Origin of the sequence: Sandaracinus amylolyticus, assembly GCF_000737325.1 — a bacterium.
Classification (GTDB): domain Bacteria; phylum Myxococcota_A; class Polyangia; order Polyangiales; family Sandaracinaceae; genus Sandaracinus; species Sandaracinus amylolyticus.
In genome coordinates this window covers 6,661,425-6,716,630 of sequence record NZ_CP011125.1, presented here as the reverse complement: position 1 = coordinate 6,716,630, position 55,206 = coordinate 6,661,425, and the positions used below count along the sequence as shown (strand labels likewise).

At 72.2% G+C, this 55,206-nt stretch carries 56 protein-coding genes and 1 tRNA gene (2 of these 57 running past the window's edge); 32 read left to right on the top strand and 25 right to left on the bottom strand.

The window, feature by feature from the left end; all coding sequences use genetic code 11:
- The 4 genes in view from DB32_RS28360 to mbhE are tightly spaced (each overlapping or abutting the next) and all read right to left on the bottom strand, a layout consistent with a single transcriptional unit that may run on beyond the window.
- A protein-coding gene (locus DB32_RS28360) for a proton-conducting transporter transmembrane domain-containing protein (RefSeq protein WP_053235768.1) crosses the window boundary here: on the bottom strand, positions 1-693 show its beginning. The gene continues 816 nt to the left of window position 1, outside the view; only the first 693 of its 1,509 coding nucleotides appear in the window; it begins with the start codon at positions 691-693; its stop codon lies beyond the left edge, outside the window.
- Positions 690-1,037 (bottom strand): Na+/H+ antiporter subunit C, encoded by a 348-nt coding sequence (locus DB32_RS28355; protein WP_053235767.1) that lies wholly within the window; start codon positions 1,035-1,037, stop codon positions 690-692. The genes DB32_RS28360 and DB32_RS28355 overlap by 4 nt, the downstream gene beginning before the upstream one ends.
- Positions 1,037-1,456, bottom strand: a complete 420-nt coding sequence (locus DB32_RS28350) for a Na+/H+ antiporter subunit B (protein WP_053235766.1) — start codon at positions 1,454-1,456, stop codon at positions 1,037-1,039. Before DB32_RS28350 ends, DB32_RS28355 begins: the two co-directional genes overlap by 1 nt.
- Positions 1,453-3,912 (bottom strand): hydrogen gas-evolving membrane-bound hydrogenase subunit E, encoded by a 2,460-nt coding sequence (gene mbhE, locus DB32_RS28345; RefSeq protein WP_169791589.1) that lies wholly within the window; start codon positions 3,910-3,912, stop codon positions 1,453-1,455. The genes DB32_RS28350 and mbhE overlap by 4 nt, the downstream gene beginning before the upstream one ends.
- Before the next feature lie 65 nt (positions 3,913-3,977).
- Between mbhE and DB32_RS28340 the strand changes: the two genes are divergently transcribed.
- From DB32_RS28340 to DB32_RS28320, 6 genes are all read left to right on the top strand, one after another.
- Entirely contained in the window at positions 3,978-4,463 is a 486-nt protein-coding gene (locus DB32_RS28340) for a hypothetical protein (protein WP_053235764.1), read from the top strand.
- A 215-nt stretch (positions 4,464-4,678) separates the two neighbouring features.
- Positions 4,679-5,650 (top strand): calcium/sodium antiporter, encoded by a 972-nt coding sequence (locus tag DB32_RS28335; RefSeq protein ID WP_053235763.1) that lies wholly within the window; start codon positions 4,679-4,681, stop codon positions 5,648-5,650.
- A gap of 11 nt (positions 5,651-5,661) precedes the next feature.
- Positions 5,662-5,793 (top strand): hypothetical protein, encoded by a 132-nt coding sequence (locus DB32_RS50040; RefSeq protein ID WP_275935496.1) that lies wholly within the window; start codon positions 5,662-5,664, stop codon positions 5,791-5,793.
- A 489-nt stretch (positions 5,794-6,282) separates the two neighbouring features.
- A complete protein-coding gene (locus DB32_RS28330; protein WP_338054960.1) occupies positions 6,283-7,353 on the top strand; it encodes a PAS domain-containing protein in 1,071 nt (356 codons plus the stop codon).
- Positions 7,241-7,570 (top strand): sensor histidine kinase, encoded by a 330-nt coding sequence (locus DB32_RS28325; protein WP_075097652.1) that lies wholly within the window; start codon positions 7,241-7,243, stop codon positions 7,568-7,570. Before DB32_RS28330 ends, DB32_RS28325 begins: the two co-directional genes overlap by 113 nt.
- Positions 7,571-7,965: 395 nt before the next feature.
- Entirely contained in the window at positions 7,966-9,675 is a 1,710-nt protein-coding gene (locus DB32_RS28320) for a putative metal-binding motif-containing protein (RefSeq protein ID WP_053235760.1), read from the top strand.
- Between the two features lie 45 nt (positions 9,676-9,720).
- On the opposite strand, the gene DB32_RS28315 is transcribed toward DB32_RS28320, so the two are convergent.
- The 6 genes from DB32_RS28315 to DB32_RS28280 form a co-directional block, all read right to left on the bottom strand.
- A complete protein-coding gene (locus tag DB32_RS28315; protein WP_053235759.1) occupies positions 9,721-10,899 on the bottom strand; it encodes a chromate transporter in 1,179 nt (392 codons plus the stop codon).
- Positions 10,899-11,867 carry a chromate resistance protein ChrB domain-containing protein gene (locus DB32_RS28310; RefSeq protein WP_205627085.1) on the bottom strand — a complete coding sequence of 323 codons (969 nt, stop codon included), beginning with the start codon at positions 11,865-11,867 and terminating at the stop codon, positions 10,899-10,901. The genes DB32_RS28315 and DB32_RS28310 overlap by 1 nt, the downstream gene beginning before the upstream one ends.
- Before the next feature lie 751 nt (positions 11,868-12,618).
- Positions 12,619-12,876: a hypothetical protein gene (locus DB32_RS28300; protein WP_053235757.1), complete on the bottom strand. Its 258-nt coding sequence runs from the start codon at positions 12,874-12,876 to the stop codon at positions 12,619-12,621.
- A gap of 40 nt (positions 12,877-12,916) precedes the next feature.
- Positions 12,917-13,195: a hypothetical protein gene (locus DB32_RS28295; RefSeq protein WP_157069485.1), complete on the bottom strand. Its 279-nt coding sequence runs from the start codon at positions 13,193-13,195 to the stop codon at positions 12,917-12,919.
- 226 nt (positions 13,196-13,421) lie between these two features.
- Entirely contained in the window at positions 13,422-13,691 is a 270-nt protein-coding gene (locus DB32_RS28285) for a hypothetical protein (RefSeq protein ID WP_157069484.1), read from the bottom strand.
- An 89-nt stretch (positions 13,692-13,780) separates the two neighbouring features.
- Positions 13,781-15,016, bottom strand: coding sequence for a hypothetical protein (locus tag DB32_RS28280; protein WP_157069483.1), 1,236 nt, complete (start codon positions 15,014-15,016; stop codon positions 13,781-13,783).
- Between the two features lie 122 nt (positions 15,017-15,138).
- On the opposite strand from DB32_RS28280, the gene DB32_RS28275 reads away from it, so the two are divergent.
- The 4 genes from DB32_RS28275 (at position 15,139) to DB32_RS28260 (ending at position 20,790) form a co-directional block, all read left to right on the top strand.
- Positions 15,139-16,332 (top strand): hypothetical protein, encoded by a 1,194-nt coding sequence (locus tag DB32_RS28275; RefSeq protein ID WP_053235752.1) that lies wholly within the window; start codon positions 15,139-15,141, stop codon positions 16,330-16,332.
- A gap of 66 nt (positions 16,333-16,398) precedes the next feature.
- Positions 16,399-17,961, top strand: a complete 1,563-nt coding sequence (locus DB32_RS28270; RefSeq protein WP_053235751.1) for a PepSY-associated TM helix domain-containing protein — start codon at positions 16,399-16,401, stop codon at positions 17,959-17,961.
- Entirely contained in the window at positions 17,954-18,271 is a 318-nt protein-coding gene (locus tag DB32_RS28265; protein WP_053235750.1) for a hypothetical protein, read from the top strand. The genes DB32_RS28270 and DB32_RS28265 overlap by 8 nt, the downstream gene beginning before the upstream one ends.
- Positions 18,268-20,790: a TonB-dependent receptor domain-containing protein gene (locus tag DB32_RS28260; RefSeq protein ID WP_169791588.1), complete on the top strand. Its 2,523-nt coding sequence runs from the start codon at positions 18,268-18,270 to the stop codon at positions 20,788-20,790. Before DB32_RS28265 ends, DB32_RS28260 begins: the two co-directional genes overlap by 4 nt.
- Positions 20,791-20,800: 10 nt before the next feature.
- Here the strand turns inward: DB32_RS28260 and DB32_RS47210 are convergent, their stop codons facing one another.
- On the bottom strand, positions 20,801-20,971 hold the full coding sequence (locus DB32_RS47210; protein WP_157069481.1) for a hypothetical protein: 171 nt from the start codon (positions 20,969-20,971) through the stop codon (positions 20,801-20,803).
- Between the two features lie 208 nt (positions 20,972-21,179).
- Between DB32_RS47210 and DB32_RS28255 the strand changes: the two genes are divergently transcribed.
- Positions 21,180-21,650, top strand: a complete 471-nt coding sequence (locus DB32_RS28255) for a hypothetical protein (RefSeq protein WP_053235748.1) — start codon at positions 21,180-21,182, stop codon at positions 21,648-21,650.
- A 6-nt stretch (positions 21,651-21,656) separates the two neighbouring features.
- Here the strand turns inward: DB32_RS28255 and DB32_RS28250 are convergent, their stop codons facing one another.
- Complete coding sequence (locus tag DB32_RS28250; RefSeq protein WP_169791587.1) at positions 21,657-25,370, bottom strand: PAS domain-containing protein; 3,714 nt, start codon at positions 25,368-25,370, stop codon at positions 21,657-21,659.
- A 390-nt stretch (positions 25,371-25,760) separates the two neighbouring features.
- A complete protein-coding gene (locus tag DB32_RS48615; RefSeq protein ID WP_169791586.1) occupies positions 25,761-26,342 on the bottom strand; it encodes a response regulator in 582 nt (193 codons plus the stop codon).
- Between the two features lie 34 nt (positions 26,343-26,376).
- Here DB32_RS48615 and DB32_RS48610 point away from each other — a divergent pair, with 34 nt between their 5' ends.
- Positions 26,377-26,766 (top strand): response regulator, encoded by a 390-nt coding sequence (locus tag DB32_RS48610; protein WP_053235745.1) that lies wholly within the window; start codon positions 26,377-26,379, stop codon positions 26,764-26,766.
- Positions 26,767-26,774: 8 nt separating this feature from the next.
- On the opposite strand, the gene DB32_RS28235 is transcribed toward DB32_RS48610, so the two are convergent.
- A complete protein-coding gene (locus tag DB32_RS28235) occupies positions 26,775-27,083 on the bottom strand; it encodes a hypothetical protein (protein ID WP_053235744.1) in 309 nt (102 codons plus the stop codon).
- Positions 27,084-27,494: 411 nt separating this feature from the next.
- Between DB32_RS28235 and DB32_RS28230 the strand changes: the two genes are divergently transcribed.
- Positions 27,495-27,944 (top strand): hypothetical protein, encoded by a 450-nt coding sequence (locus tag DB32_RS28230; RefSeq protein WP_053235743.1) that lies wholly within the window; start codon positions 27,495-27,497, stop codon positions 27,942-27,944.
- A 6-nt stretch (positions 27,945-27,950) separates the two neighbouring features.
- On the opposite strand, the gene DB32_RS28225 is transcribed toward DB32_RS28230, so the two are convergent.
- The 3 genes from DB32_RS28225 to DB32_RS28215 are packed head-to-tail and all read right to left on the bottom strand — an operon-like array spanning position 27,951 to position 30,806.
- Positions 27,951-28,808 (bottom strand): fructosamine kinase family protein, encoded by an 858-nt coding sequence (locus DB32_RS28225; protein ID WP_053235742.1) that lies wholly within the window; start codon positions 28,806-28,808, stop codon positions 27,951-27,953.
- A 1-nt stretch (position 28,809) separates the two neighbouring features.
- Entirely contained in the window at positions 28,810-29,298 is a 489-nt protein-coding gene (locus DB32_RS28220) for a low molecular weight protein-tyrosine-phosphatase (RefSeq protein ID WP_053238987.1), read from the bottom strand.
- A gap of 5 nt (positions 29,299-29,303) precedes the next feature.
- Positions 29,304-30,806, bottom strand: coding sequence for a L,D-transpeptidase (locus tag DB32_RS28215; RefSeq protein WP_053235741.1), 1,503 nt, complete (start codon positions 30,804-30,806; stop codon positions 29,304-29,306).
- A 109-nt stretch (positions 30,807-30,915) separates the two neighbouring features.
- Here DB32_RS28215 and DB32_RS28210 point away from each other — a divergent pair, with 109 nt between their 5' ends.
- The 4 genes from DB32_RS28210 (at position 30,916) to DB32_RS28195 (ending at position 32,978) form a co-directional block, all read left to right on the top strand.
- Entirely contained in the window at positions 30,916-31,350 is a 435-nt protein-coding gene (locus DB32_RS28210) for a hypothetical protein (protein ID WP_053235740.1), read from the top strand.
- Positions 31,351-31,365: 15 nt separating this feature from the next.
- Entirely contained in the window at positions 31,366-31,590 is a 225-nt protein-coding gene (locus DB32_RS28205; RefSeq protein WP_053235739.1) for a hypothetical protein, read from the top strand.
- Between the two features lie 78 nt (positions 31,591-31,668).
- On the top strand, positions 31,669-32,487 hold the full coding sequence (locus DB32_RS28200; protein WP_083457867.1) for an N-formylglutamate amidohydrolase: 819 nt from the start codon (positions 31,669-31,671) through the stop codon (positions 32,485-32,487).
- Positions 32,488-32,525: 38 nt separating this feature from the next.
- Positions 32,526-32,978, top strand: a complete 453-nt coding sequence (locus DB32_RS28195) for a hypothetical protein (RefSeq protein WP_053235738.1) — start codon at positions 32,526-32,528, stop codon at positions 32,976-32,978.
- Between the two features lies 1 nt (position 32,979).
- Here DB32_RS28195 and DB32_RS28190 read toward each other — a convergent pair whose 3' ends face one another.
- Positions 32,980-33,237 carry a hypothetical protein gene (locus tag DB32_RS28190; RefSeq protein ID WP_053235737.1) on the bottom strand — a complete coding sequence of 86 codons (258 nt, stop codon included), beginning with the start codon at positions 33,235-33,237 and terminating at the stop codon, positions 32,980-32,982.
- Between the two features lie 100 nt (positions 33,238-33,337).
- Between DB32_RS28190 and DB32_RS28185 the strand changes: the two genes are divergently transcribed.
- Positions 33,338-33,922 (top strand): thymidine kinase, encoded by a 585-nt coding sequence (locus DB32_RS28185; protein ID WP_053235736.1) that lies wholly within the window; start codon positions 33,338-33,340, stop codon positions 33,920-33,922.
- Between the two features lie 6 nt (positions 33,923-33,928).
- Here the strand turns inward: DB32_RS28185 and DB32_RS47205 are convergent, their stop codons facing one another.
- On the bottom strand, positions 33,929-34,678 hold the full coding sequence (locus DB32_RS47205; RefSeq protein WP_157069479.1) for a hypothetical protein: 750 nt from the start codon (positions 34,676-34,678) through the stop codon (positions 33,929-33,931).
- A 111-nt stretch (positions 34,679-34,789) separates the two neighbouring features.
- Here DB32_RS47205 and DB32_RS28175 point away from each other — a divergent pair, with 111 nt between their 5' ends.
- Complete coding sequence (locus DB32_RS28175; protein ID WP_053235734.1) at positions 34,790-35,623, top strand: MBL fold metallo-hydrolase; 834 nt, start codon at positions 34,790-34,792, stop codon at positions 35,621-35,623.
- 287 nt (positions 35,624-35,910) lie between these two features.
- Positions 35,911-36,726: a sigma-70 family RNA polymerase sigma factor gene (locus DB32_RS28170; RefSeq protein ID WP_053235733.1), complete on the top strand. Its 816-nt coding sequence runs from the start codon at positions 35,911-35,913 to the stop codon at positions 36,724-36,726.
- Here the strand turns inward: DB32_RS28170 and DB32_RS28165 are convergent, their stop codons facing one another.
- Both DB32_RS28165 and DB32_RS28160 read right to left on the bottom strand, forming a co-directional pair.
- Complete coding sequence (locus DB32_RS28165) at positions 36,727-37,977, bottom strand: hypothetical protein (RefSeq protein WP_053235732.1); 1,251 nt, start codon at positions 37,975-37,977, stop codon at positions 36,727-36,729. It lies immediately after the preceding gene.
- Between the two features lie 30 nt (positions 37,978-38,007).
- A complete protein-coding gene (locus DB32_RS28160) occupies positions 38,008-38,535 on the bottom strand; it encodes a hypothetical protein (protein WP_053235731.1) in 528 nt (175 codons plus the stop codon).
- An 87-nt stretch (positions 38,536-38,622) separates the two neighbouring features.
- Here DB32_RS28160 and ligD point away from each other — a divergent pair, with 87 nt between their 5' ends.
- The 3 genes from ligD (at position 38,623) to DB32_RS28140 (ending at position 41,921) form a co-directional block, all read left to right on the top strand.
- The gene (ligD, locus tag DB32_RS28155; RefSeq protein WP_053235730.1) at positions 38,623-40,347 is read left to right on the top strand and encodes a non-homologous end-joining DNA ligase; all 1,725 of its coding nucleotides are present in this window, start codon (positions 38,623-38,625) and stop codon (positions 40,345-40,347) included.
- Positions 40,348-40,515: 168 nt separating this feature from the next.
- The gene (locus DB32_RS28150; RefSeq protein ID WP_157069477.1) at positions 40,516-40,713 is read left to right on the top strand and encodes a hypothetical protein; all 198 of its coding nucleotides are present in this window, start codon (positions 40,516-40,518) and stop codon (positions 40,711-40,713) included.
- A 662-nt stretch (positions 40,714-41,375) separates the two neighbouring features.
- On the top strand, positions 41,376-41,921 hold the full coding sequence (locus DB32_RS28140) for a lipid-binding SYLF domain-containing protein (protein WP_075098047.1): 546 nt from the start codon (positions 41,376-41,378) through the stop codon (positions 41,919-41,921).
- Positions 41,922-42,005: 84 nt separating this feature from the next.
- On the opposite strand, the gene DB32_RS28135 is transcribed toward DB32_RS28140, so the two are convergent.
- A tRNA-Thr gene (locus tag DB32_RS28135) sits at positions 42,006-42,077 on the bottom strand.
- 103 nt (positions 42,078-42,180) lie between these two features.
- Between DB32_RS28135 and ltaE the strand changes: the two genes are divergently transcribed.
- Together ltaE and DB32_RS28125 are read left to right on the top strand one after the other, a co-directional pair.
- A complete protein-coding gene (ltaE, locus tag DB32_RS28130) occupies positions 42,181-43,215 on the top strand; it encodes a low-specificity L-threonine aldolase (protein WP_053235726.1) in 1,035 nt (344 codons plus the stop codon).
- On the top strand, positions 43,199-44,239 hold the full coding sequence (locus DB32_RS28125) for a tetratricopeptide repeat protein (protein ID WP_053235725.1): 1,041 nt from the start codon (positions 43,199-43,201) through the stop codon (positions 44,237-44,239). Before ltaE ends, DB32_RS28125 begins: the two co-directional genes overlap by 17 nt.
- Positions 44,240-44,318: 79 nt before the next feature.
- Here DB32_RS28125 and DB32_RS28120 read toward each other — a convergent pair whose 3' ends face one another.
- Positions 44,319-44,705 carry a hypothetical protein gene (locus DB32_RS28120; RefSeq protein ID WP_053235724.1) on the bottom strand — a complete coding sequence of 129 codons (387 nt, stop codon included), beginning with the start codon at positions 44,703-44,705 and terminating at the stop codon, positions 44,319-44,321.
- Positions 44,706-44,821: 116 nt separating this feature from the next.
- On the opposite strand from DB32_RS28120, the gene DB32_RS28115 reads away from it, so the two are divergent.
- The 5 genes from DB32_RS28115 to DB32_RS28095 all read left to right on the top strand — a co-directional run bounded on the left by DB32_RS28115 (position 44,822) and on the right by DB32_RS28095 (position 50,815).
- Positions 44,822-45,514 carry a hypothetical protein gene (locus DB32_RS28115; RefSeq protein WP_053235723.1) on the top strand — a complete coding sequence of 231 codons (693 nt, stop codon included), beginning with the start codon at positions 44,822-44,824 and terminating at the stop codon, positions 45,512-45,514.
- An 88-nt stretch (positions 45,515-45,602) separates the two neighbouring features.
- Positions 45,603-47,090, top strand: coding sequence for an FHA domain-containing protein (locus tag DB32_RS28110; protein ID WP_075097651.1), 1,488 nt, complete (start codon positions 45,603-45,605; stop codon positions 47,088-47,090).
- A complete protein-coding gene (locus DB32_RS28105) occupies positions 47,087-49,297 on the top strand; it encodes a Stp1/IreP family PP2C-type Ser/Thr phosphatase (protein WP_053235721.1) in 2,211 nt (736 codons plus the stop codon). The genes DB32_RS28110 and DB32_RS28105 overlap by 4 nt, the downstream gene beginning before the upstream one ends.
- Positions 49,298-49,316: 19 nt before the next feature.
- Positions 49,317-50,156 carry an FHA domain-containing protein gene (locus tag DB32_RS49175; RefSeq protein WP_053235720.1) on the top strand — a complete coding sequence of 280 codons (840 nt, stop codon included), beginning with the start codon at positions 49,317-49,319 and terminating at the stop codon, positions 50,154-50,156.
- Between the two features lie 56 nt (positions 50,157-50,212).
- Positions 50,213-50,815, top strand: coding sequence for a hypothetical protein (locus tag DB32_RS28095; RefSeq protein ID WP_053235719.1), 603 nt, complete (start codon positions 50,213-50,215; stop codon positions 50,813-50,815).
- Positions 50,816-50,844: 29 nt separating this feature from the next.
- Here DB32_RS28095 and DB32_RS28090 read toward each other — a convergent pair whose 3' ends face one another.
- On the bottom strand, positions 50,845-51,759 hold the full coding sequence (locus DB32_RS28090; protein ID WP_053235718.1) for a hypothetical protein: 915 nt from the start codon (positions 51,757-51,759) through the stop codon (positions 50,845-50,847).
- Between the two features lie 23 nt (positions 51,760-51,782).
- Positions 51,783-53,537: a phospho-sugar mutase gene (locus DB32_RS28085; RefSeq protein WP_053235717.1), complete on the bottom strand. Its 1,755-nt coding sequence runs from the start codon at positions 53,535-53,537 to the stop codon at positions 51,783-51,785.
- Positions 53,538-53,710: 173 nt separating this feature from the next.
- Here DB32_RS28085 and DB32_RS28080 point away from each other — a divergent pair, with 173 nt between their 5' ends.
- Positions 53,711-54,796 carry a tetratricopeptide repeat protein gene (locus DB32_RS28080; protein WP_053235716.1) on the top strand — a complete coding sequence of 362 codons (1,086 nt, stop codon included), beginning with the start codon at positions 53,711-53,713 and terminating at the stop codon, positions 54,794-54,796.
- Positions 54,796-55,206 carry the beginning of a serine/threonine-protein kinase gene (locus tag DB32_RS28075; protein WP_053235715.1) on the top strand. Its footprint extends 1,215 nt past the window's final position, so 411 of the gene's 1,626 nt are visible here — the first part of the coding sequence; the start codon lies at positions 54,796-54,798; its stop codon lies off the right edge, out of view. The genes DB32_RS28080 and DB32_RS28075 overlap by 1 nt, the downstream gene beginning before the upstream one ends.

Sequence of the window (55,206 nt, the reverse complement as noted above, 5' to 3'; positions counted from 1 at the left end):
GGCCGGCAGCCAGAAGAAGAACGGGAAGATCGCGGCCTTGATCCCGAACGCCGCGAAGAGCAGCAGGGCGGCGGCGCCGATCGCGCCGCTCGGGCTCGCGCGCTCGAGGCGCACCGCCATGTCCGCGAAATTCAGCGTGCCGCAGAGCCCGTAGAGGAGCCCGATCGCGGCGAGCATCAGCGCGGACGAGACGAGGTTCAGCGTCACGTACTTGATGGCGCCCTCGAGCTGCGCGCGCTCTCCGCCGAGCGCGAGCAGGACGAACGACGCGATCAGCTGGACCTCGATCCACACGAACAGGTTGAACAGATCGCCGGTGAGGAAGGCGCCGCACACGCCAGCGAGCACGAGCTGCAGCAGCGGGTGGAATCCGAACGCGCGACGACGGCGCGAGACCCCGTCGATCGAGTAGATCGCGACGGCGAGGCCGAGCACGGACGTGATGCACACCATCGTGGCGGAGAGCCGATCCGCGACGAGCGACACGCCGTACGGCGCGGGCCACGAGCCGACCTGCGTGACGAGGAGCCCTTCGGCGCGAACGTGCGCGAGCAGCACGAACGACGTGACGACGAGCGCGACCGAGGCGGTGATCGAGATCACCTCCTGCGCCCTCGGCGTGCGGAACGCGAGGAACGCGCCGACCGCGGCGCAGAGCGGCCACACGAGCGGCAGCGCGACGATCGCGCTCATCGGTCGGTGCTCCGCAGCCGATCGGGATCGTCGGTGCCGAGCGTCTGGTGTGCGCGGTGGACCAGCGCGATCGCGAACGCGACGACGCCGAAGCCGATCACGATCGCCGTGAGCACGAGCGCCTGCGGCAGCGGATCGGCGACGCCCGCGGGCGGCGCGTCCGCGCCCTGCGGGACGATCGGCGGTGGACCGTGCTGCGGGCTCGCGGCGGTGAAGAGCAGGAGGTTCGCGGCATGACCGAGCAGCGAGAGCCCGATCAGGAGCTTCACCATGCTGCGGCGGAGCATCATGTAGATGCCCGCTGCGTAGAGCGCTCCGACGACGACCGCGAGCAGTACGTGCATCACTCACGCCCCAGCGAGAAGACGATGGTCAGCGCGCTGCCGTACACGACGAGATAGACCCCGGCGTCGAAGAAGAGCGGTGTGCCGAGCGAGATCTCGCCGAGCTCGCCGAGCGGCACCGTCGCCCATTCGGCGCGAAGCAGCGGATCGCCGAAGACGAGCGGCGCGAACGCCGCGATGATCACGATCGCGAGCCCCAGCGCGGCGATCGCGCGCGTGTCGATGCGAAGGGCGCGACGTGCCGAGTCGTAGCCGTACGCGATGGCGTGCAGGACGAGGCCCGCCGCGGCCGCGAGGCCTCCGACGAAGCCGCCGCCCGGTTCGTCGTGCCCGCGCACGAGCACCACGAGCGAGAAGAAGAGGATCACCGGCTGCAGCACGCGCGTCGATGCCTGCAAGATGATCGACCGCGTGATCATCGTGCCCCTCCCGAGCGCGCGCGGAGGCGCAGGAGCGCGAAGACGCCGAAGCCCGCGGTCGCGACGACGATGGTCTCGCCCAGCGTGTCGACGCTCCGGAAGTCGGTGAGGATGACGTTCACCACGTTGTGCCCGTGCGCCGCGGGGAGGCTCTGCTCGAGGAACCACGCGGACACGCTCGGATCGGGGTTCGTCCTCGCCGCTGCGAGCGCGAGCGCCGAGACGACGGTGCCGAAGCCGACGGCGACGACGGCGTCGCGAGCGCGGGTCGCGCGGCTCGAGAGCAGCGGCAGTCGCGGCAGCTTGCGGAACGCGAGCACGAACACGACGACGCTGAGGGCCTCCACGACGAACTGCGTCATCGCGAGGTCGGGCGCGCCGAGATCGAGGAACAACGCGCCGACGCCGAAGCCGACCGCGCCGAGCGCGGCGACGGCGGCGAAGCGCTCCGGCGCGATCACCGCGAACAGCGCCGCGGCGATGATGAACGCGCCCAGCCCGAGCTGGCGCGGCTGCAGATCGTCGAGCGCGCCCGCGAGATCGGGCGGCGGCGCGTGCGCGATGCCCGTCGCGACCACCACGGCGATGACGACGAGGGTCACGAGCGTGTAGCGCCGCAGAATCCCGTTCTGGAGGACGCGCGTCTGCGCCTTCGCGACGCGCGCGAGCGCGCGCATCGCCGCCTCGTAGCCGCTCGCGGGTCGGAGGTGCAGCGCGCGCGACAGCGCGGCGCCCGCCCGGCGGAGCGGCGCGCGCGCGGCGAACACCGCGGCGCCGACCACGAGCGTGACCGCGCTCAGCGCGAGCTCGATGCCGACGCCGTGGAACGCCAGCGCCGACGCGGGCACCGCGCGCGCCGCGACGAGCGAGGCCGCAGCGGCGACCAGCGGGGCGACGAGCGCCGGCGCGATCCCCGCGACGAGACCGAGCGCGGCGAGCAGCAGCGGCGGGCCCCAGAGCCACGCGCGCGGCCGGCCGACGTCGTCGGAGATCCCGCGGCGCGCGCCGAGCAGCGGCCGGGCCGCGACGACCATCGCCACCGCGACGAAGAGCGCGCTCGCGACGAACGCGCTGACGAGCGCGATCACGCGGTACCCGCCATCTCCCGGGAGCAGCGCCGCGTACGCGAGATCCTTCGCGAGGAACCCGAGCGTCGCAGGCACGCCTGCCATCGACGCGCCCGCGAGCAGCGCGGCGACCGCGCCGTGCGGGAGCACGCGCGCCAGTCCGCCGACCGCCTCGGCGTCCTTCGCGTGCGCCTGGTGCTGCACCACGCCGGCGTAGAGGAAGAGCGCGCCCTTGTAGAGCGCGTGCGCGACGACGTAGAGCATCGCGGCGGCGATCGCGTACGTCGTTCCGATGCCGAGCAGGAGCGTCACGAGCCCGAGCGCGGCGACCGTCGAGTAGGCGAGGGCGGGCTTGAAGCGCGTCTCGCCGATCGCGCGCGCCGCACCGACGAGCGCGGTGATCCCGCCGATGGTCGCGACGAGCGACGTCCACTCCGCCGTGCCCCCCAGCGCCGGCGCGAAGCGCGCGAGCAGGAACACACCGGCCTTCACCATCGTCGCGGCGTGCAGGTACGCGCTCGCCGGCGTCGGCGCTTCCATCGCTCGGGGCAGCCACGAATGGAACGGGACCTGCGCGGACTTCGTGAACGCTGCGACGGCGATCGTGAAGAACGCCGGCCGGTAGAGCTCGTGCGCGCGCACGACGTCACCGCGCGCGACGATCTCCGAGATGCGCGTGGTCCCGGCCGCGCTCGCGAGCATCACGAGCCCTGCGAGCAGCGCGAGGCCACCCGCGACCGTCACGAGCAGCGCATGCCGCGCCGCGTCGCGCGCCTCCGCGCGCTCGTGCTCGAAGCCGATCAGGAAGAACGACGCGACGCTCGTGAGCTCCCACGCGAAGTAGAGGAAGAACACGTCGTCCGCGAGCACGAGCGCGAGCATCGCGAGCGTGAACAGCGCGAGCAGCCGATCGAAGCGCCGCAGCGCACGCGCGTCGTCGAAGTACGCGCCCGCGTAGCCCGCGACGAGCGCGCCGATCGCGCAGACGATCAGCGCGAAGAGACCCGAGAGCGCGTCGAGCCGCAGCGCCGTCTCGAGCCCGGCCGAGGGCGCCCATGGCACCACCCACGCGAACGTGCGCCCCGCGATCAGCGCGGGCGCGGCGAGCGCCAGCGCGACCGCGAGCGCTGCGGGCACGAGCACGAGCAGAACGCGAGCGATGCGTGCGCGCGACATCGGATCGAGCGCGCGAGCGCCCCTTCGCTGTGTAGGTCCGCCGAGCAGCGCCCAAAGTGCCAGGACACGAAGCGCATACCCCGGCGCGCGAGATGATTGCGGGGAGCGAGCGTTCTCGGTATCAAGAGTCTCCGTCCACAGTCTCTCGGGTGCGGTGCCTCTGCACCGCAGGTCTCCCCGGTTGGTCGGGCCGCCAGCCGCTCCGAGCGCCACGCGCTCGAGGAGCGGCGCATGCGGATCGAGAGCCGAGCCACCCTGACCGTCCTCGTCGCGGCGCGATGATGGGCACGATCGCCGGCAGCAAGCGACGTGTCCTGGTCCTCGCGCGCGACCGCGCGGGATCGGTGATGGCCGCGCTCGCGCGACGCTACGACGTGGAGCTCGCATCGAGCGCGCTCGCGAGCGCCGACGTGGTGTGGGCCGACGCGTCGCTGCTCGACGACGTGGTCTCGTTGCGCGCGCTGCGCGCGGCGGCGCGGCCCTTCGTGGTGAGCGGACCGCTCGCGATCACCGAGCGCGCCGTGCGCGTCGGCGCGGCCTGCGTGGTCGCGACGCCGCACGACACCGCGTCGCTCCTCGCGGGTCTCGACCTCGCCGCGCGCGGAGGCCGCGTCGCCGAGCTCGTTCGGTGGGCTGCGTCGAGCGCCCCCGAGGCGCTGCGCGCCGAGGTCGCGCGCACACTGCTCTTGCAGCTCGCGGCCGACCCGACGCTGCTCGCGATCGCGCTCGACGACGGCGAGTCGCCCGGGGCGCTCGGCTGCTGAGCGAGGCGCGTGCTCGAAATGATTGCGACCGCCGACCGTTCTCGGTATCGACCCTCGTCGTCCACACTCCGTCGGGTGCGGTGCGCAGCACCGCAGGTCTCCCGGCTGGTCGGGCCGCCAGCCGCTCCGAGCGCCACGCGCTCGCGGAGCGTCATGTCCCGACTCGTTCCCGATCCGCGCTTCGACTCGCCCGACGCCCACCTCGAGGGCGCGGCATGACGGCGCTGCTCGTCGTCGACGTGCTCCGCATCGTCGCGGGCCTCGCGCTGCTCTACTTCGGCGCCGAGTGGTTGGTCGCGGGCGCGGCGCGCCTCGGTCGCTCGCTCGGGATCAGCAGCGTGCTCGTCGGGCTCACCGTCGTCGCGTACGGCACGTCGGCGCCCGAGGTCGTCGTCGGCGTTCAGGCGGCGCTCACCGGGCTACCCGCGATCGCGCTCGGGAACGTCATCGGCTCGAACATCGCGAACCTCGGGCTGATCCTCGGCGCGACCGCGCTCGTGTCGCCGCCTCGCGTCGCCGGTGCGCTCCCGAGGCGCGAGGTCCGCGTCCTCGTGGTGAGCGCGCTCGCGCTGCCGCTCCTCTTGCTCGACGGCGAGGTGTCGCGATGGGAAGGCGCGGCGCTTCTCGCGGCGGCGCTCGGCTACACCGTCTGGATGATCCGCACCTCGCGCGCCGACGGGCACGAGGCGAGCGACGCGGCGCAGGTCACGGCGGACGCGGCAGAAGCGGTGAGCGGCGCCGCGCGCGCGAAGCTCGGCGCGCTGGTGCTCGTCGGGCTCGTCGCGCTCGTGGTCGGCGGCAGCGTGTTCGTCGACGGCGCTGCGAGCCTCGCGCGGACGATCGGCATGAGCGAGCGGATGGTCGGCCTGACGATCGTCGCGGTCGGCACGTCGCTGCCCGAGCTCGCGACGTCGCTGATGGCGGCGCGCAAGGGCCACTCGGATATCGCGGTCGGCAACGTGATCGGATCGAACGTGTTCAACGTGCTCCTCTGCCTCGGCGCAGCCGCGGTTGTGGGGCGCGTCGGAGCGCCGTTCGCGTCGGTGCGCGCCGACCTCCTCGTGCTCGCGGCGGTGACCGCGATCACCGCGGTGATGATGCGCACCGCGCGGACGATCAGCCGCGGCGAAGGCGCCGTGCTGCTCGCGGCGTACGCCGCGTACCTCGTGTGGTTGGGGCTCGGATGAGAGGAAAGAACGTGACGAAGAAGAACGACGCGCGTGGATCGAATGGTGCGCCGCCGAGCGCGCCGGGAGGCGCTGGTTGGTTCCTGGTGATCATCGGCGCGCTGTTCGTGTGCGCGATCCTGTTGGGGCTGCTCACGCGCTGAGCGCCGCGGTCGCGAGCCGCGATCAGGCGTGTCGCGCGAGCGCCCGCGAGCCATCGAAGCTGCTGAAGTGCACGTGGCAGCCACGAGCGATCGCGCGACGCGGCGAAGGTCGGCGTGCACGCCACCGCGGTCCGCGAGAGCGTCGGCGTGCTCGCGATGCCGCTCCTCCGCTGGGCGCGTATACACGCAACGGCTCGACGGCCGCCGTCGACCCCGATCGCACGTGGGACCGGAAGGCAAGCGGACGCGGGCGGCCGATCGCGGAAGCGTGGGCGGCAGCGCGCGGTGTCGCCTACGGGCACGCGGTCCCCGTCGCGGCGTCACGTTCCGCGGGGTCGTCGGCGAATGCGCTCTGCTGCGTGCTTCGCCGCCACCGCCGCCTGCTCCGCGACCTGCGCGAGCAGCAGCGCCGCTGCCGTGGGGCGCGTCTGGGCGCGCCACCTCCGTCCCCGAGGGAAACCACTGCGCGCTCGATGAACGACGCGAGCTCTGCGCGCTCCTCAGCCGAACATCTCCGACTACTCGATCGAGAAGCGGTACGTCCGGAAGGACGGCTCGATCGTGTGGGGCAATCTGCACGTCGGGCTCGTTCTGGATGCGCACGGATCGCCCAACTACTTCGTCTCGACGATCGAAGACATCTCCGCGCGACGGGATGCCGAAGCGGCGCGTGATCGCCTTCTGGTGAAGGAGCAAACCACCCGAGCTCTCCTCGACACGTTCCTGGCGGCTGCCCCCGTGGGTTTCGCGCTCATCGATCGCGAGCTTCGGTACGTGCTCGTGAACGACGCGCTTGCGTCGATGAACGCGATCCCGCGGAGCGAGCACATCGGACGTTCGACCCGGGAGCTGCTCCCCGAGATCGCCGATCGTGCGGAGGAGCTGATCCGGCCCGTCATCGACTCGGACGCTCCCGCCCTCGGCGTCGAGTCCACGGCGGAAGCACGGGTGTGGCTCGGAAACTACTATCCCGTTCACGATGCGAATGGATCGCTCCTCGGCGTCGGAGCGGTCATCATCGACATCACGGAGGGCAAGCGAGCCGAGGCGGCGCTGCGGTCTGCCGGTGAAGAGAACGCCCGCCTGCTGGACGCTGAACGCGTCGCGAGGCTCTCGGCCGAGCAGGAAGCGCAGCTTCGGGAACAGGTCCTCGCGATCGTCTCGCACGATCTCCGGAATCCGCTCCAGAGCATCAAGGGATGGGCGCGGGCGCTGACGGCCGCCGAGGGCGACCTGCCCGCCGCTGCCGAGAGGCGTGTCGAGATGATCCGTCGCGCCACGGATCGAATGGAGCATCTCATTCGCGAGCTGCTCGATCTCGCATCGATCCAGGGCGGTCGGCTCCGCATCTCGCCCGATTCGATCAAGGCGGTCGAGCGCGGCGTGCAGATGCGTGCGAACCTCGCGCTCACCCTCACGCGACGTCTGTGCGGATCGAGAGCGCCTCGTGCAGGCCCTCTCGAACCTGATCGGCAATGCGATCAAGTTCACGCCGCCGGGCGGCCACATCGAGGTGCGCGCGGTGGACGATGCGTCGGAGCTCACGATCGAGGTGAGTGACACCGGCCCGGGGATCGGCCCCGAGGACCAGGTCTCCATCTTCGACCCGTATTGGACGTCGGCCGACTCGACGCGTCGCGGGACTGGACTGGGTCTGGCGATCGCGCGTGGCATCGTGGAGGCGCACGGAGGCGCCATTTCGGTGTCGTCGACTCTCGGGCGGGGGACGACCTTCGTCATCACGCTGCCGCGCGCGGCGCACACGCCCGCGTCGTAGGTTGGCGGCGGGGCGACCTGAGCTCGCCGAGGCGGCACGCACCTCGATGGCGAGGCGGAGCGGAATGCAGGGCTTCAGTCACGTGCTCGACGCAATCGTGGTGGTCGATCGCACGGACACGCTCGCGTGCTGCAGGGCTCGTCGATGACGGCGCGCACCGCCACGGCCGGGGCTGGTACGTGCGATCTGGCCCGGCCGAGATCGTGAGGGAGAAGGTGCACGACGCGCCCCGCGACTGATGCGGCTCACCTCGGTCGCTCGAAGGACGCCTCCGCGCGCGCGTGCGTCGAGCGTCGTGTCGCCGCGCCTGCGGGCGTCGGCGACGTGCTGCAGGACGGCGTCGTGCACCGCGCGACGCTGGACGCCGGTGCCTGGATCGGCGTCTACTCGCGACGATGACTCTCTCGCGCCGCACACTCCCATTCGCGCTCGTGCTCTTGGCCTCCTGTCAGAACGCGGAGCCCGGCGACCGCGGCGATGGCGGCGCGAGCGATGCCGGCGCGGCCGACGCGTTCGTGGTCGGATCCGAAGACTCGGGATCGGACGCGTCGGCGCCGCCACTCGACGCGTGGGCTCCGCCGACGGACGCATGCACGGCGCGGATGGTCTACGCCGACGGCGACGGCGATGGCTGGGGCGATGGCGCGAGCGGCGTGAGCACGTGCGCGCCGCTCGCGGCCGGGCAGGTGACGCGTGGGGGCGACTGCGACGACGCATGCGCGAGCTGCCACCCGGGAGGTGCGGAGGTCTGCCACGACGATCTCGACCAGAACTGCGCGGGCGGTCCCGACGAGGGCTGCCCGACCGGTCCCACGCCACTGTGGGCGGCGCGCATCGGTGCGGGGCCCGCGGCGGACTTCGCGTACGCAGTCGCGATCGGCGACGACTCGTCCGTGGTGGCCGTCGGGCGCTTCAACAACACGCTCGTCGTCGGTGCGCACACGATCGCGAGCGCGGGGTACGAGGACGCCTTCGTCGCTCGCTTCGATGCCGCGGGCACTCCCACCTCGGTTCGCTCGTTCGGGAGCGCGGGGTCCGATTCGGCGGGTTACGTGACGCTCGACGGGAGCGGGAACGCCTACGTCGGAGCCGACGTCCGCGGCGGCATCGCCTTCGGCGACGGCGTCGCGTTCGACGCGCAGGGCACGAGCGAGTCGGCGGTCGTCGCGTCGTACGCGCCCGACGGTCGCGCCCGCTGGGCCGTCGGTGTGGTGTCCGACGGCTACGCCGACCTGCGCGGTCTGGCGTTCGGCAGCGCGGGCGTCCACGCGCTCGTGCACTTCGACGGCACCGCGCGGATCGCCGGCCAGGAGCTGACGTCGGACCTGGGCGGCGGACACGCGGTGCTCGTGCTCGGTCCCGAGGACGGTCAGGTCCGTGGCTTCTGGCGCCTCGAGGTCCCCCTGGGCGTCGTCTTGGACAGCATGACCCTGGCCGCCGGCGGTCCGTGCTTCGGCGGGCGCTTCCAGGGATCGGCCACGTTCGGCACGACGAGCCTTCACAGCGCCGGCAGCTACGACGGGCTCATCGCCTGCTACGCCCACGACCTGTCGATACGGTGGGCGCACCGGGTCGGCGGAACGGCGTCGGACATCGTGACGAGCATCGCGAGCTCGAGCGGCGGGATCGCGATCGGCGGTTGGTTCAGCGGGACCACCACCGGTGATGTCGCGCTCACGAGCGGAGGCGTGATGGACGGGTACGTGGCGCTCTTCTCGACCGCGGGCGCGCTCCAGTGGGCGCGAGGCGTCGGCGGATCGCAGTCCGACGCCGTGTACGCGGTGGCGATGGCCGGTCCGGACGTGCTCGTGGCGGGTCGCGTTCGCGAGCCGGGCGCGCAGATCGGCGTCGGGACCTACGTATCGCTCTTCTCGACCGCGTCGGAAGCGTTTGCCGCTCGCTTCGATGCAGCCGGCGCGACCGAGTGGGTGCAGACGTTCGGCGGCATGCGCGATGACGAGGCGCTCGCGATCGGGGTGAGCTCGGGCGAGCGCGTGGCCGTCGCGGGCTCGTTCTCCGGAACGGCGACCTTCGGGACGATCTCGTTCTCGACGACGTCCAGCACCGACGCCGACGCGTTCGTTCACGTCCTGCAATCGCACTGAGCGCCGGTTCTTCGTCGACGCAGCGAGTCCGACTCGGACGCCTGATCACGCCGGCCAGAGCGCGCGCAGAGCGATCCCGAGCACGCCGGTCGCGACGATCACCATCGGCTCGTTCACCTTCTTGAACCGCGTGATCACGGCGAGCGTCGCGAGCGCGATCACGATCGTCCAGGGGTCGCCGATCGCGCGTCGGCCGAGCACGAACGTCGCGCCCGCGATCGCGCCCGTCGCGGCAGCGGTCACGCCGAGCACGAACGCGCGCAGCGTCGTGTTCCTCGCGAAGCGCTGGTAGTGCGGCGCGGGCAGCACGGTGAAGAACCAGCACGGCAGGAACGTGGCGAGCGCCGCGACGACCGCGCCGCCGAGCCCGGCGACGAGGAAGCCGATGAACGCGACCGTGATCACGACCGGCCCCGGCGTGATCATCGCGACCGCGACCGCGTCGAGGAACTGCTGATCGTCCAGCCAGCCGAAGCGCTCGACGACGCCGGTGCGGAGGAACGGCACGATCGCGAGGCCGCTGCCGAAGACGAACGCACCCGCCTCGGTGAAGTACCACGCGAGGTTCCACAACGTGCTGCCGCTCGCCGGGCCCGCGAGGCCCGCGAGGAGCCAGTCCGGAGCCCACACGAGCATCGCGGCGGCCGGCGGCGCGCGGTCACGCACGCGCTGCGCGATCATCGCGATCGCGCCGCCCGCGACGAACACCGCGAGCATCTCGGACTCCGTCCACGCGGTGACGAGCGCGCTCACGCCCGCGATCCCCCAGAGCACGCGATCCTTCGCGAGGCTCAGCTTCGCGAGCTTGTGCACGCTGCGCACCATCAGCGCGATCACCGCGGCGCCGATGCCGTAGAACGCGCCGCGCATCCACGTGAGGCCCTCGAAGCGCACGTAGAGCGCGGCGAGCACGAGCACCATCAGGAACGACGGCAGCACGAACGCGAGCCCGACGACCGTCGCGCCCCACGCGCCACCGCGCGCCCACCCGAAGTAGATCGCGAGCTGCGCGGCGAGCGGACCGGGCGCGAGCTGCGCCAGCGCGAGCCCGTCGAGGTACTCCTGCTTCGAGAACCAGCGGCGCTCCTCGACGAGGTCGCGCTGCATGTAGCCCGCGAGCGCGACGGGACCGCCGAACCCGGTCGCACCGAGGCGCAGGAAGTACATCGCGACGTCGCGTGTGGTGCACGGCACGAGCGGACGCTCGGAGCTCTCGTCGGTCATCACGTTCTCTCCCGCGCGCGGCGCGCGAACGCGGCCAGGAGCGCTTCGAAGAGCGCGCCGCCGATCGCGATGCGCTGCTCGTCCTCGCGATGCAGGAGCGCGATTCCGGCGATCGCAGCCGCCACGCCCGCGGTCTCGGGCCGCGCGTGCTTCGCGTCCTTCAGATCGATGTCGTGGACGATCTCGGCGATCGCGCGGAGCCCGGGCGCGTCGAGCGCGAAGCGACGGCAGAGCACCTCGAACGTGCAGAGGTCGCCCTCGTGCGTGTACTCCGCGGCGTCCATGTCGAAGCGGAGCTCGCCCGGCAGCGGGACGTAGCCCTTGGGCGGCACGAGCTTGAAGGTTGCCTCGGGGTCGATGAAGCGCCGCACGAGCCACGCGCTCGCGATGCGATCGACGTGGACGCCCGCGCGCGTGACCCAGGTGCGACCGCGCGGGGGCGTCGCCGCGGGCGCGACGGCGTCGTCGCGGACCGGCGCGTCCGCGCGGGCACGGAGCGCGGCGACGAGCCCACGCACTGCCTCGCGCGAAGGCGCGTCGAAGAAGTCGATGCGCGCGAGCTCCTCGAGCTGGTGCTCGAGCCGCGCGACGTCGCTTGCGAGCGCGTGGCGCTTCTCGTCGGAGAGCGCTCTGCGCGGGAGCGCTCTCGCGATCGCGCGCGCCTCGGCGGCGATCGCGCCGTAGTCCGGCTCGCGCGCGGTGCGGAAGAGATCCTCGACCTGCGCATCCGAGAGCCCGGCGGCGAGCGACGCGTCGATCACCATCGCCTCGCCGCCCCCCGCCTCGATCTCGCGGCGGATCCAGTCGAAGTCCTCGCGCGCCTGCTCGGAGCGCGGGAGCGCGTAGACGGTCCGCTTCAGCGCGACGGCGCCGATGCGCTGGAGACGGCGGCCGATCTTCACGCGCAGATAGTCGGGCTTCGCCGGGATCTGGTGGACCAGCAGGATCCAGCGCGGCTCGTCCGCCATTCCGGCGATCCGTCGCACGACGTCACAACTGAATCAAGCGTCTCGAATCGATGATTAGGTATGCGCTATCCCGGCCCCCGCGCGGCGTCGCGCGGGCTCCGCGCTCAGCCGCGTGATCGCGACTGGACGCTTCGCGGCTCGTCGAGGCGCGATCGAAATTCCGCACGCGGCGGATGTTCGAGCGCTGGGCTCGTGACGCCGCGCTCCAACAGCTCCGCGGCGATGCGCGCGCGCTCGGCCGCTCGCTCCGCGACGTCCGCGTACAACAGCGCAGCGAACCCGGAGGACCGCTGGCGCGCGTCGGCGAGCGCCAGCGCCGCACGGTCGATCCACGGCCTCAGCTCGCGTTGCTCGTCCTCGGTGCACGCGTCGCAGAGCTCGTCCGCCAGCGCGAGCGCGACGGCCGCGCGTTCCAGCGCGAGGCGCACGATCAGCTCGGTATCCAAGGTACGCTAGACCTTAGACGCCAGCGCAGCGCTCACCAGCGGCGGTCGTCGCTCGCTCCGTTCGGGGAGCGAAGCGGCGGCGCGCGCAGACGTCCGGACCCCCGACTGCTGCGCGCGCCGCCGGCGATTCAGCCCACCCCACCGCGGCCGAACCGTCGCTCTGTCCGTAGCTACGCGCGACGGTCGGCCTCGCAATCGGTGAGTCGCGTCCGCGGAGGAGCCCCGTGACGGCCATCACCGCGCGCAGGGCTCGCGGTGAAGGAGCTCCACGTCTCCGGCCATGCGCCGCGTCGTCGCTGCGCGGCCTACGTCGCCGATCGCCGCACGAAGCGCGCGAGCGCTTGGACGATGTGCTCCGCTTCGCGCGCTTGTCGGAGCACGCGCTCGGAGTCGGTGCTGCTCGCCGCTGCGCGCCGTGCGTCACCGATCGCCAGCAGCGCGCTGTCGAAGAGCGGCGCGAGCTGCTCTCGGATCTCGGGCGACGCCTCGACCAGGGCGTGCGTCTCGCTCAGCAGCTCGACGGCCCGCGCGAGCGTCGCGCGTGTCTCCTCTTCGCGCGTCACGAGCGCAGATCGTAGGACGGCGATGAGCGAACTGCACGAGTCAACCCTCGCGCAGCTCGTCGCGCGCCGCGTTCTCCCGCGCCTCGACGCCGAGCGTGATGCATCGCGCGAGCGCGACCTGGAGCGCGCGGCGCCGTCGCGGCTCGTGCTCGTCGGCGACGGCATCGGCGAGCGCGCGCGACACGAGCTGCACCGCGTCGACGCGCTCTCGCCACGTCGCCGGCGCCTCGCGCGGCGCGGGCGCGTCGTCCTCGACGAACGCGCCCTCCACGAACGAGCGCAGGTATCGATACGCCGATGCCCAGCGGTCTCGTTCCACGCCCATCGATGTCCGCGCGCGTCGTCTTCCATCAGCGCCGCGAGCCTGCGCCGCGTCGCGCAGTGGTCGCCCCCGAGCGCACCGAGCCCGTCGGTCCCCTCACCCTCGATGCGCTCGGGAGCCGATCACTCGTACGCGCCCGCGATGCGTTCACCAGCCTGTGCGCGCGGCTCGCCGGATCGGCGCGTGGTGCGATGCCGCGAGGCGCGACGTGGCTCGCGTCGGATCACGGTCGATCGAGCGGATGACGGATGAGCCAGCCGCCCGCGTCCGCGCGTCGACCCGCCTCGACGGCGAGCCCGAAGGCGCGGGCGTACGCGCGCGCGACCGGCTTCCGCAGCTCGGCGTCCGTCGTCGCGTCGAGGCGTGCCGCGAGCGTCCGCGCGACGTGCGTCGCGCGCGCGGCTCTCGATTCCCAGCTCGCCGGCAGCTGCGCGTCGATGCCGGCGGCCTCCGCGGTGGCGCGGAACGCTTCGACCCACTCGTCGTCGGTCATGACGCGCGAGAAGTAAGCGCGCGCGCGTGTCGCGAGCAGCCTCACGCCGATGGCGCACGCATGGAGACGTGCGCCATCGGAGACGGGCACTACTGCAGGCGGACGATCGAGTACGGCACGCCCGCGACGTCGAGGCCCGCGCGCAGGCTCCCGTCCGCCTGCGGCACGAGCAGCGTCGTCCGTCCTTCGTCGTACCGGATCTGCGTGACGAGCTGCAGGTCGCCCGCGTGCAGCGCCCAGCCCGCGCCACTCGCGACCGGCGTGCTCTCGAGCTGCGTGCCGGGCGTCGTCGCGCCGAGCTCGATGCCCCACCAGCGCCACGCCGACGCCTCCCACGGCGCGTAGAGCTCGGTCTCGTCGCTCAGCGGCGCCTCGAGCAGCTCGGTGTGGAGCGCGAGCACGTACGCGTTGCCGTCGACGCCCGCGACGAGCCGACCCGCGGGGCGATCGCCGACGAGCGAAGGGATCGACACGTAGAAGTCGGGATCGAACTCCGTCTCTCCGGGCTCGATGCGGAGCACGCACGGCGCGGGATAACCGGCGGGCCGCTGCAGCGCGTAGAACGTCGCGCCGAGCGTGCCGCTGCCGAAGTAGAGCGTGCCGTCGCTCGCCTCGACGACGTGCACGGTGTCGCCGCAGCGATCGTCCTCGACGACGCCGACGAACGAGTCCGTCGCGTGCTCGAACACCAGCGCGGCCGCGATGCCCGCGTCCGACTCCTCGACCGTGCGGTAACGAACCGGCACGAAGAGGTGCTCACCGCGCACCACCGCGCGCTCGCCGACCTCGATCACCAGGCCCTCGCGATCGGCCGACGCGAACGAGATCGCTCCGTCGAGCGTCATCTCGGTCGGGTTCCACACCAGCACCTGCTTCGTGACGTCGTCGATGAAGTACGCCTTCGTCGGCGACACGAACGGCACGAGCCCGGGCCGGCGGAACGCGGACGCGACGCCCGAGCCGCCGCCCGCGAGCGAGAGCTCGCCGTCCTCCTCGAGCCGACCGTCCGACGTCACCACGTGACGCGTGATGACGGGCGACTCCGAGCTCCCGAGCGCGAACATGCGCTGCCCGTCGAAGCCGAAGAGCGCCGCGGCGCCTCCGACCTCGAGCGCGTCGTCGGCGTTCACGACGGCGGGCGTCCCCGGGTCCTCGATCACGCGCACGAACGACGACGCGCTGTCGGGGGTGAAGACCGTGCTCGAGAGCACGAAGTCGCCGTCCCAGGTCAGGGGCGGCGACGAGGATGGCTCTCCGCATCCGGAGAGCGCGGCCGCGATGGCGAGCGTGACGACGGGACGACGAACCCCACGGACCCGAACCATCGAGAACATCCAAAACCTCGGCTTTCTGAGCTTGGCGCGACATTGACAATCGTTATCATTCGCGTCAAGGAGCTGGCCGTTCGGACCACGGCAGTCCGGGTCCGCGGACGAGGGAGAAGCAGATGAATCGCTGGACCAGGAGCGCGGCGCTCTTCGGCGTCGCCACGATGATCGCGAGCTGCGGCGGCGACGACGCGTCCCCAACCCCGACGCGGGGCGGGTACCTGGTCGCGACGCGCGTGTGGGACGACACGTCGATCACGTCGTACTTCCACGTCGTCGACTCGCTCGACGCCGACACGCAGATCGATCCGAGCCAGGCGCTCGAGGTGGCGGGGTCGGCGCGCCTCTACTCGTACGCGGGCGGGTGGTTCGCGATCGGCTCCGGGGAAGCGCCGACGATCACGCGCTATCGCTTCGGCGAGGACGGCTCGCTCGTCGAGGACGCGGCGATCAGCCTCCAGCCGTACGGCGTCAGCGACCTCTGGGACACCGTCTACTTCGTCTCGCCGACGAAGGCGTACTACCCGGACCGCGACGGCTCGCAGCTGGTCGTGTGGAACCCGACCGCGATGGAGGTCACCGGCACCATCGCGCTGCCGCAGACCGTTCGCGAGGGATACCTCTCGCACTACTCGTATCGCGCGCTGATGCGCGGCGACGCGCTCGTCTTCTCGGTCGGCTGGTTCGACTGGACGAACGATCGCGTGCTGCCCGAGACGGGGCTCGTCGTGCTCGACACCACGACGGACACGGTCTCGCGCGTGGACGTCGACACGCGCTGCGGCGGCATCACGACGCCGATCGTGACCGAGTCGGGCGATGCGTACTTCGTCACCGCCGCGCTCGCTGCGGCGGCGTACGAGCTCGAGCGCATCACCACCCCGCCGTGCGCGCTGCGCGTCGCCGCCGACGCCGACGAGCTCGACGCCGACTACCACACGCTGCTCGCCGATCTCGTCGACGGCGCGATCGCCGGCGAGCCGGTGCGCGGCGGCGGGCAGGACATCTTCCTCCGCGTCCTCGACGCCGACCTCGCGGAGATCGATCCCGTCGGTGCGTCGTGGGATGTCACCGGGCAGCTCGCGTGGCGCTGGGTCCGCTGGAACGTCGAGACGAACGCGGTCACGCCGGTGACGACGCTCGAGCCCTCGACGGCCGACGTCGTGTGGTTCGACGTCGACGGGCGCGTCTTCGGGACGGAGACGACGGCGGACTACGCCGAGACGACGCTGATCGAGCTCACCGCCGAGGGTGGGCCGCGCCGGATGCTCACCGCGCCCGGCTTCCTCCACGCGCTCGCGAGCGTGGAGTGAAACGAGGACGGCGGCGCCGCGCGCGCCGCCGTTCCGACCCGACGTCGACCTCGTCCGGACGCGATCGTGAAGCTGCATCCACACGCGTACACGAGCTGGTGGGATCTCCACGCCTGGGCCGGTGCGATCACCAGCATCGTCCTGAACGTGATGTTCTTCGCCGGAGCCTTCGCGCTCTTCTACGAGGAGATCGCGATCTGGCAGGACCCGCGCTCGCATCGCGTGGTCGACGACGCTCGCTGTGAAGGCGTGCCGCTCGAGCCGCTGGTGCGCAGCGCGATCGCGCGCTTCGGCGCGAGGCCGACGACGATCACCGCGGCGGTGCCGAGCGACGCGTGCGCGCCGATCTGGATCGACGTCGGGGGCGAGAGCGAACGTCGCACGACCGTCCTCGCCGATCCGACCACCGGCGCGCTGCTCGACGAGCGCTCGGTGGTCGCGACGTTCCTGCTCGACCTCCACTTCCTCTACGACGAGAGCACGATCGGCGAGTGGGGCATGTACACGGCGGGCGCGCTCGCGATCGTCATGCTCCTCACGCTCGTCACCGGCGTGCTCGTCCACCTGAAGGACCTCGTGCGCCAGCTGCACCAGCTGCGGCTTCGCGAGCGCATCCGGTTCGTGTGGTCGGACCTGCACAAGGTGCTCGGCGTGATGGGGCTGCCGTTCCAGATCGGGATGGCGTTCTCGGGCGCGCTCCTGTCGCTCGCGCTGCCGATGATGTGGGCGTGGCAGGGCCCGGTGTTCGGCGGCGACACGACCCTCGCGGAGCGCGAGCTGCTCGGCTACGAGGCACCTCCCGCGACGACGGGAGCGCCCGGATCGCGGCTCACGATCGACGAGCTCGTCGCGCACGCCCGCAGGGCTCGCAGCGACCTCCGCGCCGAGCACGTGCGCGTGCACGGCTACGGCGACGCGGGATCGACCGTGGACGTCTCGGGGCGGCTCGAGGAGACACGCATCGCGACCGGGCGCGTCCGACTGCGCGCGACCGATGGGTCGGTCGTCGGCGTCGCGATGCCCGAGACGAGCGGCGCGGCGACGCGCGTGATGAATTGGATCTTCGGGCTGCACTACGCGCGGCTCGGCGGCGACGTCGCGAAGCTGCTCTACGCGCTGCTCGCGATGCTCGCGTGCGCGACGATCCTGAGCGGGAATTGGATCTGGCTCGCGCGGCGCGATCCGGCGCGCCGTCACGCGGGACATCGAGCGCTCGCGCGGCTGACGATCGCGGGCGGGCTCGGGGTCGCGCCCGCGGTCGGCGCGATGTTCCTCGCGAACCGCATCGCGCCGATCGACGCGAGCTGGCACGCGGACGCGGAGGTGATCGCGTTCGTGCTCGCGTGGGCGCTCACCGCGGTGGTCGGGTTCGTGGTGCGCAGCGAGCTCGACGCCGCGATCGTCGCGCTGATCGCGGGCGCGCTCGCGTTCGCGGCGACGCCCGTCGCGAGCGTCGCGGTCACGCCGCTCCACATCGGGCGCGCGCTGATGGACGGGCACTGGGCGGTCGCGTCGGTCGACGTCGGGCTCCTCGCGATGGCGGCGATGCTCGTGTCGGCGGCGCTGCTCGCGCGTCGCATCGCCGACGCGAAGGCACGCACCGAGCGGCTCGGAGGCGCACGTGGCTGAGCTCGCAGGCGCGGCGCTCGCGTGGCTCTCGGCGACGTGCGTCGCGTCGCCGCGCGTCGTGCTCGCGAGCGACGGCGCGTGGGTGCGCCCCGCGCTGCGCGCCGCGTCCTTCGCGCTCTTCGCGGCGGCGGTCGGCGTCGTCGCGAACGGCGCCGATCTCGTCACGGGAGCCGTCGTCGCGCTTCTCGCGTGGACGAGCGCCGCGAGCGTCACCCCGCTGCTCGCCGCGACCAGCTCGCTCGCATGGGGTTCTTCGATCGGCTTCGCGATCGCGCTCGCGAGCCTCGCCGTCTTGAGGATGCAGTGGTGACCCATCGTCTCGTCGTCGCCGCGCGCGCTACGGTCGCGCTCGTCGGTACTCTCCCGCTCGCGACGCTCGCCGGCATCGCCCTCGCGCTCTTCGCGCCGGCGCCGGAGGACGTCCGCATCGCGCTCGGCATCGTGATGACGATCCCGCTCTGGGTCGTCGCGATGTGCCTCGCGTACCTCGACGACCGCGCGTGGCGCGCGGCGCTCGCGCTCGGCGCCGCGACGGCGGTGCTCGCGGGCTCGGTCGCGGCGTTCGCGCAGGACGCGGCGCCCACGGAGGAAGTCGTCGCCGACGACGAAGCGCCCCCCGCGGACGATCGAGCGCCCGTCGAGGACGACGCCGCGCCGGTCGAGGACGACGCCGCGCCGGTCGAGGACGACGCCGCGCCGGTCGAGGACGACGCCGCGCCGGTCGAGGACGACGCCGCGCCGGTCGAGGACGACGCCGCGCCGGTCGAGGACGACGAAGCATGGGGCGACGACCTCCTCACCGACGACGTCGTCGTCAGCGCGACGAGCGAGGCCGACGAGCTCGCGCAGTCCGCCGACTCCGTGCGCATCGTGGCGATCGACGAGGTGCGCGCGCAGAGCGCCGACATGGGCGAGGTGCTCGCGCGCAGCGAGGGCGTGTCGGTTCGTCGCTCGGGCGGGCTCGGCTCGACCGCGCGGCTGTGCATCCACGGCATCTGCGACTCCGGCATCCGCTACTTCCTCGACGGAGTCCCGCTCGAGCTCGCGGGGTTCGGGCTCGGCGTCTCGAACGTGCCGGTGAACATGGTCGAGCGCGTCGAGATCTATCGCGGCGCGGTCCCGGTCCGCCTCGGCACCGACGCGCTCGGCGGCGTGATCAACCTCGTGCGTCCGTCGCGCTACTACGGGCTGCACGCCGGCGGATACGTGCAGACGGGCTCGTGGGGCACCTACCGGCTCTTCACGGAAGCGGGCACGCGCCACGACGAGAGCGGGCTCTATGCGAGCGCGAGCGCGTTCTACGACCGCGCCGACAACGACTATCCGATCGACGTGGAGGTCGCCGACTCGCGCGGGCGTCTCTCGGACGCGCGCGTGCGCCGATTCCACGATCGCTACGAGGCGTACGGCATCGCCGTCGAAGCAGGGCTCGCGGGCGTCTCGTTCGCGGATCGCCTCAGCATCCGTGGGTTCCTCAGCGAGTACGACCGCGACCTCCAGAACAACGTCGTGATGACGGTGCCCTACGGCGAGGCCGTCTACGGCGAGGTGAGCTGGGGCGGCCTCCTCCGCTACCAGCACGAGATCGTGCCGGGCCTGTCGATCGACACCTTCGTCGGCTACACGCGCCGCGACATCTCGTTCACCGATGCGTCGCCGTGGGTCTACGACTGGTACGGCAACCGAGTGCGCGCGCGGCGCACGGTCGGCGAGATCGGGACTCGCCCGACGGATCAGTCGGTGTGGGAGGACGCAGTGCCCGCGCGGCTCAACCTGAGCTGGCAGATCGCGCCCGAGCACCGCGTGCACCTGAACGTCACGCCGACGTACACGACGCGCTCGGGCGACGAGCGCATCGAGTCGAACCCCGGAGGACGCGATCCGCTCACCGCGCGTCGCGATCTCTTCACGATGGTCTCGGGCCTCGAGTACCACCTCTCGTTGCTCGAGCGCGTGCTCGAGAACCAGATCTTCGTGAAGGACTACGTCTACATCGCGTCGAGCGAGGAGGTCCTGCCCGGGTTCACGTTCGTCGAGCGCCGTCGAGAGAGCCACGACATCGGCATCGGCGACGGGCTGCGATGGCGCATCCTCCCCGAGCTCTTCGTGCGCGGCACGTACGAGCTCGCGACGCGCCTGCCCGCGCCCTACGAAGTGTTCGGCGACGGCGTGCTCGTCGGTCCCAACCTCGACCTCTCGCCCGAGCGCAGCCACAACGGCACGCTCGAGGTCGCGCTGGACGTCCGCGACACGCCGATCGGCGCGATCGAGGCCGAGGCCGCGGGCTTCGTGCGATGGCGCCAGAACATGATCGTGCTGCTCGGCAACGACCGCGTGCTGACGTACCAGAACGTCTACGAGGCGCTCGCGATCGGCGCCGAGGCGAGCCTCGCGTGGACGAGCCCCGGCGACTGGGTTCGGCTCGCGGGGAACGCGACGTACCTCGAGGATCGCAACTCGAGCGAGGAGGGCACGTTCGGTGACTTCGCCGGCGACCGCATCCCGAACCGTCCGTTCTTCTTCGCGAATTTCTCGGCCGACCTCCGCGCGCACGACCTGTTCGGCAACGACGAGCTCACGCTCTCGTGGCGCGGCCGCTACGTGCACGAGTTCTTCCGCGGCTGGGAGTCGCAGGGCCGCCGCGAGTACAAGCAGACCGTGCCGTCGCAGCTCGCGCAGGATCTCGCGCTCACGTACACGGTGCTCGGGCCGCCGCGCGTCTCCGCGACGATCGAGATGACGAACATCACCGACGAGCGGCTGTTCGACTTCTTCGGCGCGCAGCGCCCGGGCCGCGCGGGCTTCGTGAAGCTGTCGATCGACTACTGAGGGCGGCGCATCACTCGCGCGCGCGGGCGCGCTCGCGCGCCTCGACGCCGAGCGTGATCACGCGCGCGAGCGCGGCCTGGAGCGCGCGTCGTCTCGCGCCCGTCGCGACGGCGACTTCGTCCGCGAGCCGCTCCGCGAGCGCGCGGATCGCGTCCGCGCGCTCCAGCCAGCAATCGGTCACGTGTGGGGGCGGTCCGCGCTCGCCATCGACGAGAGACCGCACGGCGCGGTAGGACGCGGCCCATGCGTCGGGATCCATTCACGTCGTGAATGGCCGAAGACGCGCTCCGCTTCAGTCGCGCCGCGCGCACCGCGTCGTGCGACAACGTGCCGCATCGACGCGACCCTCGCGCGCACACAGGCTCGCGCGCGCGTCTCCCGGAGGTCCCGTGCGTCAGTCCGTTCTCCTCGCGTTCTCGCTCCTCTCGCTCGCCGCGTGCGGCGACGACGATGCTCCGGTGCACCACGAAGAAGGTGCTTGTGGAGACATCGTCGACGTCTGCCACGACGTCGACACCGGCACCGGCGCGATCGCCGAGTGCCACGACCTGGGTCACGCGGGCGACGTCGCGGCGTGCGAGCCGCGTCGCGACGAGTGCGTCGCCCTGTGCACGGCCGCGCGGACCGACGCCGGCTCCTCCGAGGAGGTCGACGCCGGCTCGCACCACGAGGACGTCGATGGCGGCCCTCCCGATCTGTGCGACGAGCTGGGCTCGCTCTGCCACGCGTACGACACGGGCTCCGGTCCCGCGCACGAGTGTCACGAGGTCGGGCACGCGGGAGACCTCGCCGCGTGCCAGGCCGTCGAGACGATGTGCCGCGCGACGTGCTCGGGAGACGCCGGCGCGCACGATCACTGATCGCGATCAGCCGCTGCGGCCGCAGAGCTCGGAGACGATCGCGACGAGCGTCGCGCCGTCGATCGGCTTCGCGACGTGACGCGAGAAGCCCGCGTCGCGCGCGCGCCACTCGTCCTCCGGACGCGCGAACGCGGTGACCGCCACCGCCGGGATCGAGCTGGCGCGATCCGTCCGCTGCCGCAGCGCGCGAAGGAGCGCGTACCCGTCGAGGTGCGGCATCGCGATGTCGCTAATCACGACGTCGGGCATCTCGACGTCGAAGAGCTCCAGCGCCACGCGCCCGTCCTCCGCGACGATGACCGACGCGCCACGATCCACGAGCGACGCGCGCAACGCCTCGCGGGCGTCCGCGTCGTCCTCCGCGACGAGCACGCGGATTCCGTCGAGCCGCGCGTCGGAGCGCAGCGGCGGCGGCGGCTCGCTCGGGGGGAGCGCCTCGACGTCGTCCACCGTCTTCTCGGGCGCGCCTCCGGTCGGGATGCGCACCTCGAAGAGCGCGCCGCGACCGAGCCCGTCGCTCGACGCGCGCACGCGCCCTCCGTGCAGCTCGACGAGGTGCCGCACGATCGACAGCCCGAGCCCGAGCCCGCCCTTGCCCGTGCCCGGCGTCGCGTGCGCCTGGCGGAAGCGCTCGAAGAGGTGCGGCGCGAACGACGGCTCGAACCCGATGCCCTCGTCGCGCACGCGGAGCACGAGCTCGCCCTGCTCGCGCGTGAGCGAGACCTCGACGGTCGAGCGCTCCGGCGCGAACTTCACCGCGTTCGAGACGAGGTTCCAGGTCACCTGCTGGAGCCGCGCCGCGTCGCCCACGACGTCGCCGGCGTCGTCCGCGACGATCACCTGGAGCGCGATCCGGCGCGCGTCGGCGGCCGCCGCGAGCACGTCGATCGCCGCGCGCACCGGCTCCTCGGCGCGGATGCGTCGCCGCTCGAGGCGCAGCTTGCCCGTGATCATCCGGGACACGTCGAGCAGATCGTCGACGAGCTTCGCCTGCAGCATCGCGTTGCGATGGATCGTCGTGAGCGCGCGCCCGAGGAACGGCGCGTCCGTGGCCTTGTCGCGCGCGAGCTGCGTCCAGCCGACGAGCGCGTTGAGCGGCGTGCGCAGCTCGTGCGAGACCGTCGCGAGGAACTCGTCGCGCAGGCGCGTCGCGTCCTGTGCGGTGCGATAGAGGCGCGCGTTCTCGATCACGTACGCCGCGCGATCCGCGATCTCCTCGAGCAGCGCGAGATCGTCGGGATCGTACGGGCGAGGGCGCTCGCGCGAGACGCCGAGCGTGCCGAGCACCACGCCGCGCAGACGCAGCGGCACGATCAGGATGTCGTTCGTCCCGACGCGCTCGACGTAGCGACGACCGGCATCGCTGAGCGCTCTCTCGCCTGCGCGCTCGCGCGTGTCGAGGCGCAGCGGCTCGCCGGAGCGGACGACGCTGCCCGCGAGCGAGCCGTCGATCGGGAACACCTTCGCGAACGCGGCGAACGCCAGCGCGTGGTGCTGCGGATCGACGTGGTGCTCGGCGACGATCTCGAGCGACGTGCCGTCCGGCGTGACGAGGCAGAGGATCGCGCCGTCACCGAGCTGCTCGGCGACGATGCGCGCGATTGCGCGCGTCGCGAGCTCCGGGTCGAGCCCCGCCTCCGCGAACGTGCGCGACACCTCGGCGATCACCGAGAGCCGCCGCGCGCTCGACGCGAGCGCCGCGTCGATGCGCTTGCGATCGCCGACGTCGGCGACCTTCACGAGCACCTGCGCGGCGGATGCGCCCTCGACGGGCGCGGCCCACACGAGCGCGTCGAACGAGCCGTCGCGCCGCCGTGCGCGCATCTCGTGCTCGCGGAGCGTCGCGCCGGCCGCGACGCGGCAGAGCTGCTCGCGGAAGGCCTCGAGCTCGTGCGGATCGATCGCGGGGAGCACGCGCCCGAGCACCTCGTCCTCGCTCCAGCCGAAGATGCGCTCGGCGGAGCGGTTCCACATCCGCACGCAGCCATCGAGGTCGAGGAGCATCACGGCGAGCGGCGACGCACGGACGACCGCGTCGAGCGTGCCGAGCGCGCGCTGCGCTCTCGCGGCGGACTCGCGCGTCGCGCGGTAGAGCTGCGCGTGATCGAGCGCCACGGCGGCGCGCGCCGCGAGCTCGCCCGCGAGCTCTCGGTGCCACGGCTCGAAGCGCCGGCCGGAGCTCGACATCGCGAGTCGCAGTGACCCGAGCGCGCGGCCCGCACGCGCGAGCGGCAGCACGAGCTCCGCGTCGGAGCTCGTCTCGGGCGCGTCGTCGAGCTCGCGGACCGTGCACACGTCGGCGAGCAGCGGCACGGCGAGCGCGGTGGTGCGCTCGATCGTCTCCGACGGGTCGAGCGACTCGGCGAGCAGGCGCGTCGCTTCGGCCAGGAACCGGTCGCGCTCGCGCGCGGCACGGAGCGCCTGCTGATCGCGCGCGTGAGCGACCGCCGCGCCGGCGCGCCGCCCGAGCTCCTCGGCGAGCGCGACGTCGGCCGGCTCGTAGTCGCGCGGGGACGCGGTGAGGCCGATGCCGATCGCGCCGAGCACCTCGCCCTGCGCGACGAGCGGCACGGAGATCGCCGAGCGCGCCGCGAGCCCGCGCAGCAGCGCGAGGTGCTCCTCGTCGCGCGCGATGCGCTCGAGCAGCGCGTCGTCGATCACGGGCAGGAACACGGTCTCGCCCGTCTCGATCGTGCGCGCCGTGGGGCTCGGTCCGCCCGCGAGCGCGCCCTTGTCACGCATCGCGCGGAGCGCCGCCTCGCGCTCCGGAATGGTCGAGCGCTCCGCGACCTGTCGGATCGTTCCGTCCTCGCCGAGCACGCGGACGACCACGTCGTCGCCGAGCTGGGGGACGATCAGCGCCGCGAGCCGCTCCAGCGCGGTCGTGACGTCGAGCGTCCCCGAGAGCATCCGGCTCCACTCGACGAGCAGCGCCTGGCGCGCGTCGGCGCGCTCCTTCTCCGTGATGTCGACGGCGAACGAGATGACGCCCTCGATCGATCCGTCGGGGGCGCGCCGCGGCTGGAGGCGGACGTCGAACGTGCGCTCGTCGGACCGCGCGCCGTGCTCACCGGGGATCACGTACCGGATGCGCTGCACGACGGTGTCGCCGGTGCGGAAGACGTGGTCGTAGCGCGCGATCGCGTCGGACGAGCGCGCGCCGAGCGCGTCGAGCGCGTCCTGCACGGTGCAGCCCGCCTGCGCGAAGCGACCGAACACCGCTGCGCCCGTCGGGCTCACGAGCTCGTAGCGATGCTCCGGGCCGCGCGTCACCGACACGATCGCGGGCAGCTGCGCGAGCAGGTCGTGCATCCGCGCGTTCGACGACTCGAGCTGCGCGACGAGCGAGCGCTCGCGCTCGAGCATCGCGGCGTGCGCGGCCTCCTGCGCCTTGCGCTCCGCGACGTCCTGCGCGAGCGCGACGAACCCGAGCACGCGACCGCTCGCGTCGACGTCCGGCGTGTACACGACGTCGACCCAGCGCTTGCCGGCCCGGCGGAACGGGATCTCCGCCTGGTACGACACGATGCGCCCGGAGAGCGCAGCGCGGACGAGGTGGTCGAGCGCTGCGTACGCCGCGTCCCCGAGCACCTCGCGGACCGACTGGCCCAGCACCTCGGCGCGCGAGCACCCCAAGAACGTCTCGTACGCGCGATTCACGAACCGATAGCGCTCGTCGGCGTCGACGTAGGCGACCAGCGTCGGGACCGCGTCGATCACGGACCGGAGATCCGGCGCGGTGCTGGACGGAGCGCCCCACGGCGCGACCAGGGCTCGCAGGTGATCCGCCGCCGCCCCGGTGAGCTCGGTCTGCTCACGAGCCCAGGCGATCGCGCGGTGCAACCCCTCGTCGGGGAAAGGAGAGGCCAAAACGGGCTGCACATGGTCCCCGCGCGGCGGCGCGACAACCTGCCCCGTCACACATCGGGTGCGACGCGGCGACGCGCGCAGAGCGCGTAAGCCCCCGCCCCGGGCTCCGCGCGCGTCGCCGCACACGACCCGGGCCCCCATGTGCAGCCCCCTGGGTCGTCGCGTGCTCGTCGTACCGCGGCGACCACGACGGGCGATAGCGCCCGTGGAGGACGAAACGACAATCGGCGATGCGCGAAATCACGCGCGCTCGCGGCGCGCCACGGTTCGCGACGAGCGCGCGTCCCGCACGAGCCGACGAACGATCGTCGCGGTGTCGAGCACGTCGATCGGCTTCGTGAGCATCTCGTCGAAAAGCGGGTTGCCCGGCGTCAGTGGGCAACACGAGATCGCGATGATCGCGACCGCCTCCATGCTCCGGCTGCGTCGTATGCGGTACGCGAGCTCGAGCGCGTCGAGGCTGTGCGCGCCGATCGTGACCACCACGAGATCGGGCGGCTCGTCGAGCATCGCGAGCCATGCCGCGTCGGGTCTGCGGAACCCTCGCGCGCGCCAGCCCGTCGCGCGGAACGCGTCGCACATCATGTCGACGGTGTCCGCGTGCGCATCGACGATCACCACATCGATCGTCCGGCTCGTGCTCGACAAGACGTCCTCCTTCCGCGCGCCGCGGCGCCACGCTCTGGTGCTCCTAGGAGCGCGCGGGCGGCCCGCAATTCGCCGTACGGGCACGCCGCCCCGGCGTGTCGTCGTCGACGCGCGCACGGGCGCGGAGCGAGGCGCGACGAGCGACCGGGCCGAGGTCGCGAACCGGGCGTCCATTGTTGCGAGCGTGCTCGGGCCTATCCTCGATCGAATGCCCCCAATCGACGGCGCGTCACTCCGCGTCCTGCTGGTCGACGACAACGTCCTGCTCGCTTCGCTCCTCCGGCGCGTGCTGGAGGAGATGGCGTGCGAGGTCGTGACTGCGCCCACCGCCGACGTCGCGCGACCTGCGATCGAGACCGGCGACTTCGACGTGATCGTGTGCGACGGATCGCTCACCGCGCTCGACGACGGGTTCGCCGTGCTCGCGCACGCGCGCGAGCATTCACCGCGATCACTCCGCGTGCTCTTGTCCGGGCGACCACCCGACGCGTTGCCGGACGACGCGACGGTCGAGCGCTTCGCGATGAAGCCGATGCTCTCGGACGATCTGCGCGAGCTGCTCGGGTGGGCGCGGACGAACGCCCGTCGCGCGTCGTAGTCGCGCGCTCACGCGCTCCGGCGCGAGCTCGTGGTGTCGTGCGCGGCCGCGCGGGTCAGGTCCTCGACGATCGCGTGCTTCCGCGCCTCGACGGAGAGCACGACGGACTTGATCTGCAGCGCGGCGAGCTCGGCGCGGCGCTCGGGATCGCGGCTGAGCTCGAGCTCCTCGGCGATGACGCCGACGAGGATCCGCGCCGCCGCCGAGCGATCCGACCACGACGCCGGTGGCGGCAGCACGATCGCGGCGTCCGGCACCGCAGCGGCCAGCTGCTCGTACCGTTGCGACCACAGAGTGCGTCGTTCGTCCTCGTCCATGTGCGACCCGAGTCGAGCGACACCTGAGCACGACGAGAGCCCTGGCAACCACCTCGCGCCGAATCGGCGCTCGCGTGCGCACGCGAGCACGCGCCCTCACGAGCCGCGGGACCCGTGAGGGACCTGCGCGAGGGGAACTGCGGACCCCGGGCGAGCCGGCGAATTCGGGGGGGCTGCTCGACTCGCCCGGGGCCACGTGCACACGGCGCGCTCGGGGGGTCGCGCGCACCGGGCCTCGCGGCCGCTCATCTATCCCCCCGCGCCGCGACCACAACTCCGATTCGTGCGTGCTGTCGCGCGTTTCAGTGTCGCCGCGCGATCGCGACCAGGTCGGCCGAGGCCGCGCCATACGCCACCGTATGGAGCGCCACGCGCTTGGATCCCTCGGCCACGGGGCCGATGCGAAGCGACATGGCGCGTCGCGAGACGATCGAGGAACGACAGCGTGTGATCTTCGAGCGCGAGGACGACGGCACGTGGACTGCGCGTCCCGCATCGGCGCGCGCGCCGACCGCGCGTGGCGGCAGCATCGCCCAGGCGCGCAAGCGCGTGCGCGAGATCCTGCGCGGCGACGATCGTCTGCGTCGGACGCGCGAGCTCGACGTCGTCGACGAGATCCGTCTTCCGTCGCCCGGCATCGTCGCGGTGGAGCGACTCGCGCGCGCGCGGGAGGCGCTCGACGGGGCGGAGCGCGAGGCGGTCACGATGCTCGTGCGTCGGCTCGGGCTCGGCGTGCGCGAGGCGAGCCAGGCGCTCGGCCTCACGATGCGCCGCGTGGTGCACCTCGCGGGCGAGGTCGCGGACGTCGAGGCCGAGGAGAAGGCGGCGCGACGCTCGCGTCGTGCGCGCGTCGTGCGCTGATTCCGATCAGCCGGCGAGCGCGCGTCGCGCGGCGTCCTCGGCGGACGCGGCGTAGCTACGCCCGAAGAGCACCGCGTGCGCGAGCAGCGGGAGCAGCTGGTAGAGCGGCACGCGCGCTTCGTGCCCCGGCGCGCGCGGGAACGCCTCGTCGTACGCATCGAAGACGCGCTCCGAGAAGCCGCCGAAGAGCTGCATCATCGCGAGATCGATCTCGCGATGCCCGCCGTAGACCGCGGGATCGAAGAGCACCGGCGCGCCCTGCTCGTCGTGCATGCGGTTGCCGCTCCAGAGATCGCCGTGGAGCCGCGACGGAAGCTCCGCCGGGCCACAGAGCCGCGTCAGCTCCGCGATGACGCGCTCGACGGCGCGCACCATCGACGGCGAGCTCGCGCCGCGCGCGATCGCGGCCCGCACGAGCGGCTCGAGCCGACGTCGCCCGTAGAACGTCGGCCAGTCGTCCTCGCGCGCGTTGTCCTGTCGGATCGTCGCGAGGAAGTTGTCGTGATCGAGCCCGAAGCCCGACGCCCCGAGCCGATGCAACGCCGCGAGGCCACGACCGAGCGCCTCGTCGGCGTCGCGCGCCGGACGTCCCCGCTCGATCCACTCGAGCGCGAGGAAACGCGGCTCCACGGCGAGCACGCGCGGGACCCGCAGCGGTCCCTCGCCGAGCCACGCGAGCCCGCGCGCCTCGCACGGGAACGTCTCGGGATCGCCCGCGCCGCGCGCGCTCTTCACGAACACGCGACGCCCGTCTGCGAGCTCGACGCGCCACGCGTCGTGGATGTCACCGCCGGACACGCGGCTCGCATCGACCACGCGCGCCCCGAGCGCGCGCTCGAGCGCGCCGGCGATCGCGCGGTCCACGTCAGATCCCGTGCTTCGCCCGCAGGTGCGCGAGCAGACCGGCCGACGCGCGCTCGCAGATCTCGAGCACCAGATCGAACTGCCCGCTGTAGTACGGGTCCGGCACTTCCGCGTGCAGCGGCGCGTCCGACTCCCACGCGCGGAACATGTGGATCTTCGCTCGCGCGCCGTCGTCCGGAGCGAGATCGCGGAGCGCCTGCACGTTCCCGCGATCCATCGCGACGATCCAGTCGAAGCGCGCGAAGTCCGCGCTCGTGAAGCGCTGCGCGCGATGCGTGATCGCGATGCCGTGCTGCTCCGCCGTCGCGCGCGTGCGCGGATGCGCGAGCTCGCCGACGTGCCAGTCACCCGTTCCCGCGCTGTCGATCTCGAAGCGATGCGCGATCCCCGCCGCCTCGACGTCGCGACGGAACACGGCCTCCGCCGTGGGCGAGCGACAGATGTTGCCGAGGCACACGAAGCACACCCGCACCACGCCGCTCTTCGCCATCGTCGTCACTCCGTCACGATCACGCGACTGCCGCGTACGCCCGTGCCCTCGGTGGACACGCCGTGCCAACCGTCGGGCACCTCGGGCCACGTGTGCTGGAACACCCACTGCGCGTCACGCGGCGCGAGGTTCACGCATCCGTGCGAGCGCGTGATACCGAATTGCCCGTGCCAGAACGCCGCGTGCAGCGCGATCGAGCCGTCGAAGTACTGCGTCCACGGCACGTCCTCGATGCGATAACGATCGTCGCCCGCTTCGGGCCCGAGGTCCGCCATCGTGTCGGTCACGAACTTGCGCCGGATCGTGAACTCGCCGATCGGCGTGACGTGCCCCTCGACCCCGCTCGACACGAGCGTCGCGTAGATCGGCGTCGGACCGCGATACACGACCAGCGTCTGCGCCGAGAGATCGACGTGCACCCAGGGCTCGTGCGCCGCGACGCCCGCCGGCGGGTCGCGCCGCTCCGCGACCGCGACGAACCAGTCGCGCAGATACCGCACCTCGCCGTTCGGTCCGTCGACCACGTGATAGATGCGATCCCCGATCCGCTCGCGTCGCTGCCACGGCACGACCTCGAGCCGCTCGATCGCTTCTTCGCCCTCGACCTCGATCAGGCGCGTGGTGCCGTCCTCGCGATCACGCCGCGCGAGCGGTCGCGCCGCGCGCACCGTCCACGCGATCGGCAGCGTGCGCGTCTCGTCGAGCTCGACGCCGTGGAACTGCGAGCCCGTGCGCTCCTCGAGCTGCGCTTCCTTGACGTAGCTGCCGCGCACCGTGCGCACGAAGCGACGCTGCGAGCGCACCTCGGTCGCGTTCGACGCGATCCAGAACCCGTGATCGAGCCAGCGCGCGACCTCGCGCGGCGCGCCGGGCTCGTTCGCGAGCTCGCCCGCGCGCAGCCGCGCCGCGCGTCGCTCGTCGTCGCGCAGGAATTCGAGATAACGCGTCGCGTGCGCGATCGCGGCGCGCTGATCGTCGCGCGATGGGAGCTGGTGCCACTCCGGCACCTGCGGCTCCTTCACGAAGTAGTAGTGGTACGGCAGCGCGCTCTCGAGATCGGGCGCGACCTCGCGGCCGTGCTCGGGCGCCGTCTCCGTGACGTCGACGCCGAGCCCCGCGCACGCGAACCCACGCGGCCAGAGCTCGTACCAGCCGCTCGCGCACGTCGGCGTCCGCGTGCTCTCGCGCTTGAGGCGGAGGTGCGAGCCGACGCGCAGCCATCCTTCGATGTTCGCCTCGGGCTCCGGCCGCGCGCGCACCACGAGCTGCGTCTTCGTCACCAGACCGTGCAGCGGGTAGTCGCGATCGAGCATCGCTTGGTGCTCGCGCTCGCGTGCGGCGCGCTCTTCTTCGGACGTGGGCTCGGGCAGCGGCTCGTCGGGCGCGCGCGCGATCTCGGTCGTCGCCGATGCGCCGCTCGGGCCGTGCCCCGCGATCGCCGACAGGCCCGCGGTCGCGAGCCCGACGATCGCGACGATGCCCACCAGGATCGTCAGATTGCGACGCATCGCGGGGCCGACGTGAAAGCACGTCCGAGCCGCTGGGTCAACGCCCGAGAAAAAGCCGCTGCGACCGCCGCGCGCGCGTTTATCATCTCGGCCTCTGACGGAGGTGTGCGTGGACAGCCTTCTGGGTCCGGATCTGTTCGTGAACGCCTCGGTGGCGGCAGGCACACCCCCCGAGCACGTCGTGCGTCGTGTGCTCGGCAAGCCGGGGAAGAAGCCGAAGACCACCGACTGGGTGCTCGATCGCGTGCAGGCGATGCTCGCCGCGGTGCCTGGCTTCAAGCAGGAGGCCGTCGAGCCGCAGATGAAGTTGATCCGCGACCTCGTGGAGATCGTCCCGCTGAAGAGCCAGCCCGCCGCCGACGCGTGGGAGAAGGGCCTCGTCGCGAGCGCGAAGGCGACCGGTCTCAAGCGCGTGATCACCGATCACCCCGATCTCGCCGACAAGACCGAGTCGGACGGCGTGCTCTTCATCTCGTCCGAGGCGTGGCTCGTGGAGCAGACGACCCCGCCGCCGCCCCCCCCGATGGCGAAGAAGAAGTCCTGATCCCAGAACACGCGCGTGACCTCGTCTTCCGCCAGCACCTCGTCTCCCGCGACGCCCCGGCCGCCCGCGCGCCGCTTCGACGGCCGCATCGTCGCGGTCGCGTTCGTCGCGTTCATCCTGATCGTCGCGTCGGTCGCGTGGGTCATCCACCTGCAGAACATCCGCGCGCGGTCGCAGGCGCGAGACGCTGCGGAGGCGGCCGAGGCTGCGGAGCGGGACGGGGCCGCGCCGAGCGAGTAGCGTGATCGCGCGCGGGCCCCTCGTCGTTCGAGCGGCCCGTGCGCACGATCACCTCGTGCTACATCCCTCGGACGCTCGATGACGTTCTACTCGCTCCATGCGCCCGACCGCGCCGAGACACCGGTCGTGGTCGAGGTCCCGCACGCGGGCCTGGCGATCCCCGAGCGTGTCGCGTCCTCGCTGATCGTCCCGCGCGAGGCGGTGCTGCGCGACTCCGATCTCTACGTCGATCGCATCTGGGACGAGGCGCCCGCGCACGGCGCGACGCTGCTCGTCGCGAAGGTCTCGCGCTACGTCATCGATCTCAACCGCGCGCCCGACGACGTCGATCGCGACACCGTGCCCGATCATCCCGCGCCGCGTCCCACGCAGGCGCGCGGCGTCGTGTGGCGCGTGACGACCGATGGACGCCCCGCGCTCCGGAGCCCGCTGCGCTACGCGGATCTGCGCGATCGCCTCGACGCGTTCCACGATCCCTACCACCGCGCGCTGCGCGAGACGCTCGAGCGCAAGCGCGAGCGCTTCGGCTACGCGATCCTCGTCGCCGCGCACTCGATGCCGTCGACCTCGCGCGATGGTGCCACCCGCCGCGCCGACGTGGTGCCCGGGACGCGCGGCCGCACGAGCGCGGACCCGCGCGTGATCGACGTGGTCGAGCGTCACTTCCGCGCGGCCGGCCTCAGCGTGCGCCACGACGATCCGTATCGCGGCGGCTGGACGACCGGGCACTACGGGCGCCCCGACGAGGGCGTGCACGCGATCCAGATCGAGCTCAACCGCGCGCTCTACGTCGACGAGCCGAGCAGCCGCCCGAAGGACGCGGAGCTCGCGTGGCTGCGCGATCTCGCGGGCACGCTGCTCGACCGTCTCGCGCACCTCGACCTCGCGCCACGCTGACGGGAACCGTCGCGAACGCCAGCGGTCGGAGCACGTCGATGGACCCCGAGATCGCCGCGCTCCGACCATCGCCGCCGAGCTGGTGGAAGGGCGTCGTGCTCGCCGAGCTCGCGCTCGCGCTGCTCGCGCTCGAGGTGAGCGTCGTCGCGCGCGTGCTCGACGTGCCGGGGATCGAGCTGTCGTACCTGCTGACGCGCGGCGCCGTGCTGGTCGTGCCGTTCGGCGCGCTGATGGGCGCGATCGCGCCGCTCGTGCGTCGTCATCGCGCGCCGGTGCTGTGGACGCTGACGCTGCTCCTCGTGGCGATCGCGGGCTTCGCGACGGTGCGCGTGTCCTACCGCGTGTCGCTCGGGCGCGCGCTCGAGGACGTCGCGCTCGGGATCGCGCTGTTGGCCGCGCCGGTCGCGGTCAGCGCGACGCTGTTCGTGCGGTGGACGCCGAAGCCCGCGACGCGGACGGACGTTGACGCGCTCGTTCGCACGTTCGAGTGACTCAGCGAGCGACCGGCGCTTCCATCGCCGCGCTCTCGCCCGAGCGGATCTCGAGGCGATAGCGGCTGTTCGCCGTCTGGATGTAGTAGATCTCGCGGCCGCAGATGCGGAGGACGCGCTTCACCGGAGTGGTCACGTACTCGTGCAAGCCGTCGGGAAACTCGATGACCAGGACGCTGCCCTTGCGCGGCGGTCGCAACAGCCGACCGATGACGGCCCGGCCGGGCTTGCGTCCTACCTTGCGCAAGACGACGTCCACGATTCGCAAGCTAGCACGAGACGCTGGTCGGGCAAAAGCCCCTCGTGCAGCGTTCCAGTGAGGTTGCGCGGTTCCGGGGCCAGGGCTAGAGGGGCGCGCCATGCACGTGATGCACGGCGAGATCGGCTGGATCGAGCTGATCTGCGGGCCGATGTTCAGCGGGAAGTCCGAGGAGCTCATCCGCCGGCTCAAGCGCGCCGCGATCGCGCGTCAACCGCTGCAGATCTTCAAGCCGAGGATCGACGATCGCTACCACGAGACGAAGATCGTCTCGCACTCGGAGCACTCGATCGAAGCGGTCGCGGTGGGGAGCTCGGACGAGATCGCGCGCGCCGTGCACTCGGAGACGCGCGTCGTCGGCATCGACGAGGTGCAGTTCTTCGACGCGGGGATCGTCCAGGTCGCGGAGCGGCTCGCCGATGCGGGCGTGCGCGTGATCTGCGCGGGGCTCGATCAGGACTACACGGGCAAGCCGTTCGAGCCGGTGCCGGCGCTGCTGTGCATCGCGGAGTACGTGACGAAGACGCTCGCGATCTGCAGCCGCTGCGGCCAGCCCGCGGGGCGCTCGCAGCGGATGATCGCGAGCGGTGATCGCGTGCTCGTCGGCGCGAAGGACGCATACGAGCCGCGCTGTCGGCGCTGTCACTCGCCGCGCGCCGAGCCGAGCACCGAGCGGCTCTTCTGATCGCGTTCAGCGCGCGCGCAGCGCGAAGCGGAACGACACGACGAGGCGCGACGCGCCCATCGTCTGCGGCACCGCGCCGAGCGCGGGTGCGACGCACGCCGCGACGCGCGCTCCGTCGAGCCGCACGACGTCGGTCGCGAACCGATCGCGCGCGCTGATCTCGGTCTCGCCTCCGTCGAAGTCGATCACGATGTCGGCCTCGCCTTCGGCGGCCGGCAGCTCCGCGCACGACGTGACGGTCGCGATGGCGTTCCACGCCGCTGCCTCGAGCGCTTCGTCGCGAGGGCAGGGCACCGGCCCGCGACGCTGCGGGACACCATCGCAGCGCAGGTACGCGACGCGCCCGCGCACGAGCTGCAGCGCGGACGCCGGGCTCGGGCGCGCCGGCGTGGTGGGCGAGGGCGGTGTGCTCGGGGGCTCGGGAGGCGGAGCGACCGCTTCGGCCTCCGACGGCGCGACGACGTCGGGCGCTTCAGTGGGCTCGAGCAGAGCGGTCGGTTCGGTCGGCTCGGTCTCGGCGGTCTCGGTCGTCGGCGCGGAGGCCGCAGTGTCGGTCGCGAGCTCGGGCTCGGGCTCGGGCTCGGTCGCGGGCGCGACTGCAGTCTCGGTCTCGGTCCCGTCGCTCCCGTGGCGACCGTAGGTTCCCCACCTCGCGAGGCCGAGCCCCGTCGCGAGCGCGATCACCGCCACTGCTGCGAGCAGCGCGGGACGCGGCTGGTCCTCTCGCGGGCTCGGGACTCGCACCGGGATCGACACGGCCGCGCCGTGATGACACGCGCGGTTCCGGCGTTCCAGCCCGCCATCAGCGTGATTGATCTCCGCCCGGCGACCGGCCTATCCTCGCGCTCTCGAGGGGGGAAGGCGCGGATGTTCCGGCTCAGGTTCTGGGGAGTCCGCGGAAGCATCCCGGTGCCGGGCCCCGACACCGCGGAGATCGGCGGCAACACGAGCTGCGTCGAGGTCCGGTGCGGCACCGCCCGCATCATCTTCGACGGCGGCACCGGCCTGCGCCTCCTCGGCAACTCGTGGCTGCGCGACATGCCGCTCACCGCGCATCTCTTCTTCAGCCACGTCCACTGGGATCACATCCAGGGCTTCCCGTTCTTCGCGCCCGCGTTCGTGCCCGGCAACACGATCCACATGTACGGCGCCGCGAACGTGACGGGCACCGTCGAGACCGCGCTCGCCGGTCAGATGGAGACGCCGAACTTCCCGGTGCACCTCACGACGCTGCCCGCGTCGCTGCAGTTCCACGATCTGCGCGAGGGCGAGACGGTCACGATCGACGACGACGTGCGCGTGACGAGCGCGGCCGGCAATCACCCCGGCGGCGTCTTCGCGTACCGCGTCGACTACAAGGGCCGCTCGGTCGTGTACGCGACCGACACCGAGCACTACTCGATCCCCGATCCGAAGCTCGTCGCGCTCGCGCGCGATGCCGACGTGCTCGTGTTCGACACGATGTACACGCCGGAGGAGTACTCGGGCGAGCGCGGTGGCATCCCGAAGACGGGCTGGGGTCACTCGCACTTCGAGGCCGGTGTCGCGCTGGTGAAAGCCGCGGGCATCAAGAAATACGTGCTCTTCCATCACGACCCGAGCCAGACCGACGCGATGGTGCGCGAGAAGGAGCGACGTGCCCGCGAGCTCTTCGCGGACTCGCTCGCCGCGTACGAAGGCCTCGTGATCGACATGCTCTGAGGCTCCGGATCCGCGCGCCATCGAGCGCGGTGTGATCCATCGAGCGGGCGCGGTCCGTCGAGCGCGAGCGCGTGACTTTCGCGTCGGATCGCCTGCCTGGCGACGCGCGCGTCGCGCCTCCTCCGACCCACACGCGTGCTCGCCGCGGCAACCTGCCGCGGCGGCTTCCCTGCTCGCGCGGCACGCATGCTCCGCCGTGAGAATTCGCCTGGTTCTTCGAGGTTCCGCGGCATCTCGACGCGGGCATGCACGGTGCAGAGCGACGGTGCGCCGAACGGAGGTCGCTCATGTCGTCGCTCGTCCGCACCACCTCGCAGCTCGATCGCTACCGCAACGATCTCCGCGGCGTGGAGCAGCTCGATCCCGAGACCGAGCGCGAGCTCGCGCGCCGCTGGGCCGCGGGCGACGCGGCGGCGGGCTCGAAGCTCGTCGAGGCGAGCCTGCCCTTCGTGATCCGCATCGCGAAGGAGTACCGCCGCTGGGGCGTGCCCCTCGAGGATCTCATCCAGCAGGGCAACCTCGGGCTCCTCCGCGCCGCCGCGAAGTACGACCCGAGCAAGGAGTGCCGGCTCGTGACCTACGCGGTCTACTGGATCCGCGCCGAGATCCGCGAGTACGTCATCCGCAGCTATCGCATCGTGCGGCTCGGCACCACGCGCACCGAGCGCCGCGCGCTCCGCAGCTTCCGTCGCACCGGCGTCGACTCGGTGGAAGAGCTCGCCGCGCGCTCGGGGATGCCGCTCGCGCGATGCGAGAAGCTCTGGCCGCTGCTCTCGCAGGGCGACGTCTCGCTCGACGCGACCTACGACGATCAGTCGTCGGCGCTCGATCGTCTGCCCGGCGTCGCGGTGTCGCCGGAGGACGAGGTCGCGCGCGATCTCGAGATCCGCGGCGTGCGCGAGGTGCTCGACGACGCGCTGGCGAAGCTCAGCGATCGCGAGCGGCGCATCGTCGAGGCGCGCGTGCTCTCGGACGAGCCGATCACGCTCGAGGCGCTCGGTGTCGAGATGGGCGTGAGCAAGGAGCGCGTGCGTCAGCTCGAGGAGCGCGCGTGCTCGCGCCTGCGCACCGCGCTCGCGGCGTATCAGCCGATGGCGGCGTGATCAGCGCGGCGGCGGGAGCGACTCGGGGCGCACCGCCGCTGCGAGGCGATCGAGGAGATCCGCGAGACGGAACGCGGGGCCGTGACGCCACTCGCCGTTCCACATCGCGATCTTGCGCGTGAACGGCTCGCCCAGCGCCAGCTGCACCTCGAGCGCCGGGCGCGGCTCGTCGGGCAAGCCCTGCGTCCGCACCGGTCGCAGCAGCCAGACGCCGGACCACACGAGCGCTTCGAGCAGCGTCTGCATCGGCATCGCGCCCATCAGCGTGCGACGCGTCGACGGCACCGCTTGTCCTGCCGGGCGCACGACGACGATGCGGTCGCCGTTGCCGAAGATCTCCATGCGTTGCGAGCCGTGCACCGGCGAGTCGTGCGGAGTCCACGTCACGACGAGGTTGCCGCGGCGATCGGGCTGATGGACGAGCTGCTCGAGCATCGTCACGAAGGGCAGGTGCTCGGGCGCGGGCTCGCGACCGAGGCGGAACGCGATCCACTCCGCCGCGAAGTCGAGCGCGCTCGCTGCGTGCGGCAGATCTTCGCGCGCGGCCTGCACCGCGGCGAGACCTTCCGCCCCGAGCAGCTCGAGCGCGTCGAGCGCTTTCCATCCGAGCGTCGCATCCGCGCCGGGGACCAGCACGCGCGCGAAGCGACGCGCTGCATACGCGCCACCGCCGCGACCGAGCTGACGCAGTCGATCGACCGTGCTCGCGCTCCCGCCGAGCAGCATCGCGTCGAGCTCGGCCTCGAGCGCATCGTCGATGCCCGCCTCCCGGAGCGAGCGCGCGCGCGACACGACGATCGACGCGATGCCCGTCTGCGCGATCGTGTCGTCGGGCGCCTTCCACGCGCGCATCCCGCCGGCCCCGCGGATCGCGTCGTACGCGAACGCGATCGACCACGCGCCCGCGCCGCGCCGATCGAACGCGAACGAGAGATCGAGCCACGTCCGCACCGACTCGTTCGGCATCACGCGCACGAACGCGTCCGGCGCGTGCAGCACGTTCACGTCGGCGAACGACACGCGGATGTACGGACGATCCGGCTTCGGCGGCGACACGCGCAGGCTGCGCGGATAGCCCTTCTGGAAGCCGAACACCCAGATCGGCGTGAGCCCGCGGTTCTCGCACACGAGCTCGAGCGCGATGCTGCTGCCCGCCTCGAGCTCGCCGGGCGGCGGACGCAGCCCGAAACGAACGCCGCGAACGGGCTCGCCCCACACCACGCCGTCGACCGCGCCGCGCTCACCGACCATGCGCGGAGCGTATCAGGAGCGTGTGCTCGATCAGTACGTGTACGAGCCGCCGCCGCCCTGCTCGGTGGGCGTCGCCTGCATGACCGGCGCGCTGAGGACCCAGCTGCAGGTTCCGCCGCATCGCATCATGTACACGGCGCGGTAGCCGCAGCCCTCCGCGACGCGCTGGCCCTGAACGCCCAGCTGAACGTCGATGTACTGCGGTCCGCAATTCAGATCGACCGCGGCTTGCTGCGCGAGATCGGGCATCGCCGTCCAGTCGCAGATCTGACCGTAGCCGCCGGGGCGACAGCCGAGCATGTAGTCGCGCATCGCGTTGCAGCCGGACACTGCATAGACGCCGGGACCCATGCCGACGATCGAGATGCTGTCCGCTTCGGTGCAGCCGAACGTGTTCTCGTACTCGCGCGCGAGCGACTCGAGACGTCGCGGGCTCGCGTTGTAGTCGCCGGGGTACTGCTGCACCTGCAGCGCCGCGCGCGCGCCACCGCCGCCGCATCCGACGAGCATCGAGAGTGCGATCGAGAGCGCGAGCGTCGTGATGCGTGCGTGGGTCATGGCGGGCCGCTGGATACCACGCTCTGTACGGGGACGGAACCATCGCTCTTCCCGCGCGGATCGAGGGGTCTACATCGTCTCCACGGCATGGGACTCGAGACGTATCGCCAGAAACGCGACTTCGCGCGCACGCCCGAGCCGAGCGGCAAGGTCCGCAAGAAGACGGGCTGGTCCTTCGTCGTGCAGAAGCACGCTGCGTCGCGCATGCACTACGACTTCCGGCTCGAGCTCGACGGAGTGCTCCTGAGCTGGTCGGTGCCGAAGGGCCCGAGCTACGACGTCGAGGAGAAGCGCCTCGCGGTGCAGACCGAGGATCATCCGGTCGAGTACGGCACGTTCGAAGGGATCATCCCGGAGGGCGAGTACGGCGGCGGCACCGTGATGCTGTGGGATCGCGGCACGTGGGAGCCCGTCGGCGATCCACGCGTCGGCATGGAGAAGGGCAAGCTCGACTTCGTGCTGCACGGCGAGCGCCTCGAGGGACGCTGGACGCTCGTGCGGCTCAAGTCGCGTCCCGAGGATCGTGGCCGCGCGAATTGGTTGCTGTTCAAACGATCGGACGAGCACGTCGCGGAGCACGAGGGCGAGGAGATCACCGACGTCGCGCTCACGAGCGTGAAGAGCGGTCGGTCGATGGACGAGATCGCCGAAGCGAAGGGACGCTCGCGCAAGGTCTGGCACTCGAACCGCGGCTCGAGCGAGGGCGTGCCGAGCGCGAAGGCGCGCATCCGCGCCGCGGCGCGCGAAGGTCGCGTGAAGCACGCCGCGAAGACGGTGCGCGCGCCCGCCGAGCCCGTGCCCTCCGAGCCGGCGAAGAAGAAGAAGGCCACGAAGAAGCCGCGCGCGCACACGCCGCCGCGCAAGTGGGACGTCGCACCGCGCGAGGGCGCGTACCGAGGCCCGACCCGCGCGCCGCGCCGCGACACGGGCGCGCGCGAGAAGGTCGCCGGCGTCGGCATCAGCAACGGCGGGCGCGTCGTCGATCCCGGCAGCGGCATCACGAAGATCGAGGTCGCGCGCTACTACGCCGAGGTCGCGCACTGTTTCCTCGCGCACGCGGCCGATCGCGCGCTCGCGCTCGTGCGCTGTCCCGAGGGCTCGGCGGGGCAGTGCTTCTACCAGAAGCACTCGCACCCCGGCATGAGCGAGCACATCCACGTCGCGCACGCGCCGTGGGGCGAAGAGGTCCTCTCGGTGCGTACGCAGCCCGGCGTGGTCGCGCTCGCGCAGTGGAGCGCGATCGAGCTGCACGGCTGGAGCGCGCGCGTCGACGCCATCGAGAAGCCCGACTGGATCGTGATGGACCTCGATCCCGCGGAGGACGTGGGGTTCGCCGAGGTCGTCGAGGGCGCGCTCACGCTGCGCGAGCGGCTCTCGTCGATCGGGCTCGAGTCGTTCGTGAAGACGACGGGCGGCAAGGGCCTCCACGTCGTCGTGCCGCTGATGCGCCGTCACGGCTGGGACGTGGTGAAGGACTTCGCCCACGCGCTCGCGCTCGACATCAGCCATCGCGCACCGGACCGCTATCTGGCCGAGATGTCGAAGTCCAAGCGCACCGGGCGCATCTTCGTCGACTACCTGCGCAACGGGCGCGGGAACACCGCGATCCTGCCCTACTCGGCGCGCGCGAGAGACGGCCTGCCGGTCGCGATGCCGCTCGCGTGGTCGGAGATCGAGAAGGTCACGCCGGCTCAGTTCGACGTGCGCTCCGCGCCGAAGTGGATCGCGAAGCGGAGGCGCGATCCTTGGGCAGCGATGCGCAGCGTGAGGCAGTCGATCACGCGAGAGATCCTGGACGCGCTCGCGACGTGATCGGCGATGAGGCCGTATGCGTCATGGCGCGCGTCCCCTCGGGGCGTCGAGGCACGATCGTGTGGCGCGCGACGATGGTTCGCGGGCCGATACGCCGCGTGGCGAGCGCCGCGCGCGTGAGCGGGTGAGGCGGCCCGTGCGTTGCACTGACGCTCGCTCACTATGATCATGATCGTCGTCCCCAATCTCCAGGCGCTGCGTCACTGGCTCCTGCGGCTGGACGCACGTCTCGTCACGTCGGAGCTGCAGCTCCGTTGGCTCCAGCGCGAGAAGCAGGACCGCGCGGAGAGGAAGGCCGTGGACGCGGCGATGGGCGAGGTCTTCCCGACCGCGCTCGCGCTCCGTGCGGTCGGCGGAGAGGCCTGAGATCGGAGCACGCGGCGAGAGCGAGCCGCGTGCTCGTGTTCGTGTTTCGTCGATGCGTTTTGTCCGCAGGTAGAAGTATCGCGGCGTGAGTGGCTCCGGTACGAACGTGGTTGCGACGATTCTGGGGGCCGGATTAGAGGGGGGCCCGAATCGGTACGCGGCGACGCGTGTCGGAGTCTGCGACGGGGGGTCGTGGTCGGTCCGCACGCGTCGCCGCATCGCACCAACTTCGTGGTGCACCGAGGTGCGTGCGCCCGCTGCGTTGCTCGCGCTGCGTTGCTCGCGCTGCGTTGCTCGCGCTGCGTTGCTCGCGCTGCGTTGCTCGCACTGCGTTGCTCGGAGCTGCGCTGCTCGGAGCTGCGCTGCTCGGAGCTGCGTTGCTCGCACCCGCTCGCGTTCCGTGGAGGGCGTTCGTAGCGGGCCGCGCGCGTCTCGCTGAGCGCGCGTCGAGCTCGCGCTGCTGCGATCGCACGCTGCCGCGCAGTCGGGAGTGGCTCGTCGACGCATCGATCGACGTGTGTCGCGCGACCGCGTGATCGCGCGCGACGTCGTCGGCAACGCACGTGTAGGCGCGACGGGGTGCCTCGCTTGTAGGTACTTACGTCGCGCGCACACGTCTCTCTCGTCGTCTGCGACGAACGAACGCGACGAGGGAGATGGACATGAAGAGGATGTTGCGGGCCCAGATGCTGTTCGGTTTGTTTGCGGGCTTGTTCTTCGGATGCGCGAGCGCGCCGGAGTCGCGACCCGACCAGCGCGCGCTCGAGGCCCGCGCGGACGGCGCGCTCGAGACGATGATGGCGCGCGACACGAGCCTGCGACCGCTGCTGAGCCGGGCCGCCGGGTACGTGGTCTTCCCCGAGGTGACCGAGGGCGGCTTCATCGTGGGCGGCGCGCAGTCGGTCGGCGTGGTGTACGAGAACGGCCGGCCCACCGGCTACGCAGAGCTGCGCGGCGGCACCGTGGGCGCGCAGATCGGCGGGCAGTCGTACTCGCAGCTCGTCGTCTTCGAGGATCGCCAAGCCCTGCAGCGGCTGCGCGCGGGCAACTTCGACCTGACCGCGGGCGTCACCGCGACCGCGATCCAAGCGGGCGCCGCGGCGCAGGCGAACTTCGAAGGTGGCACGGCCGTGTTCATCGACTCGCAGTCGGGCCTGATGGCGGGCGCGACCGTCGGCGGCGAGTCGATCACGTACATCTCGAAGTGACGTACGGCTCGAGTGAGCGCGCCGGAAAAGCAGAAGGCGCGACGTCGGAGCTCGTCCGATCGTCGCGCCTTCCTCGTTCTCTACAGCCGCTTCCCGGATTTGAACCGGGGACCTACGGTTTACGAAACCGTTGCTCTACCCCTGAGCTAAAGCGGCAGGTCCCGCGAAACGGACCGCGTTCCTGACGCAGTCCGCGGCTCCTGTCAAGCGATGCGAGCCACTTCGATCGCGCGCGCGTGGATGCGTTAGCATCCGGCCCATGATCGTGGAGCTCCGCTCGGACACGGTGACTCGCCCCACGGCCGCGATGCGCGAGGTGATCGCGAGCGCCGAGGTCGGCGACGACGTCTGGCGCGAGGACCCGACGTCGCGTCGCCTCGAGGACCGCGCGGCCGAGGTGCTCGGCAAGGAAGCAGCGCTCTTCGTGCCCAGCGGCACGATGGCGAACCAGATCGCGCTGCTGCTCCATTGCCGCCCGGGCGACGAGGTGATCTGCGGGCGTGGTGCGCACGTGCGGCTCTACGAGTCGGGCGCAGGCGCGGCGTGGGCCGGCGTGCAGTTCGCGGAGGTCGGCGGGACCGACGGCCTCTTCGACGAGCGCGAGCTCGAGAGCGCGATCCAGCCCGGCGACTACCACGCGCCGCGCACGCGCCTCGTCGCGCTCGAGAACACGCACAACCGCGGCGGCGGGCGCGTGTGGCCGATCGAGCGGCTGCGCGCCGTCTGCGAGAAGGCGCGGGCGCGCGGGCTCGCGCTGCACCTCGACGGTGCGCGCCTCTGGAACGCGGCGATCGCGTGCGGCGTGAGCGAGCGCGAGATCTGCGCGCCGTTCGACACGGTGTCGGCGTGCTTCTCGAAGGGGCTCGGCGCGCCCGTCGGCTCGGTGATCGCGGGCTCGCGCGCCGACGTCGATCGCGCGCTGCGCCTCCGCAAGATGCTGGGCGGCGGGATGCGGCAGGTCGGGCTGCTCTGCGCGGCCGCGCTCCACGCGCTCGATCATCATCGCGCGCGGCTCCGCGAGGATCACGACAACGCCAAGCGACTCGCGCGCGGGCTCGCGGCGATCGAAGGCGTGCGCATCGATCTCGCGCGCGTCGAGACGAACATCGTGATCGCCGAGCTCGATCGCGTGAGCGCGCCCGAGCTCTGCAAGCTCGCCGCGGAGCAGGGCGTGCGCATCGCGCCCGTCGGGCCGCACGCGGTGCGCGCGGTGACGCACCTGGACGTCGACGCCGCGGGGATCGATCGCGCGATCGCGGTGCTCGGCGAGGCGATGCGTGGGGCGATGCGCTGAGGCGATCGCGATCGCGATCGCGATCGCCGGATGTGTGCCCACGATCTCGCAGCCACGCGGAGAGGCGCACCTCGACGCGATGGCGGAGGCCGGCCGGCACCACTCGCACGGTCGCGATCGCGAGGCCGCGATCGCATACGAGCGCGCGGCCGAGCACGCCGAGCGTCGCGTCGATCGCGACGAGGCGGAGTGGCGGCAGGCCCAGGCGCTCCGGCGCGAAGGCTCGATCGACGACGCGCTCGCCATCCTCGATCGGATCGCGGAGCGCACGCCGATCGCGCGCCGGACGGTGCGCGCACGCTTCGAAGCCGCGCGGCTGCGGCTCGAGCGCGGAGAGCGCGATTGCGCGCTCGCTTCGCTGCGCGTCGTCGTGCGCGATCATCCGTCGCACGGTCAGGCGTCGCGTGCGCTGGTGCTGCTGGTGCGCGCGCTGCGCGAGGAGAGCGACGACGTCGCGCTCGCGGAGCTGCGCGCGCTCGACGGCCACGTCGCGTCGAGCGATCTGCACGACGACGTGCTCACGCACCTCGCCGAGATCCATCTCGCGCGCGGCGAGCGCGCTGCGGCACGCGCGCTCTACGAGCGCATCGCCGACGAGCACCCGTACCCGCAGGGCGAGCGCTGGGACGACACGCTCTGGCGCCTCGCGGACCTCGCGGAGCAGGACGGAGATCCGCGCGCCGCGATCGCGTACCTCGAGCGGATGATCACGCCGCGCTCCGAGGGCATTCCGCCCGGCAGCTACACCCAGCCGCGCATGCCCGACGCCGCGCTTCGCATCGCACGCCTGCAGCGCGACGCGCTGCGCGATCACGATGCCGCCGCACGCGCGTATCGGCGCGCTTACGACGCGTTCCCGACGTCACGCGTGCGCGACGACGCGCTCGTCGAGCTCGGCGAGCTGCAGCTCGACGCAGGGGAGCGCGACGCGGGGTGCGCGACGTTGCGGCGCGCGACGGGCGAGCTCGAGGTCGGCGCGGCGCACCGACGCGCGCTCCAGCGGAGCGCGCGCGACTGTCGCTGACACACGTCGGACCCAGAAAAGACGCGAGACGCGACCGGCCAGAGGCACGGTCGCGTCTCGTGGGAGATCGTCGTGGATCTCAGAGCTCTTCTTCGGTGTCCTCGACGAAGACGTCGTCGTCCTCTTCGTCCTCGTCCTCGTCCTCGTCCTCGTCCTCGACTTCTTCTTCCTCTTCGTCGTCGGCCTCGGCGGTCGCGTACTTGACGTCGATGCCGGCCTCCGAGAGGTGCCCTTCGATCAGCTCGAAGAGCTCGTCGACCTCGTCGCCCGACCACTCGTCGAGCACCTCGGAGATGAAGTCGTTGAAGTCGACACTGTCGACGCGACGCTCGATCTCTTCGATCTGATCGTCGCTGAACGCTTCGATGATGTCCTCTCGGAGGGTGTCGGTATCGCCCTCGTCGATAGCGTCTTGCGCCGACGTACGAATCTGCTTCACGGCGCGCTTGTCGAGAAAGATTTCCATCGAAGCTCGTTCCTCGGGTGGCGTTCGGGTCGGTACTATAGGGGGGGCGATGTACCTGTCAACAATGCTCCGATCGCCTGGAATTCAGGGCTCGTGAGCGCTCTCGGACGAACCGGATGAGATACACGTCGAGCGCGTTCCCGCGCGCCTCCGGAGCGCTTCTCGCGATCCTCTCCCTCGCGTCCTCGATCCTCGCCGCGGGTGTCGCGCGCGCCGACGACGATCCCTCCGTGGTGCATCACGTCGAGCCTCCACCGGCGCCCGACGACCACCCCGCGACCCTCGCGGTCGAGGTGCACGGCGGTGCCAATGCACCGATCGAGCGCAGCACGATCTGCCCGCCGGCGGCTGGCTGCGTGCTGGGGCTCGGCGTGGGCGTGGGCGTGCAGATCGAGCGGCGCACCGCCGATCGCGTGGGGCTCTGGGCCGGCTACGACTTCTGGCTGCTCGACAGCAACGCGGTGTTCGAGCTCGCGGCGCTGCACGCGATCCGCGGCGGCGTCCGTTACGTGTTCGACGACAGCACGATGGTGCATCCCTTCGTCGACGCGGGGATCGGGCTGATGGCGTTCGGCGACACCGCGAGCGTCGCGACCGCCGGCGGGCTGATCACGGCGGGCGGCGGCGCGGAGCTCGAGCTGTCGGAGTCGGTCGTGTTCGTCACGGCGCTCGAGACCTGGCTCTTCGCGACCGCGCCCTTCGAGACGCCCGACGCGGTGGAGCGCTCGAGCGACTTCGGGGTGAACGTCGCGCTGCAGATCACGATCGGGATCTCGGTGCTCGTCGGGCCCGCGGTCGCGCTTCGATGAGCCGCGTGCCCGCGCGCGGACGAGGGGTGTTCGCGACGATCTGCGACCTTGACGTACGGACCGCGGGCAGGTTCCACTTGCGCTCGGCATGAACTGCAAGAACTGCGGTCGGCAGAACCCGTCCGGCAGCCTCTACTGCCAGGACTGCGGGCACCGGCTCGGGGATTGGGTTCCGCCGGAGCGACCGGGGAAGATGCCGACGCCTCCGACCGGCATCGCGCGCCAGAGAGAAGGCGCGCCCGCGGCGCCCGCGATGCAGGTGTGCCCGCGATGCGGCAGCGCGAACGCGACGCACATGCGGTTCTGCAACAACTGCGGGTTCCAGCTCGGCGGCGGCGCTCCCGCGGCGGCCCCCGCACCGCAGCAGCAGGCGCCGGCCTACGCGTTCTCTCCCCCGCAGCAGCCTGCGTTCTCGCCGCCGGCGTTCTCCGCGCCGGTCTCGTCGAGCGCGGGGCCGGTGTGCTGGCGATGTCGCGCGGCGGGCGATGCGGGCGCGGAGTTCTGCAAGTTCTGCGGGGCGCGCTACGCGGACGATCCCTCGCGCGCGGCCGGTGCGGCGCCTGCGCCGTTCGCTGGATCGACGGTCGGCTCGGCGATCGCGGCGTACGCCGCGGCCGCGCCGAACAACGCGCCGCCGCCCGGGCACCCGCACGCCGCGCACCCGCATCCCGGGCACCCGCACGCCGCGCACGCGCACAACGGGGCCGCGCCGATGCCGCAGATGGGCGCGGCGCCGATGGGCATGGCCGCGCCGATGGGCATGCCGATGCACGGCGCGCCCGCGCCCGTGATGTCGCCCGCGCCCGCGCAGCCGATGCCGATCTCGGCACCGCGCGTCCGCGAGGCGACGCAGCTCGAGTCTCAGCGCGCCGAGGCACCGCGCGCAGAGGGCGCGCCGCGCGCGCTGCTCGTCGCGATCCTCAAGGACGGCTCGGACGGACGCGTCTATCCGATCCACGACGAGCAGACCGACATCGGGCGCAGCGAGGGGCACCTCGTCCTCGCCGACGATCCGTACCTCTCGGCGCGCCACGCGCGCGTGCTCGTGCGCGGCGATCAGCTCGTCCTGCGCGACCTCGACAGCGTCAACGGGATCTACGTGCGGCTGCGCGAGCCGGTCGATCTGCACGACGCCGACATGATCCTGCTCGGGCAGCAGGTCGTGCGCTTCGAGGTGCTCGCGGAGAGCGAGCTGCCGCTCGGCCCGGCGACGCATCGCGGGGTGCTCGTGTTCGGGACGCCCGAGGTCCCGCGCATCGCCCGGCTCGTCCAGTACACGACGGAAGGTGTTGGACGGGACGTGCACTACCTGTATCGTGACGAGACCGTGATCGGGCGCGAGCAGGGGGACATCGTGTGCACCGACGATCCCTTCATGTCGCGGCGACATGCGGCGATCACCGTCGACCGCTCGCAGCGACGGTTCGTGCTGCGCGATCTCGGCTCGTCGAACGGGACGGCGATCCGCATCCGCGGTGAGCGCGTGCTGCGCCCCGGGGATCAGTTCCGGATCGGACGTCATCTCTTCCGCTACGATCGACCCGGCGATCCTGCCGGAGGGCGCGCGCAAGCATGAGCGACCGCCGGAATGCTGCCGCGGGCGCCGGCGAGGGCGCGCAGGGCGCCGAGGGCGGAGCCGCGCCCGAAGCGCGCGGCAGCGGCTCGTCGCTCACCGACGCGGTGGTCGCGGCGCTCGCGAACGTGAGCACGCCGCCGCCCTCGCCGTCTTCCACGTCGCCCGGAGCGCCGACCGAGAGCGGCACTCACGGCACGAACCACTCCGCGAGCGACGTCGCGCCGGTCAGCCAGACGGTGATCGCGGGCGGCGACGCGACGGAGAAGACGATCGTCGACACGACCGACGCGCCCCGACCCTCGGGCGAGGTGGTCGAGGCGAGCTCGCGTTCGCGCGAGGACGACGCGACCGAGCCATCGCCGATCCAGGCACCCGTTCCCCACGATGTCTCGTCGAGCGATGCGTCTCGCGGTGACGTCGCTCGGGGCGACGCGCCGGCGCCGACCGACGCGTCGGCTCCGAACGACGCGACCGCTCCGAACGACGCGACCGCTCCGAACGACGCGAGCGCTCCAAATGACGCGACGGAGCGCGTCGCGACGGTGCAGTCGACCGAAGGCACGCTGATCAGCTCGAGCGAGGGCGAGCCCACGGTTCGCCTCGGCGGCGCGATGATCCAGCACCTGACGCCCGAGAGCGCGAAGGACGCGCCCGAGGGGATCGTCATCCAGTACTACGGCCGCACCGACGTCGGCCTGGTCCGCGAGCACAACGAGGACAACTTCCTCGTCGTCGATCTCTCGCAGGAGCGTCGCGGTCTCGGCGAGACGCCGGCGATCCTGAAGACGACGCTCGGCGATCGCGGGCTCGTGCTCGCGGTGTGCGACGGCATGGGCGGCGCGGCGGCGGGCGAGGTCGCGTCGCAGATGGCCGTCGACACGATCCACGAGGTCATGCAGGCGGGCAATCCGCCGAAGGATCGTGATCAGTTCGCGCGGCGGCTGGTGCGCGCGGTGGAAGAGGCGGGCGCGCGCATCTTCTCCGCGGCGAAGATGGATCGCACGCGTCGCGGCATGGGCACGACCGCGACGGTCGCGGGGATGATCGACTCGACGCTCTTCGTCGGTCAGGTCGGCGACAGCCGCGCGTACGTGCTGCGCGGTGATCAGTTCGCGCTGATCACGAAGGACCAGTCGCTGGTCAATCAGCTGATCGAGGCCGGGCAGCTCACGGAAGAAGAGGCCGAGGCCTTCGAGCACTCGAACATCATCCTGCAGGCGCTCGGGACGACCGAGGAGGTCACGGTCGACCTCACGTTCCTCGAGCTGCGCCGCGGGGATCGCCTGCTGATGTGCTCGGACGGCCTCTCGGGGCTCGTCCACGGCGACATGATGCGCGAGGTGCTGAAGAGCTCGCGCGATCTGAGCGAGGCCGCGCAGCAGCTCATCGCGATGGCGAACGCCGGCGGTGGGCACGACAACATCACGGTGATCGTCGCGGAGTTCGACGGCGCGACGCTGCGCCCTGCGTCGAACGAGGTGCGCGTCGCGTACCAGCAGTATCCGCTGCCGCCTGCAGATCCGGCGGATGCCGAGCCGCTCCCGCCGCGTCCGACGACGATCAAGTCGGGTGGTCCGAAGCCGGGCGCCGACGTGAAGCTCGAGCCGTCGCGTGACGACGCGTCGGGCGTGGAGGGCGGTGCGGGCGGGCGCTGGTGGGTCGCGGGGCTCGTCCTGCTGCTGATCCTCGTGTGCGTTGCGGCGCTCATCGTGCTGATGGACACCGGCGAGCACACGAGCGCGGCGGACGTCGCGCCGACGACGCGGGTGACGATCGAGAGCACCGTGTCGAGCCGCGCGCCGAGCGCGTCGCCGCGCGTCGAGTACGGGCGCGTCGCGATCGTGACCGATGTCGAAGCGGGCGTGCTCTACGTCGACGGCATCGCGCGCTCGGGCGCGCCCACGGCGACGCTGACGCTGCCCGCGGGCGAGCATCGGCTCGAGGTGCGGCAGGGCGAGGTGCGGATCGCCGAGGCGCGCGTGACCATCGAGCCGGGCGCGGAAGCGCACGTGGATCTCACGATGCCCGCGGGCGCGATGCCCGAGGGGCTGGGCGGCGAGGAGCTCGCCGCGACGGCGTCGCCGAGCACGCCGCCGGCGGCCGCGCCGGTGCACGCGCAGCAGCCCGCGACGCGCGCGCGGGCCGAGAGCTCGCAGGCGCGACCGATTCCGGCGCAGGCGCCTGCGGAGCCCGGCTCGGTCCTCTGAGCGCGGGAGGGGGCGCCCGATGCTCCGCTTGCAGCAGACGTTCGGCGCGCACGCGGGCCGCGTGCGCGAGGTCGATCAGGACGTCGTGCGCTTCGGGCGACTGCCGACGAACGACTACGCGTTCGATCCGCACGCCGATCTCGACGCGTCGGGCAACCACGCCGAGATCCGCAAGGAGAACGGGCGCTACGTGCTCGTCGACGTCGGCAGCCGCAACGGCACGCTCGTCAACGGGCGTCCGGTGCAGCGCCACGTGCTCGAGGGCGGCGAGGAGATCGAGTTCGGCACCGGCGGGCCGCGCGTGCGCGTGGAGATCACGGCGCAGGGGACGTCGGGGCGCGGCGCGCCGACCGCACCGGCGACGCCGATCGCGCTCGACGTGCCGGTCTCGCCGCAGGGACCGACCGCGTTCGCGCCGCCGATCGGCGGAGCCGCGGTGCCGACGCCGCAGTGGCCGGTGTCTTCGCCTCCGTTCGGGCCGCCGGGCGTCGGTGTCTCTCCGAGCGCGCCGGGAGTCGGCGTGCCTCCGAGCGCACCGCCTCCGCCGATGGTCCTCTCGCCCGCGCCGATCCCACCGGGGGCATCGCCGAAGCTCTACGGGCAGAAGACCGTCGACCTGATGATCCAGTCGGCCGTCGCGGCGTCGCAGGGCGGCGGCCACACGCCTGCGCCGATTCCGCCGAGCGCTGCGCACGACACCGCGTACATCCGGAAGATCGCGGACGACGCGGCGGGCAAGAAGTCGCGGCCGATGGTGTTCGTGCTCGCCGTCGTGCTCGCGCTGTTCCTGGTCACGCTGTGCGGCGTGTCCGGGATCATCGCGGTGCTCTGGCTGCGCGCGTACGGCGCGTCGGTGTAGGCCGCTTTCTTGACCCTGCGCGCGGCCTCGTTCGAAAAGGCCGGTGGAGGGTCACGATGTACGACGGTTCGCGGGTCACGGACGCGGTCGAGTACTGGCGTCGTCGCGGCGAGCTCAAGGGCGCGCTCACCGTCGTGCGCGGGCGCAAGCCGGAGCGCTTCCGATGGCGTCGCGCGGTCGGCGCGGTGAGCCAGAGCGTGGGCGCGCTGAGCGGCCGCGATCGCATGCGCGTCGAGGAGCCGGTGCGCGAGATCGTGCTCGACCTCGGCGACGATCAGCTGCGTCGCGAGGTCGTGATCGACGCGCGTCGCTGGGGCGTGGATCTCGATCGCGGTGAGGTGCTCCCGCGGCGCACGCTCGCGGAGCTGCAACGCATCGCGTTCCTCTCGGGCACCGATCTCTCGCGGGTGTCGAAGCACGTCCGACTGCCCGACGATCGCGAGGCACCGATCGACACCGCGGGCGTGATCGTGGTGGGTCGCGCGCTCGCCGATCAGTACAAGGTCCGCGCGCAGCGGCTCTTGCTGCAGGTGCCCGACGAGGACGGCCCCGAGCCGCTCCGCGTGCATCACCGCATCATGGTCGAGCGCGCGGCGCAGGATCGCGCGGACTCGCAGCGCTGGTTCGCGTTCGCGCGTGCCCTGCTCGAGACGCGCTGAGCCGTTGCCGACGCGCCGGCCGAGCGAGCTCAGCGCATCAGCGTGACCGTGCCGAGCGTGCCCTGATCGGGCCCGCCGGCCGGCTGCGTCGCGACGATCACGCCGGCCGCCACGCCGCCCGCGACGAGCACGCCGATGATCACCCAGAACCACGGCTCTTCGGCGACGCTGCCGCCGCCGCCGTCGCGCTCGGTGCCGTCGAGCGGCACGCCGCCTTCGCCGTTCGCTGCGATCGCCACGCCGCGCGGATCGGGGACCTCGGCGGGGATGCGCAGCTGTAGCGGCTCCGCGTCCGAGCCGACGCGCCCCAGCTCGGCGCCCGAGGGCGCGAGCACCGTCAGGTAGTACGCGACGTCGAGCGCGCGATCGCTCGTGCCGACCACCGGGATGCGCGCGGTCCACGTGCCGCTGCGCGGGTTCATCACGACCTGCGAGTAGCCCGGCTCGCCCGCGGTGCGGTACGCGAGGCGCACCTCGGACACTGCGTCCGCTCCGTCGCCGACGCGCAGCTCGATCACCGGGGGCTCACGGCGCGCGAGCGTGCCCGGCGACTCGTGCTGCAAGCCGAGCGCGATCGGCTGGGGACGCGCCTCGCGCGCCCGCGCGAACGCCGAGATGACCGGCGGGCTCGCATCGGGATCGCTCAGGCGATGCCCGGGATCACGCGCGTAGAGCGTCGCGAGCGTCTGCCGCGCATCGGCCGGCTGACGGTTCGCGATCTGCGCGGTCGCGATCAGCTCGAGCGTCGCGTTGCGCTGCGTCGCGCTCAGATCGGTGCGCGCGAGGAGCGCCTGACCCGCGGTGATCGCCTCGGGGTAGCGCGCGTACAGCACGAGCTCGCGCGCCTGCCCGAGCGCGACGTCGGGGCTCGCGTCCTGCGCCGCCGCGACGCCGGTCAGCCACAGCGAGATCGAGATCGCGAGCGAAGCGACGAGTGTGCGCATCGCTCGCGAGCATAGCGCGCGCGTCAGGCCCCGAGGGGCCCGACGTACGCGAGGAACGCTTCGACCAGCGACTCGAGCATGCGCTCGCCGCGCGCGCGCGCCGAGTGCACCGGCTCCTTCTCGCCCATGACCTCGCGCAGATCGAAGTAGTACTTGATCTTCGGCTCGGTCCCGCTGGGGCGCAGCATCACGCGGTGCCCGCCGTCGAGCTCGAACGCGATCACGTTGCTCGGCGGCAGCGCGAGCTTCTCGACCGTCCCGCCGCGCACCCGGCGCTCGCCGCGCGCGAGATCCTGCATCGCGAGCACCGCGTGCGTGCCCAGCGTCTCCGGCGGGTTCGCGCGCGCGCCGTCCATAATGCGCGCGATCTTCTGCGCGCCGTCGGCGCCCTTCATCGTCACCGAGACCTGTCGGCTGAAGAAGAGCCCGTAGCGGCGCGACATCAGCTCGAGCTCGTCGATCAGCGAGCGGCCGTGCGCCTTGCACCACGCGGTCATCTCCGCCGCGAGCAGCGCCGCGCTCACTCCGTCCTTGTCGCGCACCAGCGGGCCGACGGTGTAGCCGAGCGCTTCTTCGTAGCCGAACACGAAGCGGTAGCCGTCGTTCTCGAGCTCCATCGCGCGGTTCGCGATCCACTTGAAGCCCGTGAGCACGTGCTCCCAGTGCGCGCCGTGCGCCTGCGCGATCGCGCCGAGCATCGGCGAGCTCACGATCGAGCTGATCACCGTGCGCTTCGGATCCTTCGGGCCGTGCTCGAGCAGGTAGTGGCCGAGCAGGCAGCCGACCTCGTTGCCCGTGAGCTGCACGTACGAGCCGGGCGCGGTGCGCACCGCGACGGCGAGGCGATCCGCGTCGGGGTCGTTCGCGAGCACGACCTCCGCGTCGATCTCGCGCGCGAGGTCGAGCACTGCGTCCATCGCGCCCTGCTCCTCGGGGTTCGGGAAGCGCACGGTGGGGAACGCGCCGTCGGGCTCGGCCTGCGACGCGACGCTGTGCACCTGCGTGAACCCCGCGGTCGCGAGCGCGCGGCGGACGTGACGATCACCCACGCCGTGCAGCGCGGTGTACGCGATGCGGAGATCGCGCGTGGTGCTCGGCGCGACGAGGAGCTTCTGGATCTCGGCGTGGTACTCGTCCTCGAGATCCTTGCCGAGGATCGTGACGAGGCCGCTCGCCTTCGCCTGCTCGAACGGCAGCAGGGGCACGTTCATCAGCGCGCCGACCGCGTCGATCGCCGCCGCGATCCCGACGTCGTGCGGCGGGATGATCTGCGCGCCGTTGCCCCAGTAGACCTTGTACCCGTTGTACTCGGGCGGGTTGTGGCTCGCGGTGACCATCACGCCCGCGGCCGCGTTCATCCGCTTCACCGCGTACGCGAGCACCGGCGTGGGCTCGACGCTCTCGAAGAGATGCACGCGGAAGCCGCGCGCGGTCGCGACCTCGACGGTCTCGCGCGCGAGCTCGACGCTCATGCGGCGGCCGTCGTAGCCGATCGTGATCCCGCGCTCCTTCGCGTTGCTCGTCGTCTGCTCGAGGTACGCGCAGAGCCCCGCGCTCGCCGCGCGCACGACCGCGCGGTTCATCCGGTTCGGGCCCGCGCCGATCACACCGCGCAGACCCGCGGTGCCGAACTCGAGCCGCCCCGCGAAGCGATCGGCGATCTCCTTCCAGTCCCCGCCGGTCATCAGCGCGCTCAGCTCGTCGCGCATCGCGGTGTCGGGGTCGTCTGCGATCCAGGCCTGGGCTCGCGCGCGGAGATCGTCGGTCGTCGCTGTCATGGCGGCTCCTTCATACGCCCGCCTCGCGCGCGATGCGAGGGGGGTGGCGCCCATGTGGCCAGCCACGCGCGACCTCGCACCCGGGCGCGTCGGCGCACACGAATGCGCGCGTGTCGGGGAGGGTCTTGACCCACGACGCAACGCGTCGGCATCCTGATCGTGTCGGGTCGGGGATGCATCGACGACTGCGCCGCGGTGACTCGAGCGGATCACGCTCGGGGCAACGCCCGCTTCACGAGCGGGCGCGCGGTGCACGTTTCCTCCTCGCGACATTCGCGTGTCTGCTGCTGAGCGTCCTCGCTTCGACGCCGTGCGTCACGCACGCGCAGGCGCCCACCGCGCCGAGCACCACGCGCGAGCCCACCGCCGAGGAGCGCCAGGCTGCGGCCGACGCGTTCGACCGCGGCACGCGCGCGTATCTCGCGCGTGACTATCCGCGCGCGGCGCAGTGGTTCGAGACCGCGTACCGCATGGCGCCCGCGTCCGCGGCGCTGGTGCAGGCGGTGCGCTCGCACGAGCGCGCGGGCAACACGGTGCGCGCCGCGACGCTCGCGCTGCGCCTGCGCGCGATGCACGCCGGGGATCGCGACGCGGATCGCCAGAGCGAGCAGACGTTGCGGCTCGCGTCGCAGCTCGTGCGCGTCGACGTGGTCTGCGATCAGCCGTGCACCGTCGAGCTCGACGGGACGCTGATGGAGCACCCTTCGTTCTTCGTCGCGCCGAGCACCGATCACGTCGTGCGCGCGTCGTTCTCGACCGGCACCGCCGAGCAGGACGTCGCGGCCGGCGAGGCGGGCGCGACGCGCGAGCTTCGGTTCGAGGCGCCTCCCGCGCCGCCCGAGCCCGTCGCGGTCGCGACGCCCGAGCCGACGCCGGCCGAGCCCACGGAAGCGACCGAGCCGACCGAGCCGGTGCGTCCTGTGGAGAGCGGCGGCGGCCTGTCGCCCGCGTTCGCCGTCACCGGCATCGCGCTCACCGCGATCTCCGGCGGCGTGCTCACGTGGTCGGGGATCGACACGCTCGACGGCGTCGACGCGTACGAGACGAGCCCGACGCCCGAGGGTCTGTCCGACGGTCAGGCGCGCGAGACGCGCACGAACGTGCTGATCGGCGTCACGGCCGGTCTCGCGGCGGTCACCGTCGTGCTGATGATCTTCACCGACTGGGATGGGGAGCCTTCGAGCGACGAGGCCTCGGTCTCGGCTGCGCTCGTCCCGATCGAGGGCGGTGCTTACGGCTTGGTGGGAGGGACGTTCTGATGACGGCTGCGCCCGCCTCGCTGATGCGCGATCTGAGTGGCCGGCGTCTCGGTCGCTACGAAGTGCTCGTCCAGCTCGCGTCGGGCGGCATGGCGACGGTCTACGTCGCGCGTGCGCAGGGCGTCGCGGGCTTCGAGCGGCTCGTCGCGATCAAGGTGCTGCACCCGCACCTCGCGCACGACGAAGAGTTCATCTCGATGTTCCTCGACGAGGCGCGCCTCGCCGCGCGCATCCGTCATCCGAACGTCGTGCCGACGCTCGACATCTCCGACACCGAGGGCGACGGCTACTTCCTCGTGATGGAGTACATCGAGGGCGATCACCTCGGCGCGCTGCTCCGCGAGGCCGCGCGCGCGCACACGCCGATCCCGCCGTCGATCGCGGCGCGCCTGGTGATCGACGCGCTCGAG

Excerpts from the sequence above, each read along its gene's own strand:
- DB32_RS28355 (WP_053235767.1), bottom strand. The coding sequence starts at position 1,037 with ATGCACGTACTGCTCGCGGTCGTCGTCGGAGCGCTCTACGCAGCGGGC.
- DB32_RS28350 (WP_053235766.1), bottom strand. The coding sequence starts at position 1,456 with ATGATCACGCGGTCGATCATCTTGCAGGCATCGACGCGCGTGCTGCAG.
- DB32_RS28340 (WP_053235764.1), top strand. The coding sequence starts at position 3,978 with ATGATGGGCACGATCGCCGGCAGCAAGCGACGTGTCCTGGTCCTCGCG.
- DB32_RS28335 (WP_053235763.1), top strand. The coding sequence starts at position 4,679 with ATGACGGCGCTGCTCGTCGTCGACGTGCTCCGCATCGTCGCGGGCCTC.
- DB32_RS28320 (WP_053235760.1), top strand. The coding sequence starts at position 7,966 with ATGACTCTCTCGCGCCGCACACTCCCATTCGCGCTCGTGCTCTTGGCC.
- DB32_RS28315 (WP_053235759.1), bottom strand. The coding sequence starts at position 10,899 with ATGACCGACGAGAGCTCCGAGCGTCCGCTCGTGCCGTGCACCACACGC.
- DB32_RS28310 (WP_205627085.1), bottom strand. The coding sequence starts at position 11,867 with ATGGCGGACGAGCCGCGCTGGATCCTGCTGGTCCACCAGATCCCGGCG.
- DB32_RS28285 (WP_157069484.1), bottom strand. The coding sequence starts at position 13,691 with ATGACCGACGACGAGTGGGTCGAAGCGTTCCGCGCCACCGCGGAGGCC.
- DB32_RS28280 (WP_157069483.1), bottom strand. The coding sequence starts at position 15,016 with ATGGTTCGGGTCCGTGGGGTTCGTCGTCCCGTCGTCACGCTCGCCATC.
- DB32_RS28275 (WP_053235752.1), top strand. The coding sequence starts at position 15,139 with ATGAATCGCTGGACCAGGAGCGCGGCGCTCTTCGGCGTCGCCACGATG.
- DB32_RS48615 (WP_169791586.1), bottom strand. The coding sequence starts at position 26,342 with ATGGACGCCCGGTTCGCGACCTCGGCCCGGTCGCTCGTCGCGCCTCGC.
- DB32_RS48610 (WP_053235745.1), top strand. The coding sequence starts at position 26,377 with ATGCCCCCAATCGACGGCGCGTCACTCCGCGTCCTGCTGGTCGACGAC.
- DB32_RS28235 (WP_053235744.1), bottom strand. The coding sequence starts at position 27,083 with ATGGACGAGGACGAACGACGCACTCTGTGGTCGCAACGGTACGAGCAG.
- DB32_RS28230 (WP_053235743.1), top strand. The coding sequence starts at position 27,495 with ATGGCGCGTCGCGAGACGATCGAGGAACGACAGCGTGTGATCTTCGAG.
- DB32_RS28220 (WP_053238987.1), bottom strand. The coding sequence starts at position 29,298 with ATGGCGAAGAGCGGCGTGGTGCGGGTGTGCTTCGTGTGCCTCGGCAAC.
- DB32_RS28215 (WP_053235741.1), bottom strand. The coding sequence starts at position 30,806 with ATGCGTCGCAATCTGACGATCCTGGTGGGCATCGTCGCGATCGTCGGG.
- DB32_RS28200 (WP_083457867.1), top strand. The coding sequence starts at position 31,669 with ATGACGTTCTACTCGCTCCATGCGCCCGACCGCGCCGAGACACCGGTC.
- DB32_RS28195 (WP_053235738.1), top strand. The coding sequence starts at position 32,526 with ATGGACCCCGAGATCGCCGCGCTCCGACCATCGCCGCCGAGCTGGTGG.
- DB32_RS28185 (WP_053235736.1), top strand. The coding sequence starts at position 33,338 with ATGCACGTGATGCACGGCGAGATCGGCTGGATCGAGCTGATCTGCGGG.
- DB32_RS28175 (WP_053235734.1), top strand. The coding sequence starts at position 34,790 with ATGTTCCGGCTCAGGTTCTGGGGAGTCCGCGGAAGCATCCCGGTGCCG.
- DB32_RS28170 (WP_053235733.1), top strand. The coding sequence starts at position 35,911 with ATGTCGTCGCTCGTCCGCACCACCTCGCAGCTCGATCGCTACCGCAAC.
- DB32_RS28165 (WP_053235732.1), bottom strand. The coding sequence starts at position 37,977 with ATGGTCGGTGAGCGCGGCGCGGTCGACGGCGTGGTGTGGGGCGAGCCC.
- DB32_RS28160 (WP_053235731.1), bottom strand. The coding sequence starts at position 38,535 with ATGACCCACGCACGCATCACGACGCTCGCGCTCTCGATCGCACTCTCG.
- ligD (WP_053235730.1), top strand. The coding sequence starts at position 38,623 with ATGGGACTCGAGACGTATCGCCAGAAACGCGACTTCGCGCGCACGCCC.
- DB32_RS28150 (WP_157069477.1), top strand. The coding sequence starts at position 40,516 with ATGATCGTCGTCCCCAATCTCCAGGCGCTGCGTCACTGGCTCCTGCGG.
- DB32_RS28140 (WP_075098047.1), top strand. The coding sequence starts at position 41,376 with ATGAAGAGGATGTTGCGGGCCCAGATGCTGTTCGGTTTGTTTGCGGGC.
- ltaE (WP_053235726.1), top strand. The coding sequence starts at position 42,181 with ATGATCGTGGAGCTCCGCTCGGACACGGTGACTCGCCCCACGGCCGCG.
- DB32_RS28120 (WP_053235724.1), bottom strand. The coding sequence starts at position 44,705 with ATGGAAATCTTTCTCGACAAGCGCGCCGTGAAGCAGATTCGTACGTCG.
- DB32_RS28115 (WP_053235723.1), top strand. The coding sequence starts at position 44,822 with ATGAGATACACGTCGAGCGCGTTCCCGCGCGCCTCCGGAGCGCTTCTC.
- DB32_RS28110 (WP_075097651.1), top strand. The coding sequence starts at position 45,603 with ATGAACTGCAAGAACTGCGGTCGGCAGAACCCGTCCGGCAGCCTCTAC.
- DB32_RS28105 (WP_053235721.1), top strand. The coding sequence starts at position 47,087 with ATGAGCGACCGCCGGAATGCTGCCGCGGGCGCCGGCGAGGGCGCGCAG.
- DB32_RS49175 (WP_053235720.1), top strand. The coding sequence starts at position 49,317 with ATGCTCCGCTTGCAGCAGACGTTCGGCGCGCACGCGGGCCGCGTGCGC.
- DB32_RS28095 (WP_053235719.1), top strand. The coding sequence starts at position 50,213 with ATGTACGACGGTTCGCGGGTCACGGACGCGGTCGAGTACTGGCGTCGT.
- DB32_RS28090 (WP_053235718.1), bottom strand. The coding sequence starts at position 51,759 with ATGCGCACACTCGTCGCTTCGCTCGCGATCTCGATCTCGCTGTGGCTG.
- DB32_RS28085 (WP_053235717.1), bottom strand. The coding sequence starts at position 53,537 with ATGACAGCGACGACCGACGATCTCCGCGCGCGAGCCCAGGCCTGGATC.
- DB32_RS28080 (WP_053235716.1), top strand. The coding sequence starts at position 53,711 with ATGCATCGACGACTGCGCCGCGGTGACTCGAGCGGATCACGCTCGGGG.